This is a genomic window from Pseudomonas sp. GM21 (assembly GCF_000282215.1).
GTDB lineage: Bacteria > Pseudomonadota > Gammaproteobacteria > Pseudomonadales > Pseudomonadaceae > Aquipseudomonas.
Genome location: NZ_AKJS01000008.1, coordinates 1 through 50,536, shown reverse-complemented (window position 1 = coordinate 50,536; position 50,536 = coordinate 1). Strand labels below are relative to the sequence as shown.

The 50,536-nt window shown below is 58.7% G+C and carries 47 protein-coding genes, 2 tRNA genes and 3 pseudogenes; 29 read left to right on the top strand and 23 right to left on the bottom strand.

Annotation, left to right across the window (positions count from 1 at the left end; genetic code table 11):
• Positions 1–177: 177 nt before the first annotated feature.
• Entirely contained in the window at positions 178–651 is a 474-nt protein-coding gene (locus PMI22_RS27305; protein WP_007942676.1) for a WbuC family cupin fold metalloprotein, read from the bottom strand.
• Positions 652–654: 3 nt separating this feature from the next.
• Complete coding sequence (locus tag PMI22_RS27310) at positions 655–1,212, bottom strand: hypoxanthine-guanine phosphoribosyltransferase (protein WP_007942675.1); 558 nt, start codon at positions 1,210–1,212, stop codon at positions 655–657.
• Positions 1,213–1,388: 176 nt separating this feature from the next.
• On the opposite strand from PMI22_RS27310, the gene upp reads away from it, so the two are divergent.
• Both upp and PMI22_RS27320 read left to right on the top strand, forming a co-directional pair.
• Positions 1,389–2,027 carry a uracil phosphoribosyltransferase gene (gene upp / locus PMI22_RS27315; RefSeq protein WP_007942673.1) on the top strand — a complete coding sequence of 213 codons (639 nt, stop codon included), beginning with the start codon at positions 1,389–1,391 and terminating at the stop codon, positions 2,025–2,027.
• A 2-nt stretch (positions 2,028–2,029) separates the two neighbouring features.
• A complete protein-coding gene (locus PMI22_RS27320) occupies positions 2,030–3,304 on the top strand; it encodes a uracil-xanthine permease family protein (RefSeq protein ID WP_007942672.1) in 1,275 nt (424 codons plus the stop codon).
• Between the two features lie 54 nt (positions 3,305–3,358).
• On the opposite strand, the gene hemH is transcribed toward PMI22_RS27320, so the two are convergent.
• On the bottom strand, positions 3,359–4,381 hold the full coding sequence (hemH, locus tag PMI22_RS27325; RefSeq protein WP_007942671.1) for a ferrochelatase: 1,023 nt from the start codon (positions 4,379–4,381) through the stop codon (positions 3,359–3,361).
• A 13-nt stretch (positions 4,382–4,394) separates the two neighbouring features.
• On the bottom strand, positions 4,395–5,297 hold the full coding sequence (locus PMI22_RS27330; RefSeq protein WP_007942670.1) for a TIGR01777 family oxidoreductase: 903 nt from the start codon (positions 5,295–5,297) through the stop codon (positions 4,395–4,397).
• 196 nt (positions 5,298–5,493) lie between these two features.
• On the opposite strand from PMI22_RS27330, the gene PMI22_RS27335 reads away from it, so the two are divergent.
• From PMI22_RS27335 to PMI22_RS27360, 7 genes and pseudogenes are all read left to right on the top strand, one after another.
• Complete coding sequence (locus tag PMI22_RS27335) at positions 5,494–6,480, top strand: NAD(P)/FAD-dependent oxidoreductase (RefSeq protein WP_007942669.1); 987 nt, start codon at positions 5,494–5,496, stop codon at positions 6,478–6,480.
• 363 nt (positions 6,481–6,843) lie between these two features.
• Positions 6,844–7,803, top strand: a complete 960-nt coding sequence (locus PMI22_RS27340; RefSeq protein WP_007942668.1) for a YbgA family protein — start codon at positions 6,844–6,846, stop codon at positions 7,801–7,803.
• Positions 7,803–8,744 carry a MerR family transcriptional regulator gene (locus PMI22_RS27345; protein WP_007942667.1) on the top strand — a complete coding sequence of 314 codons (942 nt, stop codon included), beginning with the start codon at positions 7,803–7,805 and terminating at the stop codon, positions 8,742–8,744. The genes PMI22_RS27340 and PMI22_RS27345 overlap by 1 nt, the downstream gene beginning before the upstream one ends.
• Before the next feature lie 20 nt (positions 8,745–8,764).
• Positions 8,765–10,207 carry a deoxyribodipyrimidine photo-lyase gene (gene phrB, locus PMI22_RS27350; protein WP_033048663.1) on the top strand — a complete coding sequence of 481 codons (1,443 nt, stop codon included), beginning with the start codon at positions 8,765–8,767 and terminating at the stop codon, positions 10,205–10,207.
• Positions 10,185–10,288, top strand: a pseudogene (locus tag PMI22_RS31780) (nuclear transport factor 2 family protein); the annotation flags it as partial. The gene phrB and the pseudogene PMI22_RS31780, both read left to right, overlap by 23 nt.
• The gene (locus PMI22_RS27355) at positions 10,285–11,067 is read left to right on the top strand and encodes an SDR family NAD(P)-dependent oxidoreductase (RefSeq protein WP_007942664.1); all 783 of its coding nucleotides are present in this window, start codon (positions 10,285–10,287) and stop codon (positions 11,065–11,067) included. The pseudogene PMI22_RS31780 and the gene PMI22_RS27355, both read left to right, overlap by 4 nt.
• A gap of 128 nt (positions 11,068–11,195) precedes the next feature.
• Entirely contained in the window at positions 11,196–11,501 is a 306-nt protein-coding gene (locus tag PMI22_RS27360; protein WP_007942663.1) for a YkgJ family cysteine cluster protein, read from the top strand.
• 122 nt (positions 11,502–11,623) lie between these two features.
• On the opposite strand, the gene PMI22_RS27365 is transcribed toward PMI22_RS27360, so the two are convergent.
• The 6 genes from PMI22_RS27365 to hemA all read right to left on the bottom strand — a co-directional run bounded on the left by PMI22_RS27365 (position 11,624) and on the right by hemA (position 16,987).
• Complete coding sequence (locus PMI22_RS27365) at positions 11,624–12,142, bottom strand: acyloxyacyl hydrolase (protein WP_033048657.1); 519 nt, start codon at positions 12,140–12,142, stop codon at positions 11,624–11,626.
• A 112-nt stretch (positions 12,143–12,254) separates the two neighbouring features.
• Positions 12,255–13,046, bottom strand: coding sequence for a glutamate racemase (gene murI, locus PMI22_RS27370; protein ID WP_007942661.1), 792 nt, complete (start codon positions 13,044–13,046; stop codon positions 12,255–12,257).
• Entirely contained in the window at positions 13,039–13,794 is a 756-nt protein-coding gene (locus tag PMI22_RS27375) for a molybdopterin-synthase adenylyltransferase MoeB (RefSeq protein ID WP_007942660.1), read from the bottom strand. The genes murI and PMI22_RS27375 overlap by 8 nt, the downstream gene beginning before the upstream one ends.
• Entirely contained in the window at positions 13,788–14,618 is an 831-nt protein-coding gene (prmC, locus tag PMI22_RS27380) for a peptide chain release factor N(5)-glutamine methyltransferase (protein ID WP_007942659.1), read from the bottom strand. Before prmC ends, PMI22_RS27375 begins: the two co-directional genes overlap by 7 nt.
• Positions 14,619–15,701: a peptide chain release factor 1 gene (prfA, locus tag PMI22_RS27385; protein WP_007942658.1), complete on the bottom strand. Its 1,083-nt coding sequence runs from the start codon at positions 15,699–15,701 to the stop codon at positions 14,619–14,621.
• Positions 15,698–16,987 (bottom strand): glutamyl-tRNA reductase, encoded by a 1,290-nt coding sequence (gene hemA, locus PMI22_RS27390; RefSeq protein ID WP_007942657.1) that lies wholly within the window; start codon positions 16,985–16,987, stop codon positions 15,698–15,700. The genes prfA and hemA overlap by 4 nt, the downstream gene beginning before the upstream one ends.
• 182 nt (positions 16,988–17,169) lie before the next feature.
• On the opposite strand from hemA, the gene PMI22_RS27395 reads away from it, so the two are divergent.
• The 8 genes from PMI22_RS27395 (at position 17,170) to ychF (ending at position 24,088) form a co-directional block, all read left to right on the top strand.
• Complete coding sequence (locus PMI22_RS27395; protein ID WP_033048655.1) at positions 17,170–18,894, top strand: tetratricopeptide repeat protein; 1,725 nt, start codon at positions 17,170–17,172, stop codon at positions 18,892–18,894.
• A gap of 4 nt (positions 18,895–18,898) precedes the next feature.
• Entirely contained in the window at positions 18,899–19,516 is a 618-nt protein-coding gene (gene lolB / locus PMI22_RS27400; protein ID WP_007942655.1) for a lipoprotein insertase outer membrane protein LolB, read from the top strand.
• Between the two features lie 2 nt (positions 19,517–19,518).
• The gene (gene ispE / locus PMI22_RS27405) at positions 19,519–20,370 is read left to right on the top strand and encodes a 4-(cytidine 5'-diphospho)-2-C-methyl-D-erythritol kinase (protein WP_007942654.1); all 852 of its coding nucleotides are present in this window, start codon (positions 19,519–19,521) and stop codon (positions 20,368–20,370) included.
• Positions 20,371–20,406: 36 nt separating this feature from the next.
• Positions 20,407–20,481: transfer RNA gene (locus tag PMI22_RS27410), tRNA-Gln, on the top strand.
• Between the two features lie 46 nt (positions 20,482–20,527).
• A complete protein-coding gene (locus PMI22_RS27415) occupies positions 20,528–21,469 on the top strand; it encodes a ribose-phosphate pyrophosphokinase (protein WP_003208392.1) in 942 nt (313 codons plus the stop codon).
• A 141-nt stretch (positions 21,470–21,610) separates the two neighbouring features.
• The gene (locus tag PMI22_RS27420; protein WP_007942651.1) at positions 21,611–22,210 is read left to right on the top strand and encodes a 50S ribosomal protein L25/general stress protein Ctc; all 600 of its coding nucleotides are present in this window, start codon (positions 21,611–21,613) and stop codon (positions 22,208–22,210) included.
• Positions 22,211–22,380: 170 nt separating this feature from the next.
• Positions 22,381–22,965: an aminoacyl-tRNA hydrolase gene (pth, locus tag PMI22_RS27425; RefSeq protein WP_007905795.1), complete on the top strand. Its 585-nt coding sequence runs from the start codon at positions 22,381–22,383 to the stop codon at positions 22,963–22,965.
• 22 nt (positions 22,966–22,987) lie between these two features.
• Entirely contained in the window at positions 22,988–24,088 is a 1,101-nt protein-coding gene (gene ychF / locus PMI22_RS27430; protein ID WP_007942650.1) for a redox-regulated ATPase YchF, read from the top strand.
• An 86-nt stretch (positions 24,089–24,174) separates the two neighbouring features.
• Here the strand turns inward: ychF and PMI22_RS27435 are convergent, their stop codons facing one another.
• A complete protein-coding gene (locus tag PMI22_RS27435; protein ID WP_007942649.1) occupies positions 24,175–25,392 on the bottom strand; it encodes an MFS transporter in 1,218 nt (405 codons plus the stop codon).
• A 195-nt stretch (positions 25,393–25,587) separates the two neighbouring features.
• Between PMI22_RS27435 and PMI22_RS27440 the strand changes: the two genes are divergently transcribed.
• Both PMI22_RS27440 and PMI22_RS27445 read left to right on the top strand, forming a co-directional pair.
• On the top strand, positions 25,588–27,780 hold the full coding sequence (locus PMI22_RS27440) for a methyl-accepting chemotaxis protein (protein ID WP_443200806.1): 2,193 nt from the start codon (positions 25,588–25,590) through the stop codon (positions 27,778–27,780).
• Positions 27,781–27,896: 116 nt separating this feature from the next.
• A tRNA-Met gene (locus tag PMI22_RS27445) sits at positions 27,897–27,973 on the top strand.
• A gap of 89 nt (positions 27,974–28,062) precedes the next feature.
• On the opposite strand, the gene PMI22_RS27450 is transcribed toward PMI22_RS27445, so the two are convergent.
• Complete coding sequence (locus PMI22_RS27450; protein ID WP_007942647.1) at positions 28,063–29,172, bottom strand: DUF2817 domain-containing protein; 1,110 nt, start codon at positions 29,170–29,172, stop codon at positions 28,063–28,065.
• Between the two features lie 164 nt (positions 29,173–29,336).
• Between PMI22_RS27450 and ggt the strand changes: the two genes are divergently transcribed.
• The 3 genes from ggt (at position 29,337) to PMI22_RS27465 (ending at position 32,101) form a co-directional block, all read left to right on the top strand.
• Positions 29,337–31,169: a gamma-glutamyltransferase gene (ggt, locus tag PMI22_RS27455; RefSeq protein ID WP_007942646.1), complete on the top strand. Its 1,833-nt coding sequence runs from the start codon at positions 29,337–29,339 to the stop codon at positions 31,167–31,169.
• Between the two features lie 255 nt (positions 31,170–31,424).
• Positions 31,425–31,727: a type II toxin-antitoxin system HigB family toxin gene (locus PMI22_RS27460; protein ID WP_007942645.1), complete on the top strand. Its 303-nt coding sequence runs from the start codon at positions 31,425–31,427 to the stop codon at positions 31,725–31,727.
• 2 nt (positions 31,728–31,729) lie between these two features.
• Positions 31,730–32,101 carry a helix-turn-helix domain-containing protein gene (locus tag PMI22_RS27465; protein WP_007942644.1) on the top strand — a complete coding sequence of 124 codons (372 nt, stop codon included), beginning with the start codon at positions 31,730–31,732 and terminating at the stop codon, positions 32,099–32,101.
• Positions 32,102–32,119: 18 nt separating this feature from the next.
• Here PMI22_RS27465 and PMI22_RS27470 read toward each other — a convergent pair whose 3' ends face one another.
• Complete coding sequence (locus PMI22_RS27470) at positions 32,120–32,548, bottom strand: TOBE domain-containing protein (protein WP_007942642.1); 429 nt, start codon at positions 32,546–32,548, stop codon at positions 32,120–32,122.
• Between the two features lie 383 nt (positions 32,549–32,931).
• Here PMI22_RS27470 and PMI22_RS27475 point away from each other — a divergent pair, with 383 nt between their 5' ends.
• On the top strand, positions 32,932–33,456 hold the full coding sequence (locus tag PMI22_RS27475; RefSeq protein WP_007942641.1) for a hypothetical protein: 525 nt from the start codon (positions 32,932–32,934) through the stop codon (positions 33,454–33,456).
• A gap of 22 nt (positions 33,457–33,478) precedes the next feature.
• On the opposite strand, the gene PMI22_RS27480 is transcribed toward PMI22_RS27475, so the two are convergent.
• From PMI22_RS27480 to PMI22_RS27490, 4 genes and pseudogenes are all read right to left on the bottom strand, one after another.
• A complete protein-coding gene (locus PMI22_RS27480) occupies positions 33,479–34,075 on the bottom strand; it encodes a flavin reductase family protein (protein ID WP_007942640.1) in 597 nt (198 codons plus the stop codon).
• A 57-nt stretch (positions 34,076–34,132) separates the two neighbouring features.
• A pseudogene (locus PMI22_RS32380) lies at positions 34,133–34,570 on the bottom strand (methyl-accepting chemotaxis protein); the annotation flags it as partial.
• A 102-nt stretch (positions 34,571–34,672) separates the two neighbouring features.
• A pseudogene (locus tag PMI22_RS32375) lies at positions 34,673–35,359 on the bottom strand (PAS domain-containing protein); the annotation flags it as partial.
• Between the two features lie 212 nt (positions 35,360–35,571).
• Complete coding sequence (locus PMI22_RS27490; RefSeq protein WP_007942638.1) at positions 35,572–36,885, bottom strand: MFS transporter; 1,314 nt, start codon at positions 36,883–36,885, stop codon at positions 35,572–35,574.
• A gap of 201 nt (positions 36,886–37,086) precedes the next feature.
• Here PMI22_RS27490 and PMI22_RS27495 point away from each other — a divergent pair, with 201 nt between their 5' ends.
• The gene (locus PMI22_RS27495) at positions 37,087–38,505 is read left to right on the top strand and encodes a short-chain fatty acid transporter (protein ID WP_007942637.1); all 1,419 of its coding nucleotides are present in this window, start codon (positions 37,087–37,089) and stop codon (positions 38,503–38,505) included.
• A 212-nt stretch (positions 38,506–38,717) separates the two neighbouring features.
• Positions 38,718–39,038 (top strand): hypothetical protein, encoded by a 321-nt coding sequence (locus tag PMI22_RS27500; protein WP_007942636.1) that lies wholly within the window; start codon positions 38,718–38,720, stop codon positions 39,036–39,038.
• Between the two features lie 85 nt (positions 39,039–39,123).
• Here the strand turns inward: PMI22_RS27500 and can are convergent, their stop codons facing one another.
• Positions 39,124–39,768, bottom strand: a complete 645-nt coding sequence (gene can / locus PMI22_RS27505; protein ID WP_007942635.1) for a carbonate dehydratase — start codon at positions 39,766–39,768, stop codon at positions 39,124–39,126.
• A gap of 141 nt (positions 39,769–39,909) precedes the next feature.
• On the opposite strand from can, the gene PMI22_RS27510 reads away from it, so the two are divergent.
• The gene (locus PMI22_RS27510) at positions 39,910–40,314 is read left to right on the top strand and encodes a hypothetical protein (protein ID WP_007942634.1); all 405 of its coding nucleotides are present in this window, start codon (positions 39,910–39,912) and stop codon (positions 40,312–40,314) included.
• 119 nt (positions 40,315–40,433) lie between these two features.
• Here the strand turns inward: PMI22_RS27510 and rimI are convergent, their stop codons facing one another.
• Positions 40,434–40,886 carry a ribosomal protein S18-alanine N-acetyltransferase gene (gene rimI / locus PMI22_RS27515; RefSeq protein WP_007942632.1) on the bottom strand — a complete coding sequence of 151 codons (453 nt, stop codon included), beginning with the start codon at positions 40,884–40,886 and terminating at the stop codon, positions 40,434–40,436.
• Complete coding sequence (locus tag PMI22_RS27520) at positions 40,879–41,619, bottom strand: hypothetical protein (protein WP_007942631.1); 741 nt, start codon at positions 41,617–41,619, stop codon at positions 40,879–40,881. Before PMI22_RS27520 ends, rimI begins: the two co-directional genes overlap by 8 nt.
• 208 nt (positions 41,620–41,827) lie before the next feature.
• On the opposite strand from PMI22_RS27520, the gene mksB reads away from it, so the two are divergent.
• Genes mksB through mksF form a run of 3 tightly spaced genes read left to right on the top strand, consistent with a single transcriptional unit; the run spans position 41,828 to position 46,633 of the window.
• Entirely contained in the window at positions 41,828–43,105 is a 1,278-nt protein-coding gene (mksB, locus tag PMI22_RS27525; protein WP_033048659.1) for an Mks condensin complex protein MksB, read from the top strand.
• Positions 43,095–43,796 (top strand): Mks condensin complex protein MksE, encoded by a 702-nt coding sequence (mksE, locus tag PMI22_RS27530; protein WP_007942628.1) that lies wholly within the window; start codon positions 43,095–43,097, stop codon positions 43,794–43,796. Before mksB ends, mksE begins: the two co-directional genes overlap by 11 nt.
• The gene (mksF, locus tag PMI22_RS27535; protein WP_007942627.1) at positions 43,793–46,633 is read left to right on the top strand and encodes an Mks condensin complex protein MksF; all 2,841 of its coding nucleotides are present in this window, start codon (positions 43,793–43,795) and stop codon (positions 46,631–46,633) included. The genes mksE and mksF overlap by 4 nt, the downstream gene beginning before the upstream one ends.
• 217 nt (positions 46,634–46,850) lie before the next feature.
• Here the strand turns inward: mksF and PMI22_RS27540 are convergent, their stop codons facing one another.
• From PMI22_RS27540 to PMI22_RS27550, 3 genes are read right to left on the bottom strand one after another with little or no spacing between them, the layout of a single operon-like run.
• The gene (locus PMI22_RS27540; protein WP_007942626.1) at positions 46,851–49,154 is read right to left on the bottom strand and encodes a PqiB family protein; all 2,304 of its coding nucleotides are present in this window, start codon (positions 49,152–49,154) and stop codon (positions 46,851–46,853) included.
• Positions 49,147–49,770 carry a paraquat-inducible protein A gene (locus tag PMI22_RS27545; RefSeq protein ID WP_007942625.1) on the bottom strand — a complete coding sequence of 208 codons (624 nt, stop codon included), beginning with the start codon at positions 49,768–49,770 and terminating at the stop codon, positions 49,147–49,149. The genes PMI22_RS27540 and PMI22_RS27545 overlap by 8 nt, the downstream gene beginning before the upstream one ends.
• Positions 49,757–50,416 (bottom strand): paraquat-inducible protein A, encoded by a 660-nt coding sequence (locus tag PMI22_RS27550; RefSeq protein WP_007942624.1) that lies wholly within the window; start codon positions 50,414–50,416, stop codon positions 49,757–49,759. Before PMI22_RS27550 ends, PMI22_RS27545 begins: the two co-directional genes overlap by 14 nt.
• Between the last annotated feature and the right edge of the window lie 120 nt (positions 50,417–50,536).

The following is a 50,536-nucleotide window of genomic DNA, read 5'->3' as shown; positions in this document are numbered from 1 at the left end:
GGGGCGGCCGCCAGTGGCAGGCTGACGGTCAGCAACAAGGCGGCAAAGCAGCGAATCAAAAGGCTCATGACGGGCTCCGAAGACGAGGCCGGGCACTTTATCACGGGCATATGAAAATACTGCTGTGGACGCGAGCCACTGTGGGAGCGAGCCTGCTCGCTCCCACAGTGGGCAGGATCAATCGAATTGCGCGCGCATCCACGCATGATACTCGGCGACACCAGGCTCACCTTCACGAGGCGCCCAATCCGCCAGTTCGCCTTGACCCACAGGGCGGTAAGGGCCGGCTTTGCACTCAAACATCAGGCTGTCGGCTTCCAGCACCACCAATCCGTGGAAAACGCCAGTGGGCAGGTCCACGCCAACACAATCGCCACCGGCCTGCAGGACTTGCTTTTTCACCACCGCGCCGGCCTCGTCGAAGATCAGCAAGCCAAGGCGCCCTTTCAGGACCAACAAGGTTTCGTCCTTGTTATCGCCCAAGTGCCGGTGGGGCGGGATATAGGTGTTTGGCTGCAAACCCACCGCCATGCGATGGCAAGCGTCTTCCATCTGATGAAAGTTGTGATGCTGCCGTCCACGAGGATTAGCCTCAGCTTTCCCGGCCAATTCAGTGAACAGCGGTTGATCCAGAAAGCGTGGCGTAGCCATGGATTACATTCCTTTAACTGCGTAGATCCCGTTAGCGTTGCGCCAGTAGCCTTTGTAGTCCATGCCGTAACCAAAGATGTAACGGTCGATGCACGGCAAGCCGACGAAATCGGCTTTCAGGTCCGGACGTGCCTTGCGGTCGTGGTCCTTGTCGATCAGCACGGCGGTGTGCACTTTGCGCGCGCCAGCGTGTTTGCAGAAATCGATGATTGCACCCAGGGTGTGACCTTCGTCGAGGATATCGTCGATGATCAGCACGTCACGGTCGATGAACGACACTTCCGGCTTGGCTTTCCAGAACAGGTCGCCGCCGCTGGTTTCGTTGCGATAACGGGTGGCATGCAGGTAGGACGCTTCCAGCGGGAAGTGCAGATGCGTCAACAGCTTGCCCGAGAAAATAAGGCCGCCGTTCATCACACAAAATACCACCGGGTTGGAGTCCGCCAGTTGATCGTTGATTTGCGCACCGACGCGGGCGATGGCCGCCTCGACTTCAGCTTCGGTGTACAGGCAGTCAGCCTCTCGCATGATTTGACGGATATGCTCGAGATCAGCGGACATGGCGCTCTCCAGGGAGGGGATAAAGGGAGGGACGGTTTGGGAAAAGCGGGCAAAGGTACGCATCAAGCGAAGCCAGATCAAGCGTTTGTGGACTAACGTACTGTATGTCTATAGGACAACACCCTCGGATAGATTAACCTAGGCCGGTTTTTTTGCCCGCCGCCGGAGCCTTTCCCATGCCCATCCTCGAGATCCGCCACCCGCTGATCCGTCATAAACTCGGCCTTATGCGCCGTGCAGACATCAGCACCAAGAATTTCCGTGAGCTCGCTCAGGAAGTCGGCGCCCTGCTGACCTATGAAGCCACTAAAGACCTGCCGCTGGAAACCTACGATATCGAAGGCTGGTGCGGCACAGTGTCGGTCGAGAAAATCGCCGGCAAGAAGATTACTGTAGTACCGATTCTGCGCGCCGGTATCGGCATGCTCGAAGGCGTGCTGAGCCTGATCCCGGGCGCCAAAGTCAGCGCCGTGGGCGTGGCCCGCAACGAAGAGACCCTGCAAGCCCATACCTACCTGGAAAAACTGGTCCCGGAAATCGACGAGCGCCTGGCGATGATCATCGACCCGATGCTCGCCACCGGCAACTCCATGGTTGCCACCATCGACTTGCTGAAGAAGGCCGGTTGCCGCGAGATCCGCGCCATGGTGCTGGTAGCCGCGCCCGAAGGCATCGCCGCTGTGGAGAAGGCTCACCCGGACGTGATCATCTACACCGCCTCCATTGATGAAAAGCTGAACGAACACGGTTACATCATCCCGGGCCTGGGTGATGCGGGTGACAAGATCTTCGGCACCAAGCAGAAGGACGCTTGAGCATGCAGCAAGAGTTCAACGATCCGCTCTGGCGCACGGTACTGTCGGGTGCACAGATGCTGTTCGTGGCCTTCGGCGCGCTGGTGTTGATGCCGCTGATTACCGGTCTCGACCCGAACGTGGCGCTGTTTACCGCAGGCTTGGGGACGATCTTGTTTCAGATCGTCACTGGACGTCAGGTGCCGGTGTTCCTGGCGTCGAGTTTTGCCTTTATCACTCCGATCATCCTTGCCAAGGGCCAGTTCGGCCTTGCAGCAACCATGGGCGGCGTGATGGCGGCAGGTTTCGTCTACACCTTCCTCGGCCTGGCCGTGAAGATCAAAGGCACCGGCTTCATCGACCGTCTGCTGCCACCGGTGGTGATTGGTCCGGTGATCATTTCCATCGGCCTGGCCATGGCGCCGATTGCCGCCAACATGGCAATGGGCAAGGCCGGCGATGGCACTGAGCTGATTCCTTACCAGACGTCAATGCTCATCTCCATGCCAGCGTTGCTGACCACCCTGATCGTTGCGGTGTTCGGCAAAGGCATTTTCCGCCTGGTGCCGATCATCTCCGGCGTATTGGTCGGTTTTGCCATGGCCTTCTACTTCGGCGTGGTTGATACCGCAAAGATTGCGGCCGCGCCGTGGTTTGCGATTCCAAACTTCACTGCACCGGAGTTCAACTGGCAGGCGATTCTGTTCATCGTTCCGGTAGCGTTGGCCCCGGCCATCGAACACATCGGCGGCGTGATTGCCGTCGGCAGCGTGACCGGTCGCGATTACCTGAAAAAACCCGGCCTGCACCGCACGCTGCTCGGCGATGGCATTGCCACCACCGCAGCAGGCCTGTTTGGCGGCCCACCCAACACCACCTACGCCGAGGTAACGGGTGCGGTGATGCTGACCAAGAACTACAACCCGAAAATCATGACCTGGGCGGCGATCTTCGCCATCAGCCTGGCGTTCATCGGCAAGTTCGGGGCGCTGCTGCAAAGCATTCCGGTGCCGGTGATGGGCGGGATTCTGTGCCTGTTGTTCGGCTCGATTGCAGCGGTGGGCATGAACACGCTGATTCGCCACAAGATCGATTTGGGCGAAGCGCGCAACCTGGTGATTGTTTCGGTGACCCTGGTGTTCGGGATTGGCGGAATGCTGGTCGGCACCGGGACCGGCCAGGATGACTTCGGCCTCAAAGGCATCGCGCTGTGCGCGGTGGTGGCGATTGCGCTGAACCTGTTGCTGCCGGGCAATGACAGCTGGAAGCACAAGAAGGCGGATGAGCCACTTCTGTAACAGCGGAGATATTTGCATTCTTGATCGTTCCCACGCTCTGCGTGGGAACGATCATCAAAGGGCCAACGGTGCTCTTTCACACAGCGCACTCAACGCCCGCGCCCACTGCGGGTCATCGTTGAGGCACGGCACCAGCACCAACTCCTCCCCTCCCGCTTCGCGGAACTGCTCCAGCCCACGATCACCAATCTCTTCCAGCGTCTCGATGCAATCGGCCACGAACGCCGGGCACATCACCAGAATTTTCTTCACTCCGCTTTTGGCCAATTCATCGAGGCGCGCTTCGGTGTAGGGTTCGATCCACTTGGCCCGGCCCAGACGCGACTGGAATGACACCGACCATTTGCCGTCCGGTAGGCCCATGCGCTTGGCAAACTCCGCCGCCGTACGCAGGCACTGGCCGCGATAGCAGGTCGCGACCACTTCCGGCGGAGCACCGGCACAACAGTCTCCACCGCCTTCGAAACGGTGACCGGGATTAAGTTTCTTCAGGTGCCGCTCCGGCAAACCGTGGAAACTCAGCAGCAAGTGATCGTAATCCTGCTGCAGATAGGGCTTGGCTGTGGCCACCAGCGCATCGAGGTATTCCGGCTGATCGTAAAACGGCTGGAGAATCGACAGCTGGATATCGAGTCCTTTCTCGCGCAGCACACGCTTGGCTTCTTCGATCACCGTCGTGGTTGTGCTGTCGGCGAACTGTGGATAAAGCGGCGCAAGGGTGACTCTTTTATGCCCCTGGGCGGCCAGCTGCACCAGTTTCGATTCGATCGACGGCTCGCCGTAGCGCATCGCCAACTCAACCGGACCGTGAGTCCACTGCGTCGTCATGGCCTGCTGCAGACGACGGCTGAGCACCACCAGGGGCGAACCCTCCTCCCACCAGATCGACGCGTAGGCGTGGGCCGACTGCTCCGGACGTTTGATCAGTATCAGCGACACCAGCAAGCGGCGCACCGGCCATGGCAAGTCGATCACATATGGGTCCATCAGAAATTGATTGAGGTAGCTGCGTACATCCGCCACCGACGTGGAAGCAGGTGAACCCAGGTTAACCAGAAGCAATGCGTGATCGGTCATGCAACGTCCTATATCAGAGGCGGCTGGACAGATCGTCCAGGGCCGCGCGCAAATCAGTGAACTGGAAAGTGAAACCCGCCTCCAGCAAGCGAACCGGCAGAGCCTTCTGGCCACCCAGCAACAACAATGACAACTCGCCCAACCCCACTTTCAAAGCCAGGGCCGGCATTGGCATGAACGCCGGGCGATGCAGCACGCTGCCCAGCGTCTTGGCAAACTCGCGATTGCGCACCGGATTGGGAGCGCACGCATTATAAGGACCGCTGGCGTCTTTCTGATGCAGAAGAAAATCAATCAGAGCGATTTGGTCGTTGATATGAATCCACGGCATCCACTGCCGACCATTGCTGATCGGGCCTCCCAGCCCCAGTTTGAACGGCAGCAACAGCCGCGACAAAAAACCGCCCTCGGCCGACAGTACCAACCCGGTACGAACGAGCACAACCCGAACGCCCAAGGCCTCGGCACGCTGAGCGGTTTCTTCCCAGGCGATGCACAATTGGCTGGCGAAATCATCGATGACGGGGGGTGAAGCTTCGGTCAACTCACGCTCCCCCCCATCGCCATACCAGCCCGCTGCGGAACCTGAAATCAACAACGAAGGCTTTTGCTCGCGTTTTTCGAGCCAGGCCAGCAACGTTTCCGTCAGGGTGATGCGGCTGCTCCAGAGCAATGCTTTGCGCTTGTGAGTCCAGAGGCGATCGGCAATCGGTGCGCCAGCCAGATTGATAATGGCGTCCAGCGGCGTCTGATCAAGGTCCTCCAACCGGGCAATCCCACGCACTTGCGTGCCGCAGATGCTCGCGACTTTTTCAGGCTTACGACTCCAGACAGTCAGACGATGCCCCTGACTCAACCATTGCCGGCAGAGTTGACGTCCTATCAAACCAGTACCGCCTGTCAGCAATATGTGCATGACTTCTTCCTCGCGTGGCGTTTAACCCTGCTCACTAGTCTATTTTTATAAGCAGGGATCTTTGGTATCGGGCAGTGTCTGAGTTTAACAATAGGCCAAGCTGTCAGATCGAGAACGCTAAAAGTTATACCAAAAAACAATATTGTACAGGTTTGACCCACGGCGTAGTCTGTACAGAAAGGTAAACGAGGCCCCTATGACTGTACCTATCGCAATCATCGGCACCGGCATCGCCGGGCTTTCAGCCGCTCAAGCCCTGACTGACACAGGGCATGTCGTCCAGCTTTTCGATAAAAGCCGCGGCAGTGGCGGACGCATGTCGAGCAAGCGCAGCGATGCGGGAGCTCTGGACTTGGGCGCGCAATATTTCACGGCCCGCGACCGCCGCTTCGTCACCGAAGTCCAGCGTTGGCAAACCAACGGCTGGGCCGCCGAGTGGACACCACAGCTCTACACCTACCACGGCGGCCAACTCAGCCTGTCGCCGGACGAACAGACACGCTGGGTCGGCACGCCACACATGAGCGCCATTACCCGCGGCCTGCTCGGCGACCTGGAAGTACAGTTCGCTTGCCGGATCACCGAGGTCTATCGCGGCGAAGAACACTGGCATTTGCAGGACGCCGAAGGCTTCACCCACGGTCCGTTCAGTCATGTGGTGATCGCTACACCCGCGCCTCAAGCCACCGCGCTGCTGGCGGCTGCATCGAAGCTGGCCGGGGTCGCTGCCGGGGTAAAGATGGACCCGACCTGGGCCGTCGCTCTGGCCTTCGAAACACCGCTGGAAACACCGATGGAAGGCTGCTTCGTGCAAGACAGCCCCCTTGACTGGCTGGCCCGCAACCGCAGCAAACCAGGGCGCGACAACACTCTGGACACTTGGGTATTGCACGCGACCAGCGCCTGGAGCCGGCAACATATCGATCTGTCCAAGGAAGCCGTGATCGAGCAACTGCACGGTGCATTCGCCGAACTGTTGCATGACTCCATGCCCGCCCCGACTTTCAGTCTCGCCCATCGCTGGCTCTATGCCCGCCCCGCCAACAGCCATGAATGGGGCGCGCTCGCCGATGCCGACCTGGGGCTGTATGTGTGCGGCGACTGGTGCCTGTCCGGGCGTGTCGAAGGCGCCTGGCTGAGCGGTCAGGAAGCTGCTCGCCGCTTGCATGAACATATGCAGTAAACCGCATCATCCCGCATCAATTGCTGCTGTCGAACTGGACAGCAGCCGCTCCGCAAAACCGCGAAAAATACTAGACCTGTGCAAGTCTGCTCCGGGCGGCGTTCCGACGATGGCGACGGCTTATCCAACATTAATACGTCAGTAACTGATCGTTCCCACGCTCTGCGTGGTAACGCCTAAAGGGACGCTCCGCGTCCAGTGACGCAGAGCGTCATGGGCTACATTCCCACGCAGAGCGTGGGAACGATCAGTGACCACCAAAAAACTTATACAGAAAGTTTGACTTGTACACCTTTGAATCTATGATGAAGCCATGCTGTACAGAATCACCACTCTGTACAAATTTAGATTCGAGGTGTTCTGATGACCCACGCCCCCGCGAAACCGAAAATCGCCATCAGCGCCTGCTTGATGGGGGCCGAAGTTCGCTACAACGGCGGACACAAGGCATCACGCCTGTGCAGTCACACCCTCACTGAGTATTTCGATTTCATCGCGGTATGCCCGGAAGTCGCCATCGGACTCGGCATCCCCCGTGAGCCAATCCGCCTGGTGGGCGACCCGCAACATCCTGAAGCGTTGGGCAGCGTTCACGCCGAGCTGAATGTCACCCGGCCGCTCACCGAGTACGGCCAGACAATGGCCAGTCAGTTGAGCGATATCTGCGGTTACATCTTCATGCAGAAATCACCGTCCTGCGGCCTGGAACGGGTCAAGGTCTATCACGTCAACGGCGCGCCAGTGGAGGGCGGTGGCCGAGGCGTTTATGCCCAGGCTTTCTGTGCACTGCACCCGGACTTGCCGGTAGAAGAAGACGGCCGCCTTAACGACCCGGTGCTGCGGGAAAACTTCCTCACCCGCGTGTTCGCTTACAGCGCCTGGCAGCAATTGCTGCAAAAAGGCCTGACCCGTCGTGCCCTCACCGAATTCCACTCACGCTACAAATACCTGTTGATGGCGCACAACCCGGTGCAATACAAAACCCTTGGGAAATTGCTGGGCAACATGAGCCAGACCACCCCCGACGAGCTGGGTCCGCGCTACTTCAGTGAATTGATGGCGGCATTGAAAAAGTGCGCCACACGGCGCACCCACACCAACGTCCTGCAACACATCAGTGGCTACCTCAAGCAAGTCATCAGCGCTGAAGACAAACAGGAAGTGCAGCACGTCATCGGCCAATACCGCCAAGGCGTCGTGCCATTGGTGGTGCCCTTGACCCTGCTCAAGCACCACTTTCGCCAACACCCGGATACTTACATCGCGCAACAGGTTTACCTGCAACCGCATCCGGAAAATCTCAGTCTGCGAAACGCGATTTAATGAAAACCGAAATCGACACCAGCGCCTGCGAAGACCTCGGCGATGATTTTGAAAAGGCCCTCGTCGAAGGCTGGCTACCCATCCGTGAAGTGGCGCGCCAGACTGGCGTCAACGCCGTGACGCTGCGCGCCTGGGAACGGCGCTATGGCCTGATCGTTCCGCAACGCACACCCAAGGGCCATCGACTGTTCTCACCCGAGCACGTTCAACGCATCCTGACGATCCTTACCTGGCTCAACCGTGGCGTGGCCGTCAGTCAGGTCAAGCAACTGCTGGACACACCGCAAGCGTTTACCGAGCCCGTCGAAAACGATTGGCAAGTGCTGCGCCAGACGTTGCTGCAAGCGGTGTCACACCTGAACGAACGCGTTCTCGATGACACCGTCAATCAGGCCATGGCGCTGTATCCACCGCGAACCTTGTGCGAACACCTGTTGCTGCCGTTGCTGGCGGAACTGGAACAGCGTTGGCAGGGCCAGTTTGGTGCGCAGATGGAGCGGGCGTTCTTTTATTCCTGGTTACGCAGCAAATTCGGCGCACGCATCTACCATAACAACCGCCAGTTACGCGCCGCGCCACTGCTGTTGATCAATCACTCGGATGTGCCACTTGAACCTCACCTGTGGCTCACCGCCTGGCTGTTCAGCAGCGTCGATTGCCCGGTAGAGGTGTTCGACTGGCCCTTGCCCGCTGGCGAACTCGCGCTGGCGGTTGATCACCTGCAAGCCCGCGGCGTGCTGCTGTATTCCAGCAAAGCCATAAACCTTTCGCAGCTGCCAAGACTGTTGAATGGAGTCAGTTGCCCAAAAATGATTGCCGGCCCCACGGTACGTATCCACCACGCAGAGTTGTCCGCAAGAACTGCCGGGATTGATGATTTGTCCTTCGCCGAAGACCCGTTATCGGCGCATCAGGAACTTGTCCTGCGCGGGCTAATTTAATGAATCGTCCGGACACCACCATGCAATTGATCTGGCTGCGCAGCGATTTGCGCCTGAACGACAACACCGCCCTCTCGGCTGGCGCAGCGCGCGGCCAGGCGGTGGCGGTGTATTTGCTGAGCCCGGAGCAATGGCTGGAACACGATGATGCACCGTGCAAAGTGGATTTCTGGCTGCGCAACCTGAGCGAGTTGAGCCGCGCGTTGGGCGAACTGAACATCCCCTTGTTGATCCGTAAGGCATCACGTTGGGACGAAGCGCCGACAGTACTGCTCGACCTGTGTCAGCAGTTGAAGATCGACGCCGTCCACGTCAACGAGGAGTACGGCATTCACGAAAGCCGTCGTGATGCGGCGGTGGCCCAAGCGCTGAAGGCCAATGGCATCGACTTCTGTAGCTACCTCGATCAACTGCTATTCAAACCGGGCACCGTGCTGACCAGGACCGGCACTTACTTCCAGGTCTTCAGTCAGTTTCGCAAGGTCTGTTACGAGCGCCTGCACAGGTCAACGCCAGAGCGGGTCTGCGCCCCCGGTGTCCAGGCGCCATTGGCGATCAGTAGCGACACCCTTCCATCAAGCGTTGAAGGTTTCGCCACGCCCAGCGACAGCTTGCGCAAGCTCTGGCCCGCCGGCGAGACCGAAGCCCGACGCCGTCTCGATACCTTCGCCGACGCCCAGATCGACTACTACAAAGACGAGCGCGACTTCCCGGCCAAACCCGGCACTAGCCAGCTCTCGGCCTATCTTGCCGCCGGGGTGATCTCTCCCCGCCAGTGTTTGCACGCTGCCCTGCAAAGCAATCAGGGCGAGTTCGAAAGCGGCAATGTGGGCGCTGTCACCTGGATCAACGAACTGCTGTGGCGCGAGTTCTACAAACATATTCTGGTGGGCTACCCGCGGGTCTCCCGCCATCGTGCCTTCCGCCCGGAAACCGAGGCGCTGGCTTGGCGCGATGCACCGCAAGAACTGCGGGCGTGGCAAGAAGCCCGCACTGGCCTGCCGATCATCGATGCGGCGATGCGCCAACTGCTTGAAACCGGCTGGATGCACAACCGGCTGCGCATGGTCGTGGCGATGTTCCTGACCAAGAACCTGTTGATCGACTGGCGAGAAGGCGAGCGCTTTTTCATGCGCCATTTGATCGACGGCGATCTGGCGGCGAACAACGGTGGCTGGCAGTGGAGCTCGTCCACCGGAACCGATGCGGCGCCCTGGTTCCGGATTTTCAACCCGCTGAGCCAGTCGGAGAAATTCGACGCTCAAGGTGTGTTCATCAAGCACTGGCTGCCAGAACTGGCCGGGCTCAACAAAAAAGACGTGCACAACCCGGCCAACCTCGGTGGCCTGTTCGGCGTGGCGGACTATCCGTCGCCGATCGTCAATCTGAGCACGTCCCGACAACGGGCGCTGGCCGCGTTCAAAAACCTGCCAGCACGAAAAGATTTATCGCCACCGGGATGACTTCGATCCGGGGCTCTGAGTGACGAACATATACCCATATTGGGTCGGGCGATTGCCTGGCTGAAAAGGAGAATGGGATGAGTTTTCCTCCCCCACGGCGCTACTGGTTGACCGGCGCAGGTAGCGGCATTGGCGCCGCACTGGCCGAAGAAATACTGAAAACCGGCGCTCACGTGGCTGTCAGTTCACGCTCGGCAGCTGTGCTGAGAGTCTTGTCGCAGCGCTATCCAGGACAAGTGTTGGTCCTGCCTGGAGACTTGACCAACAGCCAGCGGGTGCGTGAAATCGGTGAACAAATTGCGCAAGACTGGGGTTCGCTGGACACCGTGATTCTCAACGCCGGCACCTGCGAGTATGTCGACGTTCAGCAATTTGATTCGTCGATTGTCGAGCACGTGGTGCGCACTAATTTGCTCGCCAGCGCCTATTGCATCGAGGCCGCGATCCCCCTGCTGCGCAAAGGCATCGCACCACACATGGTGGGCATCGCCAGTCCCGTGACGTATTTGCCGCTGCCGCGCGCTGAAGCCTATGGCCCGTCGAAAGTCGGGCTGCGTTACCTGTTCGAATCGCTGCGCATGGACCTGGCACCGGAATGCATCGAAGTCACCATGATCAGCCCCGGGTTTGGCCAGACACCGCTGACGGCCAAGAATGACTTCCCGATACCGCTCAGTTGGCCGGTAGGTAAAGTGGCCCGGCAGCTCTTCGCCAAACTCAAGAGCCGGCCATTGGAGATCGCCTTTGCGGGCCTGTTCATGGCGGCGCTGTGGCCGTTGGCGAAAATGCCCAATGCCGTGCAACTGGCCATTGGCAAACGTATGGTGCGCAGTAGTCCGCCGATCCGGGATCTGCTCTAAACATCGCCCCCATCGGCAGCTGTTTCCCGCCCGTTACTTGCGGCCCAACGGTACGCCTCAGACACACACCACTGAGCGTCCGTCAGGCCTTTCACACAGCACCGGCCCACTGCCTTACACTGCGCGCCATGAAAACCATTCCCCACACGCAAATCGCGGAGCCGGCCGTCACGTGCTCGACCTGCGCGGCTTGTTGCTGTCAGCTCGAAGTGATGCTGATCACCGACACGGGCGTGCCCGAACGCTTTATCGATACCGATGATTGGGGCGGCGAAGTCATGCTGCGTCTGGACGACGGCTGGTGCGCCGCGCTGGATCGCAACAGCATGATGTGCACGATCTACGAAAAGCGTCCGCTGATCTGCCGGGAATTCGAGATGGGCGCACCGGAGTGCATTGAAGAGCGCCAGGGGATCAGCACGGCGTATCGCTGAAAATCAAACAGGTGCAGAACTAATGTGGGAGCGAGCCTGCTCGCGATAGCGGCCTGTCAGTCAATACACATGCGACTGATACACCGCTATCGCGAGCAGGCTCGCTCCCACATTGAGCATGTTTACAACGGCATGGTGTAGTGCAGCGCGTAACTTTCTACGCCATCGTTGTGTTTGGCCATACCGCCATTGGAATAGTGCGTCGCACGAATCCCGACTTCATGACCGCCGGCAAAACGCGCACCAAAACCGAGACGGTCTTCGAACTGGAAGGACTGGCCGATATCGTTGTTTTCAAGTTCGGTATGGGAGAAAAAAGCCACCCCAATACCCGCCTCGATATAGGGTTTGACCGACTGACCGGCAAACTCGTAAACAAACACCGGAGAGAACGACAGGCTGTTGTTGCTGGAAGTACTGTCACCGTCCCAATAGGTGTAGGCACCGCTCCAGAAACCCGTCAGACGTCCCACGTCGCTTTGCCACCAGCTCTTGTCCCAATCGAATTGCATACCCAGGCGATAGGTCATGGTTGAGTCGGGGGTCTGGCCAATTCCGAACTCCACGCCTGCAGCCTGAGCGGTGAAACTGTGCCCCATTAAAGCGGCCGCAATCGCGGCCAAGCAGAATAGTCGCTTCACAAGAAACATCCTTTTCCGAACGATTTAGTATGGTTTTTGTTGCTTAACGCTATAGAAGTCGACGTTTGATCAAAAGTTCATACCAATTGCTCTTTCGCCCCCAACTCATTTCTTACCTCTCGAAGCTTCTCACAACACCGGACGTATTCCACAGTATCGGCAAGATATTTCTGAAATGAACCGGATCGGCACTGGTCCAGAATTGGGCGGCACGAACAGGCCCGTCGGCGAGCAGTTCACGCTCGGCCAATAGACGCTGAAGTTGCCTTGCAACAGCAGCCCCCGTGTCGATCAGACTGATGTCATCGGGGATCATCTGCTTAAGCAAAGGCTTCAGGAAGGGATAATGCGTACACCCAAGAATCAGGGTGTCGCATCCGGCACCGAGCAGCGGTTCGACATACCTGGCCAGCAACTGGCGCAGCGCGGGGCTGTGCAAATCGCCGTTTTCAATCAGCTCGACCAGGCCGGGACATGGCTGAGTGATGACGCGCACATCGGTGGCGAATCGGTCGAGCAAAGCTGCGAATTTGGCACTCTGTAGGGTACCCGTGGTGGCGAGTACACCCACCACTCCGCTACGGGTCGCGGCGGCGGCGGGTTTGACCGCGGGCTCCATGCCGACGATGGGCCACTGGGGATAATCACGCCGCAAGTCGGCAACGCCCGCGACGGTCGCGGTATTGCACGCCAGCACCAAGGCCTTCGCCCCCTGTTGCTGGAAAAACCCGGCCATGACGCTGCAGCGCTGGCGAATGAATTCCGGGGTTTTCTCGCCGTAGGGAACATTCCCGCAATCGGCGACGTACAGCAGTGATTCGTTGGGCAGCAAACGCTGGATCTCGGCCAGCACCGAGAGCCCACCGACGCCGGAGTCGAACACGCCAATCGGCGCTTCACGCATGTGTCGAACCGCAGACACTACAGCCCGGATCACGCTTGACCCGCAATTCGCGAAAGCGCGAACCCAGCGCATCAATCAACAACAAACGCCCCACCAGTGGCTCGCCGAAACCGACCAGCAGTTTCATCGCTTCCAGTGCTTGCAGACTCCCCACCAACCCCACCAACGGCCCGACGACACCGGCCTCGCTACACGTCAGTTCGGCTTCACTGCCATGCCCGTATAAACAGTGGTAACACGGGCTCTCCGGGCGGCGCGGGTCGAACACTGACAGTTGCCCTTCGAGGCGAATCGCCGCGCCACTGACCAGTGGTTTGCGGGCGGCGACACAGGCAGCATTGACTGCTTCGCGGGTGGAGAAGTTGTCGGAGCAGTCCAGCACCAGATCCACAGCGGCAACCGCCGCTGCCAGGGAGTCTTCGTCCAGCGCGGTACGATGGGCGATCAACTGGATCTCGGGATTGATGGCGGTCAAACGACGAATTGCCGAATCAACCTTGCTCAGGCCGACGCTATCGGTGTCGTGAACGATCTGGCGTTGCAGGTTGGTCAGGTCAACCGTGTCGAAGTCGGCGAGGTGAAGTTCACCCACCCCAGCCGCGGCCAGGTAAAGCGCAACCGGTGAGCCGAGACCACCGAGGCCGACGATCAACACGCGGCTTTCTTTCAAGCGCAACTGGCCGTCGATGTCGACGTGTTGCAACAGAATCTGCCGACTGTAGCGCAACAACTCCTGATCATTCAGCACGGCAGGCGCCCCAGGCTGATTCGTTCGTGACCACCCAGATCGATACGGCTATGGACGTCTTCAAAGCCATGGGTCAGCAGCAAATCGCGTACCGCATCGGCTTGATCGTAGCCGTGTTCGAGCATCAGCCAGCCACCGGCTTCGAGGTGATCCGGCGCCTGGGCGACGATCAAACGCAGATCGTCGAGCCCGTCCACACCGGCCACCAGCGCACTGGCCGGCTCGAAGCGCACGTCGCCTTCCACCAGATGCGGGTCGGAGGACGGGATGTAAGGCGGGTTGCTGATGATCAACTGAAAACGCTGACCTGCCAGGGCGCTGAACCAATGACTGCTCAGCACCGTGACGTTATTGAGGTGCAGGCGCTGACGATTTCGCTCGGCCAGGGCCACGGCTTCAAGCACGCGATCCACCGCCGTGACCTTCCAGGCCGGGCGCTCGCTGGCCAGGGCCAGGGCGATGGCGCCACTGCCGGTGCCCAGGTCGAGGACCTTGGCAGGTGTGACCGGCAACAACTCAAGCGCGGCTTCCACCAACAGTTCAGTGTCCGGGCGCGGGATCAGCGTATGCGGAGCCACTTCAAGGTCCAGCTTCCAAAACCCTTGCTGCCCCAGGATGTAAGCCACTGGCTCGCCGCCACGCCGACGCTGCAAGTAACTGGCAAAGGTCAGCGCCGCTTCACTGGGCACAATGCGCTCCGGCCAGGTGTGCAAAAAACTGCGGGGCTTGCCCAATGCGGCAGCCAGCAACAACTCGGCATCCAGACGCGCGGTGGGCGAATCGGGCAAATCGGCGGCACGCAACAAGCTGGCAATGATCGTCATTTATTCACCTATCGCCGCCAATTGATCGGCCTGGTACTCGGCCAGCAATGGCTCGATCACCGCATCGACCCCACCCGCGAGAATTTCGTCGAGCGAATACAGCGTCAGGTTGACCCGGTGGTCGGTAACCCGACCCTGGGCAAAGTTGTAGGTACGGATCCGCTCGGAGCGATCACCGGAACCGACCAGCAATTTACGCTCGCTGGCGATGGCATTCGCTGCGGCGCTGGTTTGCTGATCATTCAGTTTGGCCGACAGCCAGGACATCGCCCGGGCGCGGTTTTTGTGCTGGGAACGTTCTTCCTGGCACTCCACGACAATACCGGACGGCAAGTGCGTGATGCGGATCGCCGAGTCGGTCTTGTTGACGTGCTGACCACCGGCACCCGAGGAGCGATAGGTATCGACCCGCAAATCCGCCGGGTTGATCTCGATCGCTTCCTGCTCGTCCGGCTCGGGCAACACCGCCACGGTGCAGGCCGAGGTATGGATGCGGCCCTGGGATTCAGTGGCCGGAACCCGTTGCACACGGTGCGCACCGGATTCGAATTTCAGCTTGCCGTAAACGTTGTCACCCTCGACCCGGGCGATGACTTCTTTATAGCCACCGTGTTCGCCTTCGTTCTCCGAGAGAATTTCCACTCGCCAGCCCCGTCGCTCGGCATAACGCGAATACATGCGGAACAGGTCGCCGGAGAAGATTGCCGCCTCGTCACCGCCAGTGCCGGCACGGATTTCGAGGAACACGTTACGGCCGTCGTTCGGATCTTTTGGCAGCAGCATGCGTTGCAGGCTGGCTTCGAGTTCGATCAACTGCTCTTTGGCTTCGCGGACTTCTTCCACGGCCATTTCGCGCATGTCCGGGTCGCTGTCCTTGAGCAGTGCCTGGGCGCCTTCAAGGTCACTCTGCACTTTGAGCAGCTGTTGATAAGTGCCGACAATCGGCTCGACTTCCGCGTATTCCTTGGAATAGGTGCGGAATTTGGCCTGATCGGAAATGACTTCGCCATCGCCAAGCAAGGCGGTCAATTCCTCGAAACGGTCCTGGAGGATGTCCAGCTTATTGAGCAGTGACGCTTTCATTGCGGTTTTTTATCCGAAAAGCTATCCGATGAGCCCTCATTCAGGGCAAAGAGTTCCTGGGCCATGGCCAGCGCATCGAGGCGGCCTTCGGCTGAGAGCTTTTTCAATTGCACACTCGGTGCGTGCAACAGTTTGTTGGTCAAGCCACGCGCCAACTGCACCAGCACGTCCTCGGCGCTGCTACCGTTGGCCAGCAGGCGCTGAGCCTTCTGTAATTCTTCGTCGCGCAGGCGCTCGCTTTGTTGACGATAAGCCTTGAGCACATCCACCGCTGCCAGTTCGCGCAGGCGGACCATGAAATCTTCGGCGCCGACCGAGACCATTTCTTCTGCCGCCTGGGCGGCGCCCTGACGGCTCTTGAGGTTCTCGGCGACCACTTCGTGGAGATCGTCGACGCTATACAGGTAAACGTCGTCCAGCTCGCCGACTTCCGGCTCGATATCGCGCGGGACGGCGATGTCCACCATGAAGATCGGTTTGTGCTTGCGCAGCTTCAGGGCGCTTTCCACCGCACCCTTGCCAAGAATCGGCAACTGGCTGGCGGTGGAACTGATAACGATATCGCTGCGCACCAGTTCGGCCGGGATGTCCGAGAGCAGGACGGCGTGGGCGCCGAACTGCTCGGCCAGAATGCTCGCGCGTTCCAGGGTGCGGTTGGCGACGACAATGCGTTTTACGCCCAGCTCGTGCAGATGGCGAGCGACCAGGGTGATGGTTTCGCCGGCACCGATCAACAAGGCCTGACTGCGTTGCAGGTCACTGAAAATCTGTTTGGCCAGGCTGACCGCAGCAAACGCCACGGACACCGGGTTCTCGCCGATGGCGGTATCGGTACGCACCTGCTTGGCCGCGTTGAACGTGGCCTGAAACAACCGCCCGAGCAATGGACCGATGGTGCCGGCCTCGCGCGCGACGGCGTAGGCCGATTTCATCTGACCGAGAATCTGCGGCTCGCCCAACACCAGCGAATCGAGCCCGGAGGCGACCCGCATCATGTGACGAACTGCCGCATCATCTTCGTGCACATAACTGCTCGCACGCAGCTCTTCGAGGCTCAAATGGTGATAGTCGGCCAGCCAGCGCAGCACAATGTCAGCCGAAAGGTGATCCTGTTCTATATAGAGTTCACTGCGATTGCAGGTGGAGAGGATCGCAGCTTCGCGGCTGTCGGTGAGTCGGCAGAGCTGCTGCAAGGCCTCCACCAGCTGCTCAGGGGTAAAGGCCACGCGCTCGCGGACGTCTACTGACGCAGTCTTGTGGTTGATACCGAGTGCAAGGAAGGCCATTCAAGGTCGCTGATGGTGACGTGAAGCCGGCAATTGTCCTACTTCGCCACAGACAGAACAACTACCGCTGACTATTGTCCCAATGTCTCGCCTCTATAAAGGCAACGATTGAGACTCGGTTATGTTTGGCCGAAGGCTTGTGTCATGATGATCCGACCGCAGGTTAGTCGTCCTTTTCCCATATGAATAGATCTTCCGCGTTGCTCCTCGCTTTTGTCTTCTTAAGCGGCTGCCAGGCCATGGCTCCCGTGTCGTCGGAGGGTACTCCGCCGGTTGAAGACAGCAGCCCGGCCCCTGAAAAGCCCAAGGTTTACAGCTCATTCAGTGAAGAAACTGTCTTCAGCCTGTTGAGCGCCGAACTGGCTGGCCAGCGCAATCGTTACGACCTTGCTTTGGACAACTACGTCACCCAGGCCATCAACACACAGGATCCGGGCATCTCCGAGCGAGCGTTTCGCATTGCTGAATACTTGGGCGCCGATCAGGCCGCCCTGGACACCGCACTGATCTGGGCAAAAAACGCCCCGAACGACCTTGAGGCACAGCGTGCGGCCGCCGTGCAACTGGCCCGCGCCGGTCGTTACGACGACTCCATGGTCTATATGGAGAAAGTCCTGCTGGGCAAAGGCGACACGCACTTCGACTTTCTTGCCCTGGCCGCAGCCGACACTGACCAGGACACGCGCAACGGCCTGATGAAAAGTTTCGACAGCCTGTTGCAGCGTCACCCGAAAAACAGCCAGTTGATCTTCGGCAAAGCCCTGCTGATGCAACAGGATGGCGATGCCCAGGGCGCACTGACCCTGCTGGAAAACAATCCACCGGACGAAGGCGAAATCGCCCCGATTCTGCTGCGCGCGCGCCTGCTGCAAGTGCTCAACCGTGGTGACGAAGCCTTGCCGCTGCTGCAAAAAAGCATCAAGAAATACCCGGACGACAAGCGCCTGCGCCTGACTTACGCGCGCATGCTGGTTGAACAGGACCGCATGGACGACGCCAAAGCCGAGTTTGCAAGCCTGGTTCAGCAGTACCCGGAAGATGACGAACTGCGTTACTCCCTGGCATTGGTCTGTCTGGAAGACAAGGACTGGAGCCAGGCCAAGGGTTTGCTTGAAGACCTGATCGCCCGCGACGCCCACGTTGATTCGGCCCACCTGAATCTCGGCCGTATCGCAGAAGAACTCAACGACCCTCAAGGCGCGCTGGTCGAGTACGGCAAAGTCGGGCCGGGTAACGAATACCTGCCAGCACAATTGCGTCAGGCCGATATCCTGATGGACAACGGCAAGACCGCCGAAGCGCAACGCCGCCTGGCGGCCGAGCGCGATGAGCAGCCGGATTACGCCATTCAGTTGTATTTGATCGAAGCCGAAACCCTGTCCGCCAATAAACAGGGGGACAAGGCCTGGGCTGTCTTGCAGAAAGCCTTGCAACAGTACCCGGACGATCTGAACCTGCTGTACACCCGCGCCATGCAGGCGGAAAAACGCAATGACCTGGCGCAGATGGAAAAAGACCTGCGCCTGATCATCAAGCGCGACCCGGATAATGCGATGGCATTGAATGCACTCGGCTACACCCTGTCTGATCGCACCACACGCTACGCCGAAGCCAAGGCCCTGATCGAACAGGCGCACCAGATCAATCCGGAAGACCCGGCAGTGCTCGACAGCCTCGGCTGGGTGAACTATCGCATGGGCAATCTCGATGAAGCCGAGCGTTACCTGCGCCAGGCGCTGGATCGTTTCCCCGATCAGGAAGTCGCTGCCCACCTGGGGGAAGTCCTGTGGGCCAATGGCAAACAGCGGGAAGCCAAGCAAATCTGGGGCAAATTCCTCAAGGAACAACCCGACAGCCCTACCCTGCGCGGCACCATCAAGCGCCTGACCGGATCAGAGACTCTTTAAGATTATGTTTTTGCGCCACATTATCGTTTTCTGCTTTATCGCCCTGCTCACCGGTTGCGCAGGCTTCGGTGCCCGCGAGTCAGTCGAAGGTCACGGCAACACGGCCCAATGGCGCGAACACAAGCAGACACTGACCAGCCTCGACGGCTGGCAGATCAACGGCAAGATCGGCATCCGCGCACCCAAAGACTCCGGCAGCGGCACTTTGTTCTGGCTGCAGCGCCAGGATTACTACGACATCCGCCTGTCCGGCCCGTTGGGTCGCGGCGCCGCACGCCTGACCGGCCGACCTGGCAAGGTCTCGCTGGAAGTTGCCAATCAGGGCCGGTATGACGCACCGAACCCGGAAGTTCTGCTGGAAGAACAAATGGGCTGGAAATTACCGGTGTCGAATCTGGCCTGGTGGGTCCGCGGGCTCCCGGCGCCCGACAGCAAAAGCAAATTGACGCTGGATACCGACAGCCGCCTGGCAAACCTCGAACAGGATGGCTGGCAGGTCGAATACACCTCTTACACGCAACAAAACGGTTTCTGGCTGCCCGAAAAGATCAAGCTGCACGGTACCGACCTTGATGTCACGCTGGTGATCAAGGAATGGCAACCACGCAAGCTGGGGTCGTGAACATGACGACTCCGCGCTTGACGCTGCCCTCCCCGGCCAAACTCAATCTGATGCTGCACATCCTCGGTCGCCGTGAAGACGGCTATCACGAGTTGCAGACGATTTTTCAGTTCCTCGATTACGGCGATGAAATAACCTTCGCCGTTCGTGACGACGGCGTGATCCGGCTACATACCGAATTCAATGGCGTTCCCCACGACAGCAATTTGATCGTCAAGGCCGCGAAACAACTGCAGGAGCAATCCGGTTGTGCGCTCGGCATGGATATCTGGATCGAGAAAATCCTGCCCATGGGCGGTGGAATTGGCGGTGGCAGCTCCAATGCCGCGACGACATTGCTGGGCCTGAACCATCTCTGGCAATTGGGCTGGGACGAGGATCGACTGGCTGCGCTGGGCCTGGGACTGGGCGCTGACGTCCCGGTTTTCGTGCGCGGCCACGCCGCTTTTGCCGAAGGCGTAGGGGAGAAACTGACCCCTGTAGACCCCGAAGAACCGTGGTATGTCGTGCTGGTCCCGCAAGTATCTGTAAGTACAGCAGAAATTTTTTCAGATCCGCTGTTGACACGTAACTCTCCTCCCATTAAAGTGCGCCCCGTTCCCAAGGGAAACAGTCGTAATGACTGCTTGCCGGTGGTAACAAGGCGTTATCCAGAGGTACGTAACGCTTTGAATTTGCTAGGTAAATTTACCGAAGCAAAACTCACCGGAACTGGAAGTTGTGTGTTTGGGGGCTTCCCAAGCAAAGCTGAAGCTGATAAAGTCTCGGCCCTTCTTACAGAGACCCTTACAGGGTTTGTAGCAAAGGGAAGCAACATTTCGATGTTGCATCGCAAGCTGCAAGGTCTGCTCTAAAGGAATCGATTACTGGGTAATCGTTGCAACAGATACAGGGGCGTCGCCAAGCGGTAAGGCAGCAGGTTTTGATCCTGCCATGCGTTGGTTCGAATCCAGCCGCCCCTGCCATTTTCCTATACTCATCCAGGTTACCCTCAGCCTTCAGGTACTGCGCGTGTCCAAGATGATGGTCTTTACGGGGAACGCCAACCCCGATCTGGCTCGACGTGTCGTACGTCAGCTGCATATCCCTCTCGGTGACATCTCTGTCGGCAAGTTTTCCGACGGCGAAATTACAGCCGAGATCAATGAAAACGTCCGCGGTAAAGATGTCTTCATTATTCAGCCGACTTGCGCTCCGACCAACGATAACCTGATGGAACTGGTAGTGATGGCTGACGCCTTCCGCCGCTCCTCGGCTACTCGTATCACTGCTGTTATTCCTTACTTTGGTTATGCCCGTCAGGATCGCCGTCCGCGTTCCGCACGTGTGGCTATCAGCGCGAAAGTCGTTGCTGACATGCTTACCGTAGTCGGCATCGACCGTGTTCTCACGGTTGATCTGCATGCTGACCAAATCCAGGGTTTCTTCGATATTCCGGTAGATAACATCTACGGCTCCCCGGTATTGGTGGATGACATTGAAGATCAGCGCTTCGAAAACCTGATGATCGTGTCCCCGGACATTGGTGGCGTCGTGCGTGCACGGGCTGTTGCCAAATCCCTGGGCGTGGATCTCGGGATCATCGACAAACGCCGTGAGAAAGCCAATCACTCTGAAGTGATGCATATCATCGGTGATGTCGAAGGGCGTACCTGTATTCTGGTCGATGACATGGTCGATACCGCCGGCACTCTGTGCCACGCGGCAAAGGCCTTGAAAGAGCATGGCGCTGCCAAGGTTTTCGCCTACTGCACACACCCTGTGCTGTCCGGTCGGGCGATCGAAAACATCGAAAATTCCATGCTGGACGAACTGGTGGTGACTAACACCATCCCGTTGTCCGCTGCTGCTCAAGCCTGCTCGCGTATCCGTCAACTGGATATCGCGCCGGTAGTTGCCGAGGCGGTCCGCCGCATCAGCAATGAAGAATCGATCAGCGCGATGTTCCGTTAAGGGCCCTGCCCTTCTCACTCATCACGTTGACGAAAAGCGCCCCGCCCCGGCATTCCTGTCGGGGCGGGGCTTTTTTGCCCATATCGCCTTTAGCGCTGGTCGCAAACGCTGGGGCGAATGTGGTTATTTTGGAGATACAACATGAACGATTTTACCCTGAATGCTGAAGTGCGTTCCGACCTGGGGAAAGGTGCGAGCCGCCGCCTGCGTCGTCTCGCAAGCCTGGTACCAGCTGTAGTTTACGGTGGCGAAAAAGCCCCTGAATCCATCAGCATGCTGGCTAAAGAAGTTGCCAAACTGCTCGAAAACGAAGCGGCTTACAGCCACATCATCGAGCTGAACGTTGGTGGCACCAAGCAAAACGTAATCATCAAGGCTCTGCAACGTCACCCGGCCAAAGGCCACGTGCTGCACGCTGACTTCGTACGCGTAGTTGCCGGCCAGAAGCTGACCGCTATCGTTCCTGTGCACTTCATCAACGAAGCTGCTCCAGTGAAGAAAGGCGGCGAGATCTCGCACGTTGTTGCTGAAATCGAAGTGACTTGCCTGCCAAAAGACCTGCCTGAATTCATCGAAGTTGACTTGGCTAACGCCGAAGTCGGCTCGATCATTCACCTGTCCGACATCACCGCCCCTAAAGGCGTTGAATTTGTTGCTCTGGCTCATGGTAACGACCTGGCTGTTGCCAACGTTCACGCTCCACGTGTTGCTCCAGAAGCTGCAGAAGGCGCTGCAGAGTAATTTTTACTCTGTACGCCGGAGTGACCGGAAACATCGCGGACTGGAACGTAGCGAGAAAGCGGGCGGGAACGCGGAGTTTACATAATGGTAAATGAGCAATTTTCGTCCACTTTCGCCGCACACACTGATTGCGGCGATGTTATCCACCACTCCAAGGAAGGGCCCCTATCGTGACTGCCATCAAACTGATCGTTGGCCTGGGAAATCCAGGCGCTGAATACGAACAGACCCGGCATAACGCAGGGGCCCTTTTTGTTGAGCGCATCGCGCACGCACAAGGGGTCAACCTTGTCGCCGATCGCAAATATTTTGGCCTGACCGGACGCTATTCGCATCAGGGTCAGGATGTTCGTCTGCTGATTCCCACCACGTACATGAACCGTAGCGGCCAGGCCGTAGCGGCTCTGGCGGGTTTCTTTCGCATCAAGCCTGAAGAAATCCTCGTGGCGCACGACGAACTCGACCTGCCTCCGGGCGTTGCCAAGCTCAAGCAGGGCGGCGGCCATGGCGGTCACAACGGGTTGCGCGACATCATTGCGCAACTGGGCAATCAAAATACCTTTCACCGCTTGCGGCTTGGCATTGGCCACCCGGGCGTTGCCAGTATGGTTTCAAATTTCGTCCTGGGTCGTGCGCCACGCGCCGAACAGGAAAAACTCGATGCCAGCATCGACTTTGCCCTCGGCGTGCTGCCGGATATCCTCGCCGGTGAATGGAACCGCGCGATGAAAAACCTGCACAGCCAGAAGGCCTGACTCTACTCCGAGGGGAAACACCATGGGATTCAATTGCGGCATCGTCGGCCTGCCTAACGTCGGCAAGTCCACCCTGTTCAACGCCCTGACCAAATCCGGGATCGCGGCCGAGAACTTCCCCTTCTGCACCATCGAGCCGAACACCGGTATCGTGCCGATGCCGGATCCACGCCTGGATGCCCTGGCGGCCATCGTCAATCCAAAGCGCATCCTGCCGACCACCATGGAATTCGTCGACATCGCGGGCCTCGTTGCCGGCGCTTCGAAAGGTGAAGGCCTGGGCAACAAGTTCCTCGCCAACATCCGTGAGACCGATGCCATCGCCCACGTGGTCCGCTGCTTCGAAGACGAGAACGTGATTCACGTCTCCAACAGCGTCGACCCGAAACGCGACATCGAGATCATCGACCTGGAACTGATCTTTGCCGACCTCGACAGCTGCGAGAAGCAACTGCAGAAAGTCGCCCGTAACGCCAAGGGTGGCGACAAGGACGCCGTGGTCCAGAAAGGCCTGCTGGAGCAACTGATCGCTCACTTCACCCTCGGCAAGCCTGCGCGCACGCTGATGAAGAACATGGGCGCCGACGACAAGGCCGTGATTCGTGGCTTCCACCTGCTGACCACCAAGCCGGTCATGTACATCGCCAACGTCGCTGAAGACGGTTTCGAGAACAACCCGCTGCTGGACATCGTCAAGGCCATCGCCGAAGAAGAAGGCGCCATGGTGGTTCCGGTCTGCAACAAGATCGAAGCCGAAATCGCCGAACTGGAAGACGGCGAAGAGAAAGACATGTTCCTCGAAGCCCTGGGCCTCGAAGAGCCTGGCCTGAACCGCGTGATCCGCGCTGGCTACGAGATGCTGCACCTGCAGACCTACTTCACCGCCGGTGTCGAAGAAGTCCGCGCCTGGACCGTCCGCGTCGGTGCCACCGCACCTCAAGCCGCTGGCGTGATCCACACCGACTTCGAAAAAGGCTTCATCCGCGCCGAAGTGATCGCGTATGACGACTTCATCCAGTACAAGGGCGAAGCCGGCACCAAAGAAGCTGGCAAATGGCGTCTGGAAGGCAAGGATTACATCGTTAAAGACGGCGATGTGATGCACTTCCGTTTCAACGTGTAATACACAGCCAAAGAAAAAGCCGCGTTTGATACGCGGCTTTTTTGTGCCTGGAATAATTCGACTTACAACATAGAACCAATGTGGGATCAGGGCTTTTTGGTCCGAGGCAGGAAGATCGCCAACACACCCAACAACGGCAAGAACGAACACAGGAAATACACGTATTCGATGCCGTGCACGTCCGCCAGATGCCCCAGTAACGCCGCTCCAATCCCGCCGAAACCGAACATCAAGCCAAAGAACACCCCGGCAATCATCCCGACATTGCCCGGCACCAATTCCTGGGCATACACCACGATGGCCGAGAACGCTGAGGCGAGGATGAAGCCGATGATCACGCTCAGGACGCTGGTCCAGAACAGGTCGACGTGTGGCAGGAGCAGCGTGAAGGGTGCAACGCCGAGGATCGAGAACCAGATCACCGCCTTACGTCCGATCTTGTCGCCGATCGGCCCACCAAAGAACGTCCCCGCCGCTACCGCCCCCAGAAACAGGAACAGATGCAGCTGCGAACTGGCCACCGACAAGTCGAACTTCTCGATCAGGTAGAACGTGAAGTAGCTGGTGAGGCTGGACATGTAGAAGTACTTGGAGAACACCAACAAACCGAGCACTACGAGCGCACTGATCACCCTCCCCTTCGACAAACCATGCGTCGCCGCCTGGCCTTGCTTGAGCTTGAACAGATTCAAGTGGTTGGCGTACCAGCGGCTGATCCGGTACAGCACAAACAACGCGAACACAGCGAATAGCCCGAACCAGGCCACATGCCCCTGACCGTAGGGAATGATGATCGCTGCCGCCAGCAATGGACCGAACGCCGACCCGGCATTGCCGCCTACCTGAAAGGTCGATTGCGCCAGACCAAAGCGCCCGCCCGAGGCCAGTCGCGCCACGCGAGAGGCTTCCGGGTGAAAGGTCGACGAACCGATCCCGATCAACCCCGCCGCCAACAGAATCAATGGAAAGGTGCCGACCATCGACATCATCACAATGCCGATCAGTGTGCACACCGTCCCGGCGGGAAGCAGCCAGGGTTTGGGATGCCTGTCGGTGTAATAACCGACCCACGGCTGCAATAGCGAAGCCGTCAGCTGGAAGGTCAGTGTGATCAATCCGACCTGGGTAAAGGTCAGGCCATAGTTGGCCTTGAGCATTGGATAAATCGACGGCAGCACCGACTGGATCAGGTCGTTGATAAGGTGCGCCAGCGCTACCGCGCCGATGATGCGCATGACCAAAGGGCTGCTTTGTGAAGTCGCGGGTGCCGACGTCGCGCCGGTCTGAACGTTGCTGATAGCCATGAGTATTTCCGTACAGCGGATGGGTGCACGCGGGCAGGTGCGTCAATGTGCCATTTTTAGCTGCGACAGCGCCATCCCCTTAGCCAGCTAACGAACTAAATATTCAACGCCCCAGGGGTGGTAGCGCAACGCCATGGTCTAAATCTTGCGTTGTTTTACCCCTTCAACGCGGGCCCCTTACAAAGGGGGCCGAGAATGGGAAGTTTCGCTACAGAGTCGGCCTACAGAGCTGGCGAGGGTGAACTTTCGAGGCCTTTTACAAGGGCGCAGGTCGCGGTCGCAATGACCTCGACGCACGCCGATGGTGCGTGGTGTCCACAGGAGTCATGGGGCATGTCGTTTTTATCACCGGGGATCGGGTTGCTGGGGCGTTTTGGCTTCGCACGCAAATTTCAGCTGTTGTTTCTCCTGTTCATCCTGCCGCTGGCCGGCAGCCTGCTGATGATCGGTCAGGATTACCGCGCCAAACTCAGCCTGATCTCCGGCGAACGAGCCGGTGTGCGTCAGCTGCTCGCGCTGGATGCGCTCGACAACCTGCTCGCGGCCCAGCGTGATCGCGCGGCTCGCTGGCGTGCCACGGAAACCAATCGCCAACCGACGCCCGCCACCCTCGCCGCGATGGCTGCGTTTGAAGCGGTTCAACCTGCTGTTGCTCAGGCCACCTCAGACCTCGGCAACGCGCTGGAAGCGGAAGACGCCAAGGACGAAACGCTGACCCGTTATCAAGCCCTGCAAACCGCCCTCAATGGCTTGGACTCGAAAAGCCTGAGCAGCGTCGGTTGGTGGCCGGACGGTTACGATCGTTTCACCAACGCCTTGAGCTCACTGCAAGCCCTGCGCGAACAGATCGCCATGGACAATCGCCTGACACTGGCGCCGTGGCTGGAAACCTATCTGCTGACGCAGATCTCCATCCAGCACGCGCCGGACCTGATCGAACGGGTCGGGCGCCTGGCCAGCGTCGGTCAGGCGTCGGTTGTCTCTGGGCAGTTCACCCTGCAAAGCCGTCTGCAACTGCGGGACCTGCGCAGCCGTATCGGCGATGCCCGCGAGCAGCTGGTGAAAACTGCCACGCTTCTGGAAGCCCGCCTGCCCAGCGAATTGCAACACTGGGCCGGGCAGTACCAAGGCAGCCTCAAACAGCTCGACGTGAGTCTGAAGGTGCTGGATGACGGTGTATTCGGCGGCAGCATCAATCTCAAGCCAGAAGAGTTTGAACGCAACCTCGACACCCTGCTCACCGACCTTGCTTCCCTGCGCCAGCAATCGTTGATGTCATTGGATCAGCGCCTGGATTACTACCACGGCTCGGCGATTCGCCAGTTCATTGTGGTGGCGACGATCTTTGGCTGCCTGCTACTGGCTGCGCTGTACCTGTTTATCTGCCTGCAAGCCTCGATCCGTCGCAGCGCCAGCGGAATTACGCTGCTGGCCGAAGCCTTGCGTGACGGCAATCTGAGCCTGCAAGCCCCCGTGCAGGGCCGCGATGAACTGGCGGCTATCAGCACGGCCCTGAACGTCGCCGTGGTGCAATTGCGCAACAGTCTGCAGGGGGTCGATCACGAAACCTTGCAGGTGAGCAACGCGGTGCGCACGCTCAACCATCACTCCAGTGGCGCACTCGGCGAAGTCGAAGCGCAACAGTTGCAAATCAGCCAGATCGCCACAGCGGCCACGCAACTGGCGGCCACCTCTCAAGGGGTCGCCCAGAGCTGCGAACAGGCGTCAGGCAGCGCTCAGCACACCCAGCGCATTGCCGCCGACAGCAGCCGAGACAGCCAGCGCACCACCGCCAGCATTCAGCAGCTCAATCAGCGCTTGAACGACACCGCCGCGGCACTGGGTCGGGTCAGTGAGCAAGGGCAACAGATTCAACTGGTGGTCGATACCATTCGCGGGGTCGCCGAGCAAACCAACCTGTTGGCGCTCAATGCCGCGATCGAGGCGGCTCGTGCAGGAGAACAAGGCCGCGGCTTCGCCGTGGTGGCCGATGAAGTGCGCAGCCTTTCGCAACGCACCCAGTCTTCCACCGCGCAAATTGCCGGCACGGTCGACAGCTTGCGCAGCACCGTGAATGAGGCGGTCAGCCTGATGGAAGCGGCCTGTAACCAGGCACAAAATGATGCCCAATCCGTCACCGGCCTGGGCGAACGCCTCGGGGAAATCGCCCTCGCGGTGCAAGGCGTGACCGACACCCTGGCGCACATCGCGACCGCGGTGGAAGAACAGGCCAGTACCGCCGATGAAGTCAGCGGCAACATTCAGCAAGTCGATCAGGCGGCAGTAAGGTTGCTGGAAGGCGCGCGGGCGGTGAACCTGGCGGCGGACACCTTGAGCCAAGGCAGCAAGGCCCTGAGCGCGAATACCGGGAGATTTCAGCTCAGTTGACGTCCTCCTCCGGCCCGTTTTTTCGGGTCAGGAGGATAAGCAGTTGAAAGCGTAGAGAAATATTTTAGATTTACGCTTGACACATCGTCGTTCCAAGCCAATAATGCGCGCCACTTGGCTACATAGCTCAGTTGGTTAGAGCATAGCATTCATAATGCTGGGGTCCGGGGTTCAAGTCCCTGTGTAGCCACCAAGTACTAAAAACGGCTTACCGAAAGGTAGGCCGTTTTTTTATGCCTCGAAAAAAGTACCCTGAACCCCATGGGTTCAGGGTGATCCGCTTCAGAGGCGAATCGTCGGCAACGCGGACAACGCACGCTCCCAAATTTGCCAGGTGCGCAGCCAGACCATCGCCTGCCAATCGCTGTCGGCCGGATAGAACTGCTCCAGCAGATTCAACTTGATCCCGCGCCCTACCGCATCATTCGGGTTGCCATGCAGATGCAGCCAGTGGTCATCGCGCAAATGACGATGCACGTCCGCCCCCGGATACGTTCCGCACTCAATCACAAAAGGCATCAACCGTACCTGCGGCAACGCGTCGATTAACGCTTGGGAGGTGTAGCCGGTAGCCGTCGCCGCCACACCGGTTTCGCTCAAGGTGTCGGCACCGGTCAGCAGCGTGTAGAGCCATGGGCCGTAAATGGCCTGCGCCTCCGGAAGCGCGGGATAAGCCGCCTCGGTGATTGTCAGCAACATCGGATGACCGTACTCGCCGGCGCCCGTGTGCAAGTCGAAACACATGACCACGTCGGCGTGGGCAATGTGCTTTTGCAGGATCGCGTGCAGCGTGCGGTTCGACCAGCTTGGCGCCAGCCCGCCGTAAAACAGACCGTCGGGGTGGCTGTGCTGGCCGCCCTCGACAATCGACATCACCGCCGGCCAGCCATGGGTGCGAATTTGCGCGTCGAGCAAGGCATCGGCGCGCTCACGCTCGGGACCTTGCAGCTCGGTGCAGGCGTAGATGTCATGCAGCGTTGCGTATGCCTGATTGTCCGGCAGCGGGCGCTCGAAGTTCAGGTGATTGCGGTTCAGGTCGATGTTGTCTTCGTTCACCCGCCGCAGCCAGGCGGTGCCCCAGGGATTGATCAAGTGAACGAACACCACGGCGACATCGGCCGGCAGTGTGCGCTTGCCCAAGTCCTGCATCCATTTGATCTGGCAACCCGAACCATAAAAGCCTTCGACGCCATGGGTGCCGCTCAGCGCGATGAGTAAGCGCTTGGCGCCTGGATCACCCAGCACCGCCACGTCAGTGCTCAACGACTCCCCGAAAGGCCCTTTGAGTGGATGCGGGTACTCGGTCAACGTTGCACCGGCTTCGTTGGCTGCCGCGAGGAACTGTTCTCGCTGAGTACGGTAACTCGGCTGGGTGGGGAACTCGGTGTGCATGTCTGCCTCTTGTTGATCTTCTGGCCCGTCGGTTGCACTCGACCCTACAGAAAATCCGTCGACTCATGAAGGATAAAAGCAGCTTTACTGTAGGCCTTGGTTTGCGCCATCCCGAGGCGACCGATACAGTCCCGGTAACTTTCCCACGGACGGAGTGCCCTAACGTGATCCCAGCCTTCCACTTGAGCCGCTATCGCCGCTCGGCCGTGTCGCTGATCGCTACTGCGTTAATACTCACCGCCTGTAACGCGCCACCGACGTCGACGTTGCCGGTCGCGCCAGAAAGCGCCTCGGGCTATCGCACCGACCTGCAAACCCGGTACGCGTCCAGACATATGGCGGCAGCGGCCAATCCTCTGGCGGCCCAGGCCGGTCGGGAGATGCTGCGTCAGGGGGGCTCGGCAATTGATGCCACCATTGCGATGCAAGCGGTGCTGACGCTGGTCGAACCACAATCCTCCGGCATTGGCGGCGGCGCATTGATCGTGCTCTGGGATGGCCAGGCTGTACGCACCTTCGACGGTCGCGAAACCGCCCCCGCCGGCGCCACCGAGAAACTTTTCCTACAGGCCGACGGCACACCGATGGCCTTCACCCAGGCGCAGATTGGCGGTCGCTCGGTGGGGACGCCTGGTGTGTTGCGAGCGCTTGAGTTGGCCCATCGCAAACACGGTCGTCTTCCGTGGGTGACGCTGTTCGAACCGGCCATCCAACTCGCGGAAAAAGGTTTCCCCATCTCGCCGCGCCTACATCTGTTGATCGCCTCGGACTCGTCCATGCGCAGCTCGCCGGACATGGCGGCCTACTTTCTGAACACTGATGGCAGCCCGAAAGCCGCCGGCACACTGTTAAAGAATCCTGAACTGGCTGCGGTGCTGAAACGCATCGCCAACGAAGGCCCTGACGCGCTGTACAAAGGCGCCATCGCGCAGGAGATCGTCACCAAGGTTCAGGGCCACGCCAACCCCGGCAGCCTGTCACTGAGCGATCTCCAAGGCTACCAGGCCAAGGAACGCGCGCCGCTGTGCACCGACTACAAACGCTGGCAGGTGTGTGGCATGCCGCCGCCGTCGTCGGGCGGGATCGCCGTGGCGCAGATCCTCGGCACCCTGCAGGCCCTGGAAACCCGTGATCCGCGTTTCGCCCTGGCACCGCTTATACCGATCAAGACCGACAAACCCGCAGGCACGGAGCCCGCTCCGGAAGCGGTGCACCTGATCGCAGAAGCCGAGCGCCTGGCTTATGCTGACCGCGCGCTGTACGTGGCCGACGCCGACTTCGTGCCCGTGCCTGTCAAAGGGCTGGTCGACCCGGCTTATCTGGCCAGCCGCGCCGCCCTGATCGGTGATCGCAGCATGGGCGTGGCCAAACCCGGCACCCCGCCAGGCATTCAGGTGGCCTACGCGCCGGACCGTTCGCCGCTGCGTATCTCCACCTCACAGGTTGTGGCCGTGGATGACCAAGGCGGCGCCGTGTCGATGACCACCACCATTGAATCCGGATTCGGCTCGCATGTGATGGTCCAAGGGTTCCTGCTCAATAACGAGCTGACCGACTTTTCATTTATCCCCGAAGAAAACGGGCAAAAAGTCGCCAACCGCGTCGAGCCCGGCAAACGCCCACGCTCCTCAATGGCGCCGACACTGATCTTCGACCGTCAGAGCGGTGAATTCCTCGCCACCCTTGGCTCCCCCGGCGGCTCGCAAATCATCGAGTACGTGGCCAAATCCACCATTGGCCTGCTCGACTGGAACCTCGACCCACAAGCCGCCATCAACCTCCCCAACTTCGGCAGCCGCAACGGCCCGACGGAGCTGGAACGGGGTGAGTTCAGCGCCGAGTTGATTCAGGCACTGAAGGACAAAGGGCATAACGTGAGTGAGATCGACATGACCAGTGGCACCCAGGCGATTGTTCGGGCCAGGGATGTGCATGGAAACGCATCGCTGGCCGGTGGGGCCGATCCTCGGCGCGAGGGGGAAGCATTGGGGGATTGATTCGTACATGGGAATGAAAAAGGGCTTACCGGGAGGTAGGCCCTTTTTTACAGGTATCACATTCTGATCAGCTGTCGCGTGATGCCATTTCCTACACGCAAAAAACTGTTTCTTGGGTAGAGTTCCGCGTCAGCCTTTGTCCCATCGAATTAGCTGTCCGCAGAACCTGACTATGAGAGTCAAATTCGCTCCCCCACCCTTCGAATTTCCCTCCACAGACTTGCATCAGTCCCAGCACGGGACTAGGCTCGTGCCATGAGAATCATCGCTATTAGTCAGTTGAAAAAGTTTTGGGAGAAATACCCAGACTCGGAACAATCCTTTCTGGCCTGGGTTGACGAGGCAAGAAATGCAAACTGGAAAACGCCTTTGGATATAAAGGCTCACTTTGCTACCGCCAGTATTCTCAAAAGCCGCAGAGTCGTATTCAACATCAAGGGTGACGACTTCAGGTTAGTAGTCGCTGTGGCCTATCGCTTCGGCGCCATATACATAAAATTTGTCTGCACTCACAAGCAGTACGACGCAATCGACGCCGACACCGTCGAGATGGAGTAACCATGAATATTCACCCGATTCACACCGACGAGGACTACCGTGCGGCTCTGCAAAACGTGTCAGCACTGTTTGACAACGAACCAGAGCCAGGCACCCCTGAGGGTGATTACTTCGACATCATGATCACGCTGATCGAAGCTTATGAATCAAAAAAATTTCCGATCGATCTGCCTAATCCGATCGACGCCATCAAATTTCGTATGGAGCAATCTGGCCTTTCCGCTTCGGACCTTGCGCCTGCCATTGGCCGGACAAACCGGGTTTATGAAGTGCTCAATGGCAAACGCGCCCTGACGCTTCCAATGATCTGGAAACTGCATGAGTTGTTCGGGATCCCGGCTGAGAGCCTGATCAAGCCAGTAAAACAATCTTGATCAGGCGTCATTCCTAAATCAGGCCGGCACACCCAAAATAATGTGCGACGCCTTAATCACCGCCGTGGCACTCACACCCGGCGCCAGTCCCAGCTCCGCAACCGCTTCGCGGGTAACAATCGAATAAACTTCACTGCCGCCATCAAGCTTGATAACCACTTCGGCGTTCACCGCACCGTCGGTGACGCTGGTGACTTTACCTTCCAGGCAATTACGCGCCGAGAGGCGAATGTCGCTGGAGTCGGTCATCAGCATGACCCACGGCGCCTTTACCAGAGCGACCGCTTCCTTGCCGACCGCCAGACCCAAGCTTTTCACGCTTTCCATGGTTACGACGGCGACCAGTTCGTTGCCGCCGGAGAGTTTCAGCGAGACTTCGGCGTTGACCGCGCCCGGCTGCAGGTGGCTGATGGTGCCTTTGAATACGTTACGCGCGCTGACTTTCATAATATTGTCTCATTCAGCGATGAATTTTGTATACAACTTTACCCATCATTCGGGATAACCGTGTGTGACGCAACTTCGCGCTCACCTACACCCACGCTTCAATCCCGGATTTCGGTACCACGCTGACGCTTGAAGCTTAGCGTGTGATCTTCAAAGCCCGTCGCGTTGTGCGCTTCTCCAGCGTCAGATCCCGCACTTCTCGCAAACCCCACAGCTCTGTGGGAATCGTCCTCCAACACCCTCGGAAGCGTCAGACATAAGTGTTTCAGCGGTTGTTTTAAAGTGTGTCCCGAATCGCAGGCGTCATGATTTGACCGGCGGGTTTCCCCGTTCAAACCCTGCGCCTCCGCTACTTTTCACAACCACCAAGGCGTTTACATTTGATGAGCAACCGTTGGAAGAGCAATTCGCGCAATGAGTCTGGTGCGTTTCTCAAGCGCTTTAAAACCGAACTGATCGTGGGCTTCATTCTTGGCGCCATCCCTCTACTGATCCACTCGACGAGCCAGGCCGAACTGCAAGCCATTCTCCAGTCATTAATGGCCAGCGCGCCCATCGTCAGCCACGGCTTTTGTCTGCTGACGATCTACATTGCGGTGTGCATTCACAAGAAAATCCACCGACTGAAAAGCGACCGCATGCGCGAACGGTTCGAGGTGATCTACAAGGTCACGGCGGAAGTCGGGACGAGTTTCCTGACCCTGCTGCGTACCGGCCTTGGGGCGATCGTCGGTTTCCTGATGATTGCCCCCTTCATTGAGGACGTACCGATCTCACTCAACCACTGGCTGACCACGCTCATGCTCTGCTTCATGACCCTGGTGTTCTCGGCATCGGTATCGTTGCTGCATGACTTTCTGATGACGCGCCCGACCCGCAGCCATCCGAAAAATCACATTCGCTTGTGAGGACGCAGGCCTGGTGGCTGATTTACGGCAGGGTCTTACCGTCCACCGGGTCGCCAATCTTCAGGAAATGCCCGCCCGCCACATGGTGCAAGGTGCGTAATGCATCCTGCCCTTCGAAGTGCCAACGGCCCTCGCTGAAAACGCGCTCATCCGCCTGCGCGGCAATGACCTCGGCCAGGAACAGGTCGTATTGCTGATGATTAGTGGGCTCTGGCAGCAGTCGACATTCCAGCCACGCCACACAGCCTTCGAGCATTGGGGCATCAATCAGCTCGCCACTGAAGGTTTGCAAACCATAGGCCTGGAACTTGTCCTGACCTTGGCACCGGGTCAATTCCAAACCTGATGTCGAGCCAACCGTCTGGGTGATATCGGCCTGCGCTGCGCAGGGGACATTCAGCACGAACGTTCCCGAGGCTTCCAGCAGTTGCCGGGTCCAGGTGGACTTGTCCAGCACCACGGCAATTTTCGGCGGTTCGAAATCCAGCGGCATGGCCCAGGCGGCGGCCATGATATTGCGCTGGCCATCATGGGCTGCGCTGACCAGTACCGTCGGGCCGTGATTGAGCAGACGGTACGCCTTGGACAAAGGAACCGGCCGACGGTGGGAATCGTTCATGTTATCTGCTCCTGGGAAAAGAGCCGATTGTAGCGATTTCCACCGCGACGGCAGGTTTCAAGTCGCCAGCTGATTGGCAAACTGCCCGACCGCGTTCACCACTTTCTGCGCACCGTCCTGAATCTCGACGATCACCGTGCCCGCTTCCGCCGCCAGCGCCAGGCCTTGTTCCGCCTGAAGCTTACCGTCGGTCATCAGGGCCACGGCATTGCGCGCCATTTCCTGGTTCTGACGCACGACACCGACAATTTCATCGGTGGCCTGGCTGGTACGAGATGCCAGCTGCCGAACCTCATCCGCGACCACGGCAAACCCTCTGCCCTGTTCGCCAGCCCGAGCCGCCTCAATCGCCGCGTTGAGCGCCAGCAGATTGGTCTGCTCAGCGATGCCGCTGATGGTTTTGACGATAGTGCCAATGACCAGCGATTGCTCATTCAACGCTTCGATTCCATCGCCAGCGGTTTGCATGTGCCTGGCCAGGTCACGCATGACGTCCACTGCCTGAGTCACCACGGCCGTACCGCGCTGGGCACTTTGGTCGGTTTGCTGAGAGGTGCTGTAGGCAATGTTGGCGGCTTCGGCAACGGCGTTTTCCTGACTGACCTGATCAGTAATCACCGTGGCGAACTTCACCACTTTGTAGAGCTTGTTGTTGGCATCGACCACCGGGTTGTAGGACGCTTCCAGCCAGACCATACGACCATGGCTGTCGAAACGCTTGAAACGGCCGGCGACAAACTCACCCGCGTTCAGGCTTCGCCAGAAGTTCTGATACTCGGCGCTGTTGTACTCCTGCGGCTCACAGAACGTGCGGTGATGTTTGCCCTTGATCTGCGCGAGGCTGTATCCCATGCCGCCGAGGAAGCGATCGTTGGCCGTCAGCACGTTGCCATTGAGGTCAAACTCGATCACCGCCGTCGAGCGCACCAGCGCGCCGATCAGGTTCTCGTGCTCACGAGACGCTTCGATGGTGCGCGTCAGGTCACTGGAATAAATCGAGAAATGTTTGATCCGGCCATCCGCCGAGCGCACTGGCTGCGAAATCGAGCGCAACCACGCTTCCTGGCCATTGCCCCGCAGCAAACGCACGGCACCGGCGAAATGCTCGCCACGGGTCAGCGCGTTTTTGAAGCGGCGGTGAAATTCGTCTGATTTCACATGGGCGGGAACAATGTCGTCGATGTGACGACCGACCAGATCGTTGCTCTTGTAGAACATCTCTGCGATGAAATTCTGATTGGCCGATTGAATCCGCCCATCGGGATCAAGTGTCAGGACCAGCATCTCGCTTTCCAGGCTGTCCTTCACTTGCTGAAGGCTGGAGAGTTCTTCGCGAAGAGCCGAGAGCTCCTGCTTCAAGCGTTTATTGAACATGGGAAGCACCGATGGACTGGGAGGGAAAGCGGCCTGCTGCCTAGCCATCGGCGGTACGGATATTTTCTGAAGAGTGCTTCAGGGTTGTCCTACAAAAATAGTTGCGCCGTGAACACCTGCAATTACATCGCGCCAGCCGCCGCGCAATGACCGACCTTGGGCATGCGCGTACCAAAATACGCCGCGCTGCCTACGCCCACCGCCCCCATCACGGCACAGAAGATCACGCAGATCCACGGGCTCCACGGCATCAGACCAATCAGCAGCAACGGTGTGATGCTCGCCCACGCCGCGTAGGCAATGTTGTAGGTGAAGGAAATCCCCGAGACACGAACCCGCGCCGGGAACAGGCTGATCATCACCGACGGCACCGCGCCGACTACCCCGCAGCTCAGGCCTGCAATCGCATACGCCAGGCCTGTCCAGTTGCCGCCACTGATCAGGCAGCCGTACAGCACGCCAATGCCCAGCGGGAGCAGCAGGCTATAGAGCATGACCGTGCGCCAGGCGCCGATGCGATCGACCAGCAACCCGGCGAGCACGCAGCCGAGGTTCAGGAAAACAATGCCCAACGCGCTCAGAGCGAAGGTATGGCTGGCGGTCATGCCGAAGCTTTTCTGCATCATGGTCGGGGTGATGACAACGAACACCACCACGGCCGAGGTCAGCACACAGGTGAGGATCATCGCCGGCAACATCGCCAGACGATGCTCACGCAAGACCGTGCGCAGCGGCAGTTCGACAGCGGCATCGCGCTGGGCTTGCATGGCCATGAACACCGGGGTTTCACTGAGCCAGCGGCGCAGCCAGACGCCGATCACCCCGAACACACCGCCCAGCAGGAACGGGTAACGCCAGGCGAAATCGAGGATTTCCGTCGGGGTGAATGCCTGTGCGAGAAAGGTCGCTGTCAGGGCGCCGATCAAGTAACCGAACGTCAATCCGGCTTGCAGGAAACCGAGGGCATATCCGCGATGCCCGGTTGGCGCGTGCTCGGCGACAAATACCCAGGCACTCGGCACTTCCCCGCCCACCGCCGCGCCTTGCAGGACACGTAACACCAACAGCAGCAGTGGTGCCCAATAGCCGATTTGCGCGTAGGTCGGCATGATGCCGATCAGCAGGCACGGCAGCGCCATCATCAGGATACTCAGGCTGAAGACTTTCTTGCGCCCCAGCCGATCGGCGAAATGCGCCATCAGAATTCCGCCCAATGGACGCGCCAGATAACCGGTGACAAAGATTCCGAAACTTTGCAGCAAGCGCAGCCACTCAGGCATTTCCGGCGGGAAGAACAGTTGACTGAGGGTCAGGGCGAAAAAAACGAAAATGATGAAGTCATAGATTTCCAGCGCGCCACCAAGGGCTGCAAGGCCGAGGGTCTTGTAGTCCGAGCGGGTAAAAGGCGTCGGGCGCGAGGGGGTGTTGGCAGTCATGAAAAAGAACTCTGCAGCCGGTAAAAAACCAAGGCGCCCATGGTCTACGCAAACGCGTCCACGGACAAGCCGTTAGACCATAGTCCCGTTTTGGTAAAACTTTGTCACACAGCAGGATCGGTTGATTTACTGTTGGCATCTGTCTAGACCGGCCATTACGGCCCGAAGACCACCATAAACATAAAAATTCGAGGTACGCCCGTGGCTGCTGATATCGAAGATACCCGCTCCGCCCGTTTTGCCCTGCGCTGTTCAAATTTTGCCGAACGCTGGTTCCCCGACTCCTGGGTGTTTGCCGCGCTGGCGGTGATTATCGTTGCCGTGGCCACCCTGTTCATGGGCGCCAAACCGACTGATGCCGCCATGGCGTTCGGTGACGGGTTCTGGAGCCTGATTCCGTTCACCATGCAGATGGCGTTCGTGGTGATTGGCGGTTATGTGGTCGCCAGCTCGCCGCCAGCGGTGAAACTGATCGACCGTCTGGCACGCCTTCCGAAAAACGGCCGCTCGGCCGTGGCCTGGGTGGCGTTGATTTCCATGGTCGCTTCGCTGCTGAACTGGGGCTTGTCGCTGGTGTTTGGCGGCTTGCTGGTTCGTGCCCTCGCCCGCCGTACCGATCTGAAAATGGATTACCGAGCCGCCGGTGCGGCCGTCTATCTGGGTCTTGGCGCGGTGTGGGCCTTGGGCCTGTCGTCGTCCGCTGCACAACTGCAGGCCAACCCGGCCAGCCTGCCGCCGTCGATCCTGGCGATCACCGGAGTCATTCCCTTCACCCAAACGATCTTTTTGTGGCAGTCCGGTGTCATGCTGCTGGCGCTGATCGTGGTCTCGCTGATCGTTGCCTACGCCACCGCGCCGGGCCCCAACACGGCCCGAGACGCCAAAGCCTGCGGCGTCGACCCGAGTTTCAACCTGCCGCCACTGCAACCACGCACTCGCCCCGGCGAATGGCTGGAATACAGTCCGCTGTTGACCCTTTTGCTGGTGCTGCTGGCGGCTGGCTGGCTGTTCCACGAGTTTTCGACCAAACCGTTGCTCAGTGCCATCTCCGGGCTGAACACCTATAACTTCCTGTTCTTGATGCTCGGCGCGCTGCTGCACTGGCGTCCGCGCAGCTTCCTCGACGCCGTGTCCAGGGCTGTGCCAACCACCACCGGCGTGCTGATTCAGTTCCCGTTGTACGGCTCGATCGCCGCCTTGATGACCACGGTCAAAGGCACTGACGCCCAGACCCTGGCGCACCACATCTCGACGTTCTTCGTCAGCATCGCGTCCCACGACACCTACGCGGTGCTAATGGGCGTGTACTCGGCGATTCTCGGCTTCTTCATCCCGTCCGGCGGCGGCAAGTGGATCATCGAAGCGCCGTACGTCATGCAAGTGGCCACCGATCTGAACTACCACCTGGGCTGGGCCGTACAGATCTACAACGCGGCCGAAGCCCTGCCGAACCTGATCAACCCCTTCTACATGCTGCCGCTGCTGGGCGTGCTCGGGCTGAAGGCACGGGATTTGATCGGATTCTCGTTCGTGCAATTGCTGGTGCACACGCCGCTGGTGCTGTTTCTACTGTGGGCGCTGGGGACGACGTTGACGTATACGCCGCCGGTGATGCCTTAACACATCAAAGATTGCACCTGCGGGGCAGGTGCAATCATTTACCCTGCTTGAGCGCCAAGTAAATGCCAGGATTTTTCCTACGTATAGGCTCGATTGCGCCTGACATGAAACTCGGTCAGATCCTATCTCCAAACAGTAAATCGCTGAGTAAACTCCGACAGCTCGAAGCTTATTAAAGTAAAAAACTGCACTGACCAAGGATGAACAAGCACATGTCTTTAATATCGAAAACGCTGGAAGATATGATTAATGAAATTTACCAGGACGGTAGGGTTTCAGTCGTTGAATACAAAAAACTGCGTGATGACGCCGACCGCCGTATGGACGCAGTCGTCCGCGAGTTCGGACTGCACAACAATCTGACCGCCCTTCAAAAAGCGATGGATGTAGTGATGCAATTAACGCAAACCGCCATCATTGATGCAAAAAAAGCCAAACTGACTGATACCGGAGAGGCCATCGTCAAGGATGCCGTATTTGCACAGGTCGAGTACTTGCGTGCTGGTACTCATCTGGCGTTGAAATTGTTGTAACGCTTCACTGGTTTCGAAGAAACACCCAACGCCGACGCTCAGCTGTTATTTCACTGACGTCGGCGCAGTCCCGAGTTAAGAACCTTTACAACTTCTCGACCGGACGCAAACGGTATTGCGCAGGCAATTGCTCAAACCCGCTGATGGTCGCATTCAGGCTTTTCCAGCGCCCGTCCTTGATGCCGTAAATGCAGCCGTGGATCGACAGTTTCTGCCCTCGATGCCAGGCGTTTTGCACAATGCTGGTATGCCCGACGTTCGCTACTTGCTGAATCACATTCAGCTCGCAGAGACGGTCGACCCGCTCTTCTTCGGTCGGCAACTTGGCCAGCTCTTCGCGTTTTTCATAATAAAGATCGCGAATCGAGCGCAGCCAGCCGTCGATCAGGCCCAGCTGGCGATCCTGCATCGAGGCGCGTACACCGCCGCAGCCATAGTGACCGGTGACCAGGATGTGTTTGACCTTGAGCACGTCAACGGCGTACTGAATCACCGACAGGCAGTTGAGGTCGGTGTGCAGCACCACGTTGGCCACGTTGCGGTGGACAAACAGGTCGCCGGGCAGCATGCCGACGATCTCGTTGGCCGGCACGCGGGCGTCGGAGCAGCCGATCCACAAATATTCCGGCGTCTGTTGACGGGCCAGCTTGGAGAAGAAGTCCGGATCTTCCTGTTTGATCGCTTCGGCCCAGCGTTCGTTGTTATCAATCAGATCTTGTAATTCGTTCATGCTGTAAAGCCTCAAGAATGATGCGCTGGTTTGACAGACAACCGCCCGTCGGGGTCACGCGCTTGATGCAAGTATGGCCGGTGGAATTCTCGGGAGCCCAGTGGGTCCACCGTAATAAGACCCACAGTATGAGGAATTGCCATGACTGAATCACGACGACCGTTCGATGCGACGCAACCCGAGCCGATCGATGATAACGAAGACCGCATGGGCTCGGTGCATGAGCTGGACTTTGACGAAGAAGAGCCCAGCGGCAAAATCGGTGACGAGCTGCCGCAAACCGAACGTGAGCGGCTGATGCCCCATGAGCGCTTGCGTGAAGCGGGCATGACGGGCGCCTCGACCGATGATCACGAGTCTACCGATGATGACATGAGCCCGGAAACCTTGATCCATGAAGATGGGTCGCGGGATGCTCATGAAGCGGGTGACGGTGATCAGGCGGATTGGGATTTGAGCATTGTCGATGAAGATGACATTGGCGGGGGGAATGGATTGGATGAAGCGGAAATGGCGAATCGGGATCCGATGGATGGGAAACGTTGATCTGTGGCGCCTGTTAAGCCGCCTTCGCGAGCAAGCCCGCTCGCACATTTAATCGCGTTCTTGATATGGAACTCGGTCAAGTGTGGGAGCGGGCTTGCTCGCGAAGCTTTTAAGGAAAGTCAGTCGACGAGGGTACAGGCCATGACCACCGCATCTTCCCGCCCACCCACCGCAGGATAATAATCCCGGCGCCGGCCAATCTCGTTAAACCCGTACCGCTCATACAGCCGAAACGCCGAGCGGTTGCTGTCGCGAACTTCCAGAAAGCACTCCCGCGCCTCAGCCTTGTAGGCGATCGACATCAAGTGCTCCAGCAGTGTCAAACCCAGGCCACGGCCCTGATTTTCCGGTTTCACGGTGATGTTCAGCAGGTGCGCCTCATCCAGAATGATCTGCACCACACCGTGGCCGACCTGCTGTTGACCTTCGAACATCAGCCAGATCTGGTATTTGCCCAGCCCATCGAGAAATATCCCGCGGGTCCAGGGATGGCTGTATGCCGCGTATTCGATTTTCAGTACAGCGTCCAGGTCCGCCTCGATCATTGGGCGGAACGATACAGCGTCACTCATTCGATTCTTTCCAGCGCGCCATCAGCCGACGCATGGCTTGCCAGACATCAGCCTTACGCTGTGGCTCTTCCATTAATAATTCCAGACCCGGCAGGGCCCAGACCGAGCCCAGGCCTTCGACCTGGAGTTCACGGTTAAATGATTCGGCATTGGCCTCACCGGCAAAACGCACCGCCGGCAGGCCGATCAGCCACACGCAGACGCACGGGGCGTCTTCGATGCGAGCGGAGAGAAAACCCTGTACAAAATCGCGCGCCGCTTCAGGGCCCTGATCCATGGTGCCGCGAGCCAGCAGCGGCCAGCGTACCGGTTCGCCGACAATTTGCGGGCTGTCCGGCAGACCGGCCGCGCGCAGCATGTCTTTGAGCAGCAGATAGGCGGGATCGCGGGTCTGGAACGTTTCGCCTGTGGGTAACTCCACCAGCAGCAAGCAGCGACCGGCGCGCAGCAATTGCAGGGCGAAGCGCGGAGGCGGTATTTGCACAGCCTTGGCGACGACCGGCGCGGTCTCTTCTTCGACCTTGGCGTTGGTCCGCGTGCTGGCCAACGATGGGCGCGGCACCTCGATTTTCACCCGTTCGGCCGGTTTGACCACAGGCTCCATGGGCGCCTGAGCCACTGGAGCCGAGGCCATCGGCGCGACGACCAACGGCTCAGGCGTCTCCAGCAGCTCGGGGCGCGAGGGAGCGGCAAAGGGCAATTCGGTGCGCGGCAGCCAGTTGACCACCTGCATGGCGGTCAAATAAGCGCGGCGACGGGACTCGATAAGCAAAGGTCGGCCACTTGTGGATAACTAATAGTGCGGTGATTCTACCGCCCTTCGCTCAAGATCGCCCGCGCTTGATCGATAGAAAAAGCGACAGCCTGTCCCGCGAATGAATCGCATCGACCCTGATGCAGTACAATCGCGGCTTTTAATCGCCAACCAGCCGGCCATTCCGATGATCGAACCCAAGCGCGTCTTGCGCGCCCTCGCTGAACACTGGGCACTTCTGGAGCCATTGTGCGAGCACTTCGACCAAGGCACCTTGAGCCTCAACGAACTGCGTACGCAACTGGCCGCCCAGCAACTCGACAGTACGCCGCAGGACATCACCAGCCTGCTGGACGTGTGGATCCGCCTCGACATTCTGGTGCCCGTGGCGAAAAGCCCGAACCGTTTCGAACTCAATGCGCAGATCCACGACTTCCTCGCTTACCTGCGCCGCGAGCACCGTCTGGGCCTGTGCCTGGAAATCGAAGCCTATTTGCGCCATCTCGAACGCCTGGCCGGTTACATTCAGGACGCGTTCGATATTCGCGATGGCCACGATCTGGCACGTCAATTGCGCTTGCTCGATATGCGCGTACGCGATGTGTTGAAGAAACTCGCCAACGACGAACAGGCGCTGGTGGCCGTCGCCGAACGCGCCAAAACCAGTGACCGGCAGATTCCGTTGCGTCAGCGCTACGCCGAAGTGCTGGCGACCTGGGACGAATACGTCGAGCCAATGATTCAATTGGTGAACGCCGACGGCGCCTTCGAACAAGGCGTGCGCAAGGTCGAAAACGTCCTGCTGAAGATGCTCACCGAACAGCAGCGCCTTGGCCATCTGGTCGACGACGACATGCTGCTGCGTACCCACGCGCGCATCCTCGAAATGCAGACCAGCGCCCAATTGACCTTGCGTCATGCCCGCGAATTGCTGCTGCCGCTGCGTGAAGAAGCCCGTCGCCACAACGCCGTGACCCGTGGCGCGGCGCTGGCCTTGTCGGCCATTCGTCGCAAAGGCATCGATGCGGTGCCGCAAGCCGCCATGCCGATGTTCACCCGACCGCAAAGCACGTTCCTCGGCAGCGCCAGTCAGGTCGAAGCCTACGTGTATGCGCTGGCCCGTTTCGAACCGAAACCGGCTCGTTTCCCCAAAGCCCACAAGACTCAGAAAGGCGAAGCACCCCGCGCACCACGTACCGTTCGCGAAATGCTCGAACGCTGCGAAGACGCCCTGCCGATGCCGGACCTGATGACCTGGCTGCTGGAGCAAGAGCCGGACGGCGCCACCGACGAATTGCTGTACTGGTTCTCGCGCCTGTCGCGGGAGAAACGCTTCAAGCGCGAGCGTCTGGAACGCCGCGAATACCACACTCATGAGCACCAGGTCAGCCTGCGCTCCTTCGCCCTGCTCTCGGCCGGCGACACCGCCGCCGAGGATTCTGCGAGCACCCCAAATGCATCTTGATCTAAACGAACTGTCCCAGCTGGCGCCGATCTTTCGCGAGCTGTTCAAGGGCTACCACGTCAGCCGCCGCGACCCGGAACTGTACGCACAACTGTCGAATTTTCAGGACCAGTACCGCACGCTGTTCAAGGCTTTGGGCTTTGAATTGGTGTGCGACACCCGTGGTTTCTACTACTTCGTGCCGGACCTCGCCGCCGCCGCGGTGAACAAGACCGCGCAACGTCTGGCGCTGTTCACCTTCATCCTCGTCGAGCACCTGGCGGATCAGGGCCGTGACCCGGTCGCCGTGCTCGACGGTGGCAGCCTCGGTCGCGATGAATTGCCTTCCCTGCTGGAAAAGTACCGCGACCTGTTCATCCAGGCCGAAGTGCAGACCGTCGAAGAGCTCGAAGAAAAAATCATGCGCCGCATGACCCAGCTCGGCTTCGCCGGCGAAGAAAACGGCATCTACCGTTTCCTGCCGCCGATGCACCGCTTCCTCGATGTCTGTCTGTCGGTTCAGCAGGACCGCGATCTGGCGGCCAGCCTGCACAGCGTGCTGCCATTGCCGGCCCCGGTGCTGATCGATGACGACAGCGACGAAAAACTGTTGGAAACCGATGACCCGCTGGATTTGAGCGAATTTGAAGTAGAGAGCGAAGAAGACGCCATGGCCCGCGCCATCGCTGAAGAACTGGAGACCGACGCATGAGCAAGGAACGCTACGGCATTCGCCGCTTTGCCCTTTTGAACACTGCCGGTTACAGCCTCGGCCTGTTTCCGCTGGAAGAACCACTGTCGGTGTACGGGGCGAACAACCTCGGTAAATCCGCCTCGATCAACGCCTTGCAGTTCCCGATTCTGGCGCGCATGTCGGACATGAGTTTCGGCAAGTACAGCCTGGAACAATCCCGGCGTTTCTACTTCGCCTCGGACACCAGTTACATCCTCGTTGAAGTCTCGCTGCCGCACGGTCCGCACGTGATTGGCGTGGTCGGTCGCGGTCCGGGCGGTGGTTTCGGTCACCAGTTCTTTGCCTATGCTGGCAAACTGGATCTGGCGCACTACCAGAAAAACGACACCTGCCTGCGCCAGAAAGAACTGTTCACCAACCTTGAGCGCGAAGGCCTCAAAGCCTACGAGTTGAAGCCTGATGAGCTGCGGCGTTTGCTGGTCGGCGGTCATACCTCGATTCCGCTGGACCTGACGCTGATCCCGCTGCGCTCAACCAGCGAACAGAGCCTGAAGACGTTCCGTGCGCTGTTCATCAACCTGTTGCACATGCGCGAGATCACCGCGGCCAAGCTCAAACAACTGTTCCTCGATGCGTTCGAGCACAGCCTGCGTTCCGGCAGCGTCGATTACATCGCCGCGTGCGAAGAAGCATTCCGCGATGTACGACGCATGGAGCAGGATTACAACTCGCTGGTAATCGCCGGCCCGCTGGTTGAAGCACTGGCCGCTGGCGTGACCCAGCGCAATATCCTGCGCGGCAAACTGCACCGTATCTCGCCACTGCTCGATTCCCTGCTCGGTACCTGGTCCGACTATGCGAGTGCACGCAAGGAAGAACTGACGATTCAGGCCGAGCATTACCGCAACGAGCAAGACGCGCTGCAAAACGATCAGCGCGGCGGCACGCAAGAGCTGATGCGCCTGGAACGGGAAATCACCGGCATCCAGCGCTGGCTCGGCGAGTTGTCGGTGCTCAAGCATCGCTTCGCGTTGGTCGATGACGTCAAAGCGCTGGAGCAGCAACTGCTTGCAGCCAAGGATGCGCACGATGAACTGGCCGGTGCACTGGCACAGTCACGTCAGTTCAGCGCCGAAGACTTGGAAGAACGTCTGCGCGATCTGGAAAAACGCCTCAAGTCGGTCAAGCAGCAACTCGATCACGCTGACAACAACAGCTACGCCCGTCTGCGTGAAGAATTCTCGCAGCAGGACGTCGAGCGTTTGATGCGTCTGTTCAACAGCGCACTGTTCAGCCTGCCGCTGGGTGAGCACGGCATTACGCTGGACGAGGACGGTCAGTGGGTCAAATCCATGGAGCTGATCCTCGACGGTTTCAAAGGCGAGCGCTTCGAAGTACCCGGTTTGTCCATCGATATCTCGCATATCGAACCGCCAGCGCTGCAAGCCCTGGCTGACCGTGCCGCGTTGCGCGATCAGAAAGAGCGTCTGGACAAAGAACTCAAGCAACTCAAGACCCAACAGGCCGTCGCCGCCGACCGCGCGGCGAGCAAGACCCAGACCGAAGCGCTGTACCAGCAAGTGCTGGATGCGCAGAAAGCCCTGGAAGATTTCCGTCGCGCGCAAACCCTGAGCGCCGAAGAAGGCGACAAACTTGAGCAACTGGCGCAAATGGAAGCGGCGCAGGACGAGTTGAAGCGTTCCAGCGATGCCTTCACCGAGCGCGTCCAGCAACTGTCGGCCAAGCTGCAACTGGTCGGTCGGCAGATCGGTGACATGGAAGCCAAGCAACGCACCCTCGACGACGCCCTGCGTCGCCGTCAGCTGTTGCCGGCAGACCTGCCGTTCGGCACGCCGTTCATGGACCCGATCGACGATTCCATGGACAACTTGCTGCCGCTGCTTAACGACTATCAAGACAGCTGGCAGGGCTTGCTGCGCAGTGACGGTCAAATCGAAGCGTTGTACGCCCAGGTTCGCCTTAAAGGCGTGGCCAAATTCGACAGCGAAGACGATATGGAACGTCGCCTGCAACTGCTGATCAACGCGTACGCGCACCGCACCGACGAAGCCCTGACGCTGGGCAAGGCTCGCCGCGCGGCGGTCACCGACATCGCCCGGACCCTGCGCAACATCCGCAGTGACTACGACAGCCTTGAGCATCAACTGGCGCTGTTCAACCGCGAGATTAACAAGCGTCAGGTGTCCAACCTGCAAAGCTTCCGCATCGTGCTCGCGCCGAACAAGGAAGCGCTCAAGCACATCGACCAGATCATCCACAGCGCCGGCCAATACGAAGAAGGCGAAACCCTCTCCGTGTTCGACCTGAGCCAAAGTGCCGATCAGGACAACAAGAACGAAGAAGCCAAGGAGTACCTGGCGCGGCTGGTGGCGGCAAACCACAACCAGCTCGGCCTCAAGGACTTATTCGAACTGGCCTTCGAGATTACCAAGGTCAACGGTCAACCGGTCATTCACACCGACATCGACGGCGCCGCCTCCAACGGCACCACGATGACCATTAAGGCGCTGACCAACATGTACTTGTTGCTGCACTTGATGGACCGCGACCAGGCCGGTCGCGTGCGCCTGCCGTACTACCTCGACGAAGCGGCGGACATCGACGAAAAGAACCAGGCAGCGCTGCTGGAAACCAGTTTGCAACTGGGCTTCGTGCCGATCCTGGCGAGTGTTAAGCCGCAGGTTTGTGCAAGTGTTGCGATTGACCTGGAGGGTGGCAGCGGGCCGAACGGTATTTACATCGATGAGGCGGACTGGAAGTACATTCGTCGTCATGACGAGGTGAAGGCGAGCGTTGTAGTGGAGGTTGATGAGCCGGAGCTGGATGCGGTCTGATCGGCGTTAATCGCAAGCCATGAAAAAGGCCGCGCTCCAATGGATCGCGGCCTTTTTATTTGTAGGTACATCTTTCAGGCTTTCAGCGAATTTGAAGGCCTCTTCGCGGGCAAGCCCGCTCCCACAAGGGTTCAGTGTTGATCACAAATTCTATGCTCACTGCAAATCCCTGTGGGAGCGGGCTTCCCCGCGAAGGCGGCACCTCAGGCCCCGATGACTATTTGCCGATTGCGATCTTCGGCGCCCAGGTCAGCCATTCATCTTCGAACTTGTCGAACAGCGGGAAGGTTTGTTCAGCCCGTGCCGGGCTGCCCATGCGATCACCGTCCGGGGTGGCAAAGGCGACACCGCCCTGAATCAGTGTCTCAAGCGATTCAGTACGCACCGTTGCACCTTTGAACAAGCCGTAGTCGAGACCAAAACCGCTGCTATTCCAGAAACGCGTACCGCTGCGCACCAGCGACGCGTATTTCGGCTCGATCAGAATGTGTATCAACACACGATCCGCAGTCTGTCCGAGTTCATAGCCTGTGACCTTGCCGACGGTGATTTCACGGTAGGTCACCGGCACACCGGTTTTCAACGAACCACGGCGGGCGGCACTCAACACCAGGCTCAAGCCGGCTTCGTGCTTGGTGCTTTCCGGGGGGGTGGCCAACGCTACGAAATTCTTCTGCGGGCCGAGGTTCTTCGCAGCAGGTTGCACTTCGATGTATTGGCCGGTCACCAACGTTTCGAGGTTGGTGGTCTTGATCAGACCCAGTTCAGGTTTAACCACCCAGAACTGAGTACCTGCCCGGGCAATGTGCTCCGGCACCTCGGTGATCCGCGCGGTGAGCAGTACCGATTGCAGATCATCAGTGAGGTCGACGTCTTCAATCTTGCCGACATCCAGGCCTTTGAATCGCACAGGCGTACCGGTACGCAAGCCATCGGCGCGCTCAACCTTAATGGTGACCACGGTGCCTTTCTGATTGGCTTCGTCATGGTTGGCGAACAGACGGAAACGCGGAATTTTCCTTTGCAGTGGCGCCTTGGCTTCCGGTGTTTCGAAAGCAATACCGCCAGCCATCAGGCTTTGCAAGGATTCACTTTTGACCTGGATTCCGCCCGTCAATCCGCCCGTGAGCGTGATGCCGCTAGCATTCCAGAATCGCGTCGAGGCGTTGACCAGTCCTTCATATTCCTTCTCGATGTGAACACCGATGACCAGTTGCTTCCTTTTCTTGGAAAACTGATAACTCTGCACGGAACCGACTTTGACCTGTTTGTAGAGAATCGGACTGCCGACTTCCAGAGATCCCAGGTTCTCGGTGAACAACACCAGGTGCAGGCCCGGCGAACGCAAATCCAGCGGCGGCGCCTTGGGCCGTGCCACGAATTCGCGTTGCGGCGCTGAGCCTTTATCGCCAGGGCGCACCGCAATATAGTTACCTTTTACCAACGCTTCCAGACCGGTGATGCCCGCGAGGGAAATCGACGGTTTGACCACCCAGAACTGAGTACCAGTGACCAGGTAATCTTCGGCCAAAGGATCAAGGGTCAATTCAGCCGTGGCACCGGACAGGTCCGGATCGATCTTCAGCGCTTTCAGGTTGCCGACCTGAATACCTTTGTACATCACCGGCGTACGGCCAGCTTGCAAGCCTTCGAAGTCGGTGAGTTTGACCTTGACCCGAATGCCGGCAGCCGCAGCGTCAAAGTCTTCGTAGAGACGGAACGGCAAGCTAGGATCGGTAGGCGGACTGTCTTTGCGATTCTCCGGTGTGGCAAACGCGATACCACCGGCGACGATACTGGCAAGCGACTCACTGCGAATTTTCACACCGGACAGGTTCGCATCAATGCTGACGCCGCTGGCGTTCCAGAAACGCGTGTGTTTGCGCACCAGATTGGCGTAGGTAGGTTCAATGAAAACTTTGAGTTCGACGGTGCTTTGGTCTTGCGAGAGCACATAGCTTTTGATTTCGCCGACCTTGATCTGCTTGTAGAACACTGGGCTGCCACGGTTGAGGGAGCCTAGGCGATCAGCCTTGATGGTCAGGTGCAAACCCGGTTTGGCGTCGGACAAAGGAGGTTCTTCGGCCAGCGCTTTGAATTTTCGAGTGGGCTCACCTTCACCGGGACTGATCGCTACGTAATTACCCGAGACCAGCGTTTCCAGACCGGTGATACCGGCCAGGGTCACGCTCGGTTTGACCAGCCAGAAGCGTGTGCTCGTCTTGAGGTATTGCTCGACATCCTTATTCATCTCGACAGTCGCGATCACGCCTTTGGAAGCACCTTCGTCATCGAGTTTGAGGGCTTTCACCTTACCGACGGACATGCCTTTGTAGACCACTTCGGTCTTGTTGGCCTGGATGCCTTCGCCGCTTTCGAAACGTATCTGAACCTCGATGCCGGTCTCGTTGTAAGCACGCCAGCCGAGCCAGCCGCCAATGATCAAAGCGACCAAGGGCAGAATCCAGATGGCTGACCAGTTCGAGGCCGGTCGGGTTTTCGCTGTAGGCAAATCAGTCATGGTCGTCGTCCGACTCCGTGTTATCCCAAATCAGTCGGGGATCGAAAGAAACTGCGGCAAGCATCGTCAAAATCACCACACTGGCGAAAGCGATGGCGCCAAGATTGGCTTCGATGCTGGCAAGCCGTCCGAAATTCACGACCGCCACCAGGATGGCGATCACAAATATATCCAGCATCGACCAGCGGCCGATGAACTCGATAAAGCGGTACATCCAGATACGTTGGCGAGCCGAGAGTGGCTGGCGGCGCTGTATCGAAAACAGCAGCAACCCGATTCCCACCAGTTTGAACGTCGGCACTAGAATACTGGCAATGAACACCACTGCCGCGATGGGAAACATGCCGTAATGAACCAAGTCAACCACGCCGGACATGATGGTACTGGGGGCGCCCTTGCCGAGTGAATTTATGGTCATGATCGGCAGCATGTTGGCCGGGATGTAGAGAATCGCAGCGGTAATCAACAGTGCCCAGGTGCGCACCAGACTGTTCGGGCGACGGGCATGAACCAACGCACCACAACGGGTGCAGACTTGCTCGTCAGTGTCAGCGTCCTGCTTGTTCAACTCATGGCATTCAGCACAAACCAGAATGCCTGCATCAATCGCCCGCATGGGCATCCTCTCCTGATAAAGCCTGCCAGATCTGATGAGGCGACATCACGACCTCCAACCCGATCTGAACCAACAGCAAACTGATAAAGCACACCAAACCAAGACCTACGCTAATGGCTGCCATATCTGCCAGTTTTACAAACGCGACCAGTACACCCATGAGGTAAACCTCAAGCATTCCCCAGTCCCGTAAATGGTGATAGATGCGATAGAGCAGCAAACCGTAGCTGCGTCCGATATCAAAACGAATACTCAACAAGACCAACAATTGGCAGAGCAGTTTGAGCAAAGGGATTCCCATGCTGCACAGGAACACAATCACCGCAACGCTTTGCATGCCGGTATCAAACAAGGCGACAACGCCGCTCCAGACAGTGTCCTTCGACGATTGCCCGAGTAGATTGAGCTCCATGATGGGTAAAAAGTTCGCCGGCACAAACAACAATAACGCGGCGATGACCAAAGCGAGACTGCGCTGCACGACGTTGTGCCGATGGGCATAGAGCTCATAACCGCAGCGCGGGCACAGCGCTTTCTCGCCATGGGCGAGTTCGGGTTTTCGCATCAGCAAGTCGCACTCATGGCATGCGACCAAATCGTCCAGCGGTAATTCTGACAGCCTTGGGGCGTCAACCGAATCTGGCATAGAGGCTCTGGCTCCGAGAAAGTTGGGCCTATTCTAGAGGCATGAGTCGAAAATAACTGCGCCAATTTGTGCGCCAAACAGATGAGTACTTTTTTACAGACAAAACAAAACCCCTACCTG

Excerpts from the sequence above, each read along its gene's own strand:
- PMI22_RS27450 (WP_007942647.1), bottom strand. The coding sequence starts at position 29,172 with ATGCACACCGAGTTCCCCACCCAGCCGAGTTACCGTACTCAGCGAGAA.
- PMI22_RS27490 (WP_007942638.1), bottom strand. The coding sequence starts at position 36,885 with ATGACTGCCAACACCCCCTCGCGCCCGACGCCTTTTACCCGCTCGGAC.
- PMI22_RS27310 (WP_007942675.1), bottom strand. The coding sequence starts at position 1,212 with ATGTCCGCTGATCTCGAGCATATCCGTCAAATCATGCGAGAGGCTGAC.
- ispE (WP_007942654.1), top strand. The coding sequence starts at position 19,519 with ATGACGACTCCGCGCTTGACGCTGCCCTCCCCGGCCAAACTCAATCTG.
- mksB (WP_033048659.1), top strand. The coding sequence starts at position 41,828 with ATGATCGAACCCAAGCGCGTCTTGCGCGCCCTCGCTGAACACTGGGCA.
- PMI22_RS27395 (WP_033048655.1), top strand. The coding sequence starts at position 17,170 with ATGAATAGATCTTCCGCGTTGCTCCTCGCTTTTGTCTTCTTAAGCGGC.
- PMI22_RS27360 (WP_007942663.1), top strand. The coding sequence starts at position 11,196 with ATGAAAACCATTCCCCACACGCAAATCGCGGAGCCGGCCGTCACGTGC.
- can (WP_007942635.1), bottom strand. The coding sequence starts at position 39,768 with ATGAACGAATTACAAGATCTGATTGATAACAACGAACGCTGGGCCGAA.
- mksE (WP_007942628.1), top strand. The coding sequence starts at position 43,095 with ATGCATCTTGATCTAAACGAACTGTCCCAGCTGGCGCCGATCTTTCGC.
- hemH (WP_007942671.1), bottom strand. The coding sequence starts at position 4,381 with ATGACCGATCACGCATTGCTTCTGGTTAACCTGGGTTCACCTGCTTCC.
- PMI22_RS27475 (WP_007942641.1), top strand. The coding sequence starts at position 32,932 with ATGAGCAACCGTTGGAAGAGCAATTCGCGCAATGAGTCTGGTGCGTTT.
- PMI22_RS27545 (WP_007942625.1), bottom strand. The coding sequence starts at position 49,770 with ATGCGGGCGATTGATGCAGGCATTCTGGTTTGTGCTGAATGCCATGAG.
- PMI22_RS27470 (WP_007942642.1), bottom strand. The coding sequence starts at position 32,548 with ATGAAAGTCAGCGCGCGTAACGTATTCAAAGGCACCATCAGCCACCTG.
- ychF (WP_007942650.1), top strand. The coding sequence starts at position 22,988 with ATGGGATTCAATTGCGGCATCGTCGGCCTGCCTAACGTCGGCAAGTCC.
- PMI22_RS27465 (WP_007942644.1), top strand. The coding sequence starts at position 31,730 with ATGAATATTCACCCGATTCACACCGACGAGGACTACCGTGCGGCTCTG.
- prmC (WP_007942659.1), bottom strand. The coding sequence starts at position 14,618 with ATGACGATCATTGCCAGCTTGTTGCGTGCCGCCGATTTGCCCGATTCG.
- upp (WP_007942673.1), top strand. The coding sequence starts at position 1,389 with ATGCCCATCCTCGAGATCCGCCACCCGCTGATCCGTCATAAACTCGGC.
- mksF (WP_007942627.1), top strand. The coding sequence starts at position 43,793 with ATGAGCAAGGAACGCTACGGCATTCGCCGCTTTGCCCTTTTGAACACT.
- murI (WP_007942661.1), bottom strand. The coding sequence starts at position 13,046 with ATGCGTGAAGCGCCGATTGGCGTGTTCGACTCCGGCGTCGGTGGGCTC.
- PMI22_RS27355 (WP_007942664.1), top strand. The coding sequence starts at position 10,285 with ATGAGTTTTCCTCCCCCACGGCGCTACTGGTTGACCGGCGCAGGTAGC.
- PMI22_RS27345 (WP_007942667.1), top strand. The coding sequence starts at position 7,803 with ATGAAAACCGAAATCGACACCAGCGCCTGCGAAGACCTCGGCGATGAT.
- prfA (WP_007942658.1), bottom strand. The coding sequence starts at position 15,701 with ATGAAAGCGTCACTGCTCAATAAGCTGGACATCCTCCAGGACCGTTTC.
- PMI22_RS27320 (WP_007942672.1), top strand. The coding sequence starts at position 2,030 with ATGCAGCAAGAGTTCAACGATCCGCTCTGGCGCACGGTACTGTCGGGT.
- PMI22_RS27500 (WP_007942636.1), top strand. The coding sequence starts at position 38,718 with ATGTCTTTAATATCGAAAACGCTGGAAGATATGATTAATGAAATTTAC.
- PMI22_RS27460 (WP_007942645.1), top strand. The coding sequence starts at position 31,425 with ATGAGAATCATCGCTATTAGTCAGTTGAAAAAGTTTTGGGAGAAATAC.
- rimI (WP_007942632.1), bottom strand. The coding sequence starts at position 40,886 with ATGAGTGACGCTGTATCGTTCCGCCCAATGATCGAGGCGGACCTGGAC.
- PMI22_RS27540 (WP_007942626.1), bottom strand. The coding sequence starts at position 49,154 with ATGACTGATTTGCCTACAGCGAAAACCCGACCGGCCTCGAACTGGTCA.
- hemA (WP_007942657.1), bottom strand. The coding sequence starts at position 16,987 with ATGGCCTTCCTTGCACTCGGTATCAACCACAAGACTGCGTCAGTAGAC.
- PMI22_RS27550 (WP_007942624.1), bottom strand. The coding sequence starts at position 50,416 with ATGCCAGATTCGGTTGACGCCCCAAGGCTGTCAGAATTACCGCTGGAC.
- PMI22_RS27335 (WP_007942669.1), top strand. The coding sequence starts at position 5,494 with ATGACTGTACCTATCGCAATCATCGGCACCGGCATCGCCGGGCTTTCA.
- PMI22_RS27435 (WP_007942649.1), bottom strand. The coding sequence starts at position 25,392 with ATGGCTATCAGCAACGTTCAGACCGGCGCGACGTCGGCACCCGCGACT.
- PMI22_RS27340 (WP_007942668.1), top strand. The coding sequence starts at position 6,844 with ATGACCCACGCCCCCGCGAAACCGAAAATCGCCATCAGCGCCTGCTTG.
- PMI22_RS27305 (WP_007942676.1), bottom strand. The coding sequence starts at position 651 with ATGGCTACGCCACGCTTTCTGGATCAACCGCTGTTCACTGAATTGGCC.
- phrB (WP_033048663.1), top strand. The coding sequence starts at position 8,765 with ATGCAATTGATCTGGCTGCGCAGCGATTTGCGCCTGAACGACAACACC.
- PMI22_RS27520 (WP_007942631.1), bottom strand. The coding sequence starts at position 41,619 with ATGCAGGTGGTCAACTGGCTGCCGCGCACCGAATTGCCCTTTGCCGCT.
- PMI22_RS27480 (WP_007942640.1), bottom strand. The coding sequence starts at position 34,075 with ATGAACGATTCCCACCGTCGGCCGGTTCCTTTGTCCAAGGCGTACCGT.
- PMI22_RS27440 (WP_443200806.1), top strand. The coding sequence starts at position 25,588 with ATGGGAAGTTTCGCTACAGAGTCGGCCTACAGAGCTGGCGAGGGTGAA.
- lolB (WP_007942655.1), top strand. The coding sequence starts at position 18,899 with ATGTTTTTGCGCCACATTATCGTTTTCTGCTTTATCGCCCTGCTCACC.
- PMI22_RS27420 (WP_007942651.1), top strand. The coding sequence starts at position 21,611 with ATGAACGATTTTACCCTGAATGCTGAAGTGCGTTCCGACCTGGGGAAA.
- PMI22_RS27330 (WP_007942670.1), bottom strand. The coding sequence starts at position 5,297 with ATGCACATATTGCTGACAGGCGGTACTGGTTTGATAGGACGTCAACTC.
- PMI22_RS27510 (WP_007942634.1), top strand. The coding sequence starts at position 39,910 with ATGACTGAATCACGACGACCGTTCGATGCGACGCAACCCGAGCCGATC.